At 61.2% G+C, this 55,254-nt stretch carries 53 protein-coding genes, 6 tRNA genes and 1 pseudogene (1 of these 60 only partly in view); 30 read left to right on the forward strand and 30 right to left on the reverse strand.

The annotated features are described in order from the left end of the window. Positions 1 to 88: 88 nt before the first annotated feature. The 4 genes and pseudogenes from AC72UB_RS07560 to AC72UB_RS07575 form a co-directional block, all read right to left on the reverse strand. On the reverse strand, positions 89 to 1,303 hold the full coding sequence (locus tag AC72UB_RS07560; protein WP_505189223.1) for an NADP-dependent isocitrate dehydrogenase: 1,215 nt from the start codon (positions 1,301 to 1,303) through the stop codon (positions 89 to 91). A gap of 143 nt (positions 1,304 to 1,446) precedes the next feature. Further along, positions 1,447 to 2,031 carry an HD domain-containing protein gene (locus tag AC72UB_RS07565; RefSeq protein WP_505189224.1) on the reverse strand — a complete coding sequence of 195 codons (585 nt, stop codon included), beginning with the start codon at positions 2,029 to 2,031 and terminating at the stop codon, positions 1,447 to 1,449. A 3-nt stretch (positions 2,032 to 2,034) separates the two neighbouring features. Continuing rightward, positions 2,035 to 2,256, reverse strand: coding sequence for a hypothetical protein (locus tag AC72UB_RS07570; RefSeq protein ID WP_463288426.1), 222 nt, complete (start codon positions 2,254 to 2,256; stop codon positions 2,035 to 2,037). Beyond that, positions 2,256 to 2,915: pseudogene (locus AC72UB_RS07575) on the reverse strand (alpha/beta hydrolase). The gene AC72UB_RS07570 and the pseudogene AC72UB_RS07575 overlap by 1 nt, the downstream one beginning before the upstream one ends. Before the next feature lie 164 nt (positions 2,916 to 3,079). On the opposite strand from AC72UB_RS07575, the gene iscR reads away from it, so the two are divergent. From iscR to AC72UB_RS07630, 11 genes are all read left to right on the forward strand, one after another. Further along, entirely contained in the window at positions 3,080 to 3,541 is a 462-nt protein-coding gene (gene iscR / locus AC72UB_RS07580) for a Fe-S cluster assembly transcriptional regulator IscR (protein ID WP_505189225.1), read from the forward strand. A gap of 130 nt (positions 3,542 to 3,671) precedes the next feature. After that, a complete protein-coding gene (locus AC72UB_RS07585) occupies positions 3,672 to 4,724 on the forward strand; it encodes a cysteine desulfurase family protein (RefSeq protein ID WP_505189226.1) in 1,053 nt (350 codons plus the stop codon). Between the two features lie 40 nt (positions 4,725 to 4,764). After that, on the forward strand, positions 4,765 to 6,273 hold the full coding sequence (gene sufB, locus AC72UB_RS07590; protein WP_463288430.1) for a Fe-S cluster assembly protein SufB: 1,509 nt from the start codon (positions 4,765 to 4,767) through the stop codon (positions 6,271 to 6,273). Beyond that, positions 6,270 to 7,049 carry an FkbM family methyltransferase gene (locus AC72UB_RS07595; protein WP_505189227.1) on the forward strand — a complete coding sequence of 260 codons (780 nt, stop codon included), beginning with the start codon at positions 6,270 to 6,272 and terminating at the stop codon, positions 7,047 to 7,049. The genes sufB and AC72UB_RS07595 overlap by 4 nt, the downstream gene beginning before the upstream one ends. Before the next feature lie 3 nt (positions 7,050 to 7,052). Continuing rightward, on the forward strand, positions 7,053 to 7,643 hold the full coding sequence (locus tag AC72UB_RS07600) for a hypothetical protein (protein WP_505189228.1): 591 nt from the start codon (positions 7,053 to 7,055) through the stop codon (positions 7,641 to 7,643). Positions 7,644 to 7,713: 70 nt separating this feature from the next. After that, positions 7,714 to 8,469, forward strand: coding sequence for a Fe-S cluster assembly ATPase SufC (gene sufC, locus AC72UB_RS07605; RefSeq protein ID WP_505189229.1), 756 nt, complete (start codon positions 7,714 to 7,716; stop codon positions 8,467 to 8,469). Then, complete coding sequence (gene sufD / locus AC72UB_RS07610) at positions 8,469 to 9,755, forward strand: Fe-S cluster assembly protein SufD (protein ID WP_505189230.1); 1,287 nt, start codon at positions 8,469 to 8,471, stop codon at positions 9,753 to 9,755. The genes sufC and sufD overlap by 1 nt, the downstream gene beginning before the upstream one ends. Further along, the gene (locus tag AC72UB_RS07615) at positions 9,706 to 10,242 is read left to right on the forward strand and encodes a YIP1 family protein (RefSeq protein WP_505189231.1); all 537 of its coding nucleotides are present in this window, start codon (positions 9,706 to 9,708) and stop codon (positions 10,240 to 10,242) included. Before sufD ends, AC72UB_RS07615 begins: the two co-directional genes overlap by 50 nt. Next, on the forward strand, positions 10,239 to 10,823 hold the full coding sequence (locus AC72UB_RS07620; RefSeq protein WP_505189232.1) for a Yip1 family protein: 585 nt from the start codon (positions 10,239 to 10,241) through the stop codon (positions 10,821 to 10,823). The genes AC72UB_RS07615 and AC72UB_RS07620 overlap by 4 nt, the downstream gene beginning before the upstream one ends. Continuing rightward, positions 10,816 to 12,036 (forward strand): cysteine desulfurase, encoded by a 1,221-nt coding sequence (locus AC72UB_RS07625; RefSeq protein WP_505189233.1) that lies wholly within the window; start codon positions 10,816 to 10,818, stop codon positions 12,034 to 12,036. Before AC72UB_RS07620 ends, AC72UB_RS07625 begins: the two co-directional genes overlap by 8 nt. 44 nt (positions 12,037 to 12,080) lie before the next feature. Next, positions 12,081 to 12,157, forward strand: a tRNA-Arg gene (locus AC72UB_RS07630). Between the two features lie 6 nt (positions 12,158 to 12,163). Here the strand turns inward: AC72UB_RS07630 and AC72UB_RS07635 are convergent. The 4 genes from AC72UB_RS07635 to rpsB all read right to left on the reverse strand — a co-directional run bounded on the left by AC72UB_RS07635 (position 12,164) and on the right by rpsB (position 16,610). Continuing rightward, positions 12,164 to 13,267, reverse strand: a complete 1,104-nt coding sequence (locus AC72UB_RS07635; RefSeq protein WP_505189234.1) for an aminomethyl transferase family protein — start codon at positions 13,265 to 13,267, stop codon at positions 12,164 to 12,166. Positions 13,268 to 13,439: 172 nt separating this feature from the next. Then, positions 13,440 to 14,624: an NAD(P)/FAD-dependent oxidoreductase gene (locus AC72UB_RS07640; RefSeq protein WP_505189235.1), complete on the reverse strand. Its 1,185-nt coding sequence runs from the start codon at positions 14,622 to 14,624 to the stop codon at positions 13,440 to 13,442. A 239-nt stretch (positions 14,625 to 14,863) separates the two neighbouring features. Further along, entirely contained in the window at positions 14,864 to 15,775 is a 912-nt protein-coding gene (gene tsf, locus AC72UB_RS07645; protein WP_505189236.1) for a translation elongation factor Ts, read from the reverse strand. Positions 15,776 to 15,854: 79 nt separating this feature from the next. Then, positions 15,855 to 16,610 (reverse strand): 30S ribosomal protein S2, encoded by a 756-nt coding sequence (rpsB, locus tag AC72UB_RS07650; RefSeq protein ID WP_505189237.1) that lies wholly within the window; start codon positions 16,608 to 16,610, stop codon positions 15,855 to 15,857. Between the two features lie 346 nt (positions 16,611 to 16,956). Here rpsB and AC72UB_RS07655 point away from each other — a divergent pair, with 346 nt between their 5' ends. The 3 genes from AC72UB_RS07655 to AC72UB_RS07665 are packed head-to-tail and all read left to right on the forward strand — an operon-like array spanning position 16,957 to position 19,495. Beyond that, the gene (locus AC72UB_RS07655; protein ID WP_505189238.1) at positions 16,957 to 17,847 is read left to right on the forward strand and encodes a PfkB family carbohydrate kinase; all 891 of its coding nucleotides are present in this window, start codon (positions 16,957 to 16,959) and stop codon (positions 17,845 to 17,847) included. Next, positions 17,844 to 18,749, forward strand: a complete 906-nt coding sequence (locus AC72UB_RS07660) for a pseudouridine-5'-phosphate glycosidase (protein WP_505189239.1) — start codon at positions 17,844 to 17,846, stop codon at positions 18,747 to 18,749. Before AC72UB_RS07655 ends, AC72UB_RS07660 begins: the two co-directional genes overlap by 4 nt. A 56-nt stretch (positions 18,750 to 18,805) precedes the next feature. Continuing rightward, complete coding sequence (locus tag AC72UB_RS07665) at positions 18,806 to 19,495, forward strand: DUF502 domain-containing protein (RefSeq protein WP_505189240.1); 690 nt, start codon at positions 18,806 to 18,808, stop codon at positions 19,493 to 19,495. A gap of 14 nt (positions 19,496 to 19,509) precedes the next feature. Here AC72UB_RS07665 and AC72UB_RS07670 read toward each other — a convergent pair whose 3' ends face one another. After that, on the reverse strand, positions 19,510 to 20,280 hold the full coding sequence (locus AC72UB_RS07670; protein WP_505189241.1) for a 3-hydroxybutyrate dehydrogenase: 771 nt from the start codon (positions 20,278 to 20,280) through the stop codon (positions 19,510 to 19,512). A 217-nt stretch (positions 20,281 to 20,497) separates the two neighbouring features. Here AC72UB_RS07670 and AC72UB_RS07675 point away from each other — a divergent pair, with 217 nt between their 5' ends. The 3 genes from AC72UB_RS07675 to AC72UB_RS07685 all read left to right on the forward strand — a co-directional run bounded on the left by AC72UB_RS07675 (position 20,498) and on the right by AC72UB_RS07685 (position 23,737). Continuing rightward, positions 20,498 to 21,442, forward strand: coding sequence for a calcium-binding protein (locus AC72UB_RS07675; protein WP_505189242.1), 945 nt, complete (start codon positions 20,498 to 20,500; stop codon positions 21,440 to 21,442). Between the two features lie 349 nt (positions 21,443 to 21,791). Next, positions 21,792 to 23,618 (forward strand): extracellular solute-binding protein, encoded by a 1,827-nt coding sequence (locus tag AC72UB_RS07680; protein ID WP_505189243.1) that lies wholly within the window; start codon positions 21,792 to 21,794, stop codon positions 23,616 to 23,618. Then, on the forward strand, positions 23,615 to 23,737 hold the full coding sequence (locus AC72UB_RS07685) for an entericidin EcnA/B family protein (RefSeq protein ID WP_505189244.1): 123 nt from the start codon (positions 23,615 to 23,617) through the stop codon (positions 23,735 to 23,737). The genes AC72UB_RS07680 and AC72UB_RS07685 overlap by 4 nt, the downstream gene beginning before the upstream one ends. 74 nt (positions 23,738 to 23,811) lie before the next feature. On the opposite strand, the gene AC72UB_RS07690 is transcribed toward AC72UB_RS07685, so the two are convergent. Beyond that, positions 23,812 to 24,432 carry a helix-turn-helix domain-containing protein gene (locus AC72UB_RS07690; RefSeq protein ID WP_505189245.1) on the reverse strand — a complete coding sequence of 207 codons (621 nt, stop codon included), beginning with the start codon at positions 24,430 to 24,432 and terminating at the stop codon, positions 23,812 to 23,814. A gap of 112 nt (positions 24,433 to 24,544) precedes the next feature. On the opposite strand from AC72UB_RS07690, the gene AC72UB_RS07695 reads away from it, so the two are divergent. Genes AC72UB_RS07695 through AC72UB_RS07705 form a run of 3 tightly spaced genes read left to right on the forward strand, consistent with a single transcriptional unit; the run spans position 24,545 to position 27,953 of the window. Beyond that, positions 24,545 to 26,047: a class I adenylate-forming enzyme family protein gene (locus tag AC72UB_RS07695; RefSeq protein WP_505189246.1), complete on the forward strand. Its 1,503-nt coding sequence runs from the start codon at positions 24,545 to 24,547 to the stop codon at positions 26,045 to 26,047. Continuing rightward, complete coding sequence (locus tag AC72UB_RS07700; RefSeq protein ID WP_505189247.1) at positions 26,034 to 26,675, forward strand: DsbA family oxidoreductase; 642 nt, start codon at positions 26,034 to 26,036, stop codon at positions 26,673 to 26,675. The genes AC72UB_RS07695 and AC72UB_RS07700 overlap by 14 nt, the downstream gene beginning before the upstream one ends. 33 nt (positions 26,676 to 26,708) lie before the next feature. Further along, positions 26,709 to 27,953, forward strand: coding sequence for a multidrug effflux MFS transporter (locus tag AC72UB_RS07705; RefSeq protein ID WP_505189248.1), 1,245 nt, complete (start codon positions 26,709 to 26,711; stop codon positions 27,951 to 27,953). Positions 27,954 to 27,962: 9 nt separating this feature from the next. On the opposite strand, the gene ispG is transcribed toward AC72UB_RS07705, so the two are convergent. From ispG to AC72UB_RS07725, 4 genes are all read right to left on the reverse strand, one after another. Beyond that, entirely contained in the window at positions 27,963 to 29,078 is a 1,116-nt protein-coding gene (gene ispG / locus AC72UB_RS07710) for a flavodoxin-dependent (E)-4-hydroxy-3-methylbut-2-enyl-diphosphate synthase (RefSeq protein ID WP_505189249.1), read from the reverse strand. Positions 29,079 to 29,168: 90 nt separating this feature from the next. Further along, positions 29,169 to 30,377: a helix-turn-helix domain-containing protein gene (locus AC72UB_RS07715; RefSeq protein WP_505189250.1), complete on the reverse strand. Its 1,209-nt coding sequence runs from the start codon at positions 30,375 to 30,377 to the stop codon at positions 29,169 to 29,171. Between the two features lie 118 nt (positions 30,378 to 30,495). Continuing rightward, positions 30,496 to 31,719: a 5-aminolevulinate synthase gene (gene hemA / locus AC72UB_RS07720; RefSeq protein WP_505189251.1), complete on the reverse strand. Its 1,224-nt coding sequence runs from the start codon at positions 31,717 to 31,719 to the stop codon at positions 30,496 to 30,498. A 188-nt stretch (positions 31,720 to 31,907) separates the two neighbouring features. Continuing rightward, positions 31,908 to 32,486 (reverse strand): 5-aminolevulic acid synthase, encoded by a 579-nt coding sequence (locus AC72UB_RS07725; RefSeq protein WP_505189252.1) that lies wholly within the window; start codon positions 32,484 to 32,486, stop codon positions 31,908 to 31,910. Between the two features lie 116 nt (positions 32,487 to 32,602). Between AC72UB_RS07725 and AC72UB_RS07730 the strand changes: the two genes are divergently transcribed. After that, on the forward strand, positions 32,603 to 33,973 hold the full coding sequence (locus AC72UB_RS07730; protein ID WP_505189253.1) for a M20/M25/M40 family metallo-hydrolase: 1,371 nt from the start codon (positions 32,603 to 32,605) through the stop codon (positions 33,971 to 33,973). Beyond that, positions 33,970 to 34,407, forward strand: coding sequence for a GNAT family N-acetyltransferase (locus tag AC72UB_RS07735; protein ID WP_505189254.1), 438 nt, complete (start codon positions 33,970 to 33,972; stop codon positions 34,405 to 34,407). The genes AC72UB_RS07730 and AC72UB_RS07735 overlap by 4 nt, the downstream gene beginning before the upstream one ends. Before the next feature lie 70 nt (positions 34,408 to 34,477). On the opposite strand, the gene AC72UB_RS07740 is transcribed toward AC72UB_RS07735, so the two are convergent. From AC72UB_RS07740 to AC72UB_RS07760, 5 genes are all read right to left on the reverse strand, one after another. Further along, entirely contained in the window at positions 34,478 to 34,693 is a 216-nt protein-coding gene (locus AC72UB_RS07740) for an RND transporter (protein WP_505189255.1), read from the reverse strand. A 121-nt stretch (positions 34,694 to 34,814) separates the two neighbouring features. After that, a tRNA-Asp gene (locus AC72UB_RS07745) sits at positions 34,815 to 34,891 on the reverse strand. A gap of 33 nt (positions 34,892 to 34,924) precedes the next feature. Beyond that, a tRNA-Asp gene (locus AC72UB_RS07750) sits at positions 34,925 to 35,001 on the reverse strand. Positions 35,002 to 35,086: 85 nt separating this feature from the next. Next, positions 35,087 to 36,025, reverse strand: a complete 939-nt coding sequence (locus tag AC72UB_RS07755; RefSeq protein ID WP_505189256.1) for a pirin family protein — start codon at positions 36,023 to 36,025, stop codon at positions 35,087 to 35,089. A gap of 88 nt (positions 36,026 to 36,113) precedes the next feature. Then, positions 36,114 to 36,189, reverse strand: a tRNA-Val gene (locus AC72UB_RS07760). A gap of 167 nt (positions 36,190 to 36,356) precedes the next feature. Between AC72UB_RS07760 and AC72UB_RS07765 the strand changes: the two genes are divergently transcribed. Further along, complete coding sequence (locus AC72UB_RS07765) at positions 36,357 to 37,691, forward strand: peptidoglycan DD-metalloendopeptidase family protein (RefSeq protein ID WP_505189257.1); 1,335 nt, start codon at positions 36,357 to 36,359, stop codon at positions 37,689 to 37,691. A gap of 63 nt (positions 37,692 to 37,754) precedes the next feature. Here AC72UB_RS07765 and AC72UB_RS07770 read toward each other — a convergent pair. Next, positions 37,755 to 37,829, reverse strand: a tRNA-Val gene (locus AC72UB_RS07770). 13 nt (positions 37,830 to 37,842) lie between these two features. Continuing rightward, a complete protein-coding gene (locus AC72UB_RS07775; protein WP_505189258.1) occupies positions 37,843 to 38,124 on the reverse strand; it encodes an HU family DNA-binding protein in 282 nt (93 codons plus the stop codon). Between AC72UB_RS07775 and AC72UB_RS07780 the strand changes: the two genes are divergently transcribed. Further along, positions 38,123 to 38,422 carry a hypothetical protein gene (locus AC72UB_RS07780; RefSeq protein ID WP_505189259.1) on the forward strand — a complete coding sequence of 100 codons (300 nt, stop codon included), beginning with the start codon at positions 38,123 to 38,125 and terminating at the stop codon, positions 38,420 to 38,422. The genes AC72UB_RS07775 and AC72UB_RS07780 overlap by 2 nt on opposite strands. A 108-nt stretch (positions 38,423 to 38,530) precedes the next feature. Here AC72UB_RS07780 and lon read toward each other — a convergent pair whose 3' ends face one another. Together lon and tgt are read right to left on the reverse strand one after the other, a co-directional pair. Continuing rightward, positions 38,531 to 40,939 (reverse strand): endopeptidase La, encoded by a 2,409-nt coding sequence (gene lon / locus AC72UB_RS07785; protein WP_463288463.1) that lies wholly within the window; start codon positions 40,937 to 40,939, stop codon positions 38,531 to 38,533. A 189-nt stretch (positions 40,940 to 41,128) separates the two neighbouring features. Beyond that, a complete protein-coding gene (gene tgt, locus AC72UB_RS07790) occupies positions 41,129 to 42,259 on the reverse strand; it encodes a tRNA guanosine(34) transglycosylase Tgt (protein ID WP_505189260.1) in 1,131 nt (376 codons plus the stop codon). 107 nt (positions 42,260 to 42,366) lie between these two features. Between tgt and AC72UB_RS07795 the strand changes: the two genes are divergently transcribed. Then, positions 42,367 to 42,969 (forward strand): TetR/AcrR family transcriptional regulator, encoded by a 603-nt coding sequence (locus AC72UB_RS07795; RefSeq protein WP_505189261.1) that lies wholly within the window; start codon positions 42,367 to 42,369, stop codon positions 42,967 to 42,969. Between the two features lie 160 nt (positions 42,970 to 43,129). Then, a complete protein-coding gene (locus AC72UB_RS07800; protein WP_505189262.1) occupies positions 43,130 to 46,240 on the forward strand; it encodes a M10 family metallopeptidase in 3,111 nt (1,036 codons plus the stop codon). A gap of 30 nt (positions 46,241 to 46,270) precedes the next feature. Here AC72UB_RS07800 and AC72UB_RS07805 read toward each other — a convergent pair whose 3' ends face one another. From AC72UB_RS07805 to AC72UB_RS07820, 4 genes are all read right to left on the reverse strand, one after another. Beyond that, a complete protein-coding gene (locus tag AC72UB_RS07805) occupies positions 46,271 to 46,828 on the reverse strand; it encodes a CIA30 family protein (protein WP_505189263.1) in 558 nt (185 codons plus the stop codon). A gap of 4 nt (positions 46,829 to 46,832) precedes the next feature. Continuing rightward, a complete protein-coding gene (locus AC72UB_RS07810; protein WP_505189264.1) occupies positions 46,833 to 48,092 on the reverse strand; it encodes an MFS transporter in 1,260 nt (419 codons plus the stop codon). A 123-nt stretch (positions 48,093 to 48,215) separates the two neighbouring features. Beyond that, a tRNA-Thr gene (locus tag AC72UB_RS07815) sits at positions 48,216 to 48,291 on the reverse strand. Between the two features lie 41 nt (positions 48,292 to 48,332). Further along, the gene (locus AC72UB_RS07820; protein WP_505189265.1) at positions 48,333 to 49,991 is read right to left on the reverse strand and encodes an ABC transporter permease; all 1,659 of its coding nucleotides are present in this window, start codon (positions 49,989 to 49,991) and stop codon (positions 48,333 to 48,335) included. An 88-nt stretch (positions 49,992 to 50,079) separates the two neighbouring features. Here AC72UB_RS07820 and AC72UB_RS07825 point away from each other — a divergent pair, with 88 nt between their 5' ends. Beyond that, positions 50,080 to 50,952 (forward strand): hypothetical protein, encoded by an 873-nt coding sequence (locus tag AC72UB_RS07825; protein ID WP_505189266.1) that lies wholly within the window; start codon positions 50,080 to 50,082, stop codon positions 50,950 to 50,952. A 31-nt stretch (positions 50,953 to 50,983) separates the two neighbouring features. On the opposite strand, the gene AC72UB_RS07830 is transcribed toward AC72UB_RS07825, so the two are convergent. From AC72UB_RS07830 to AC72UB_RS07840, 3 genes are all read right to left on the reverse strand, one after another. Further along, positions 50,984 to 51,238, reverse strand: a complete 255-nt coding sequence (locus tag AC72UB_RS07830; protein WP_430464090.1) for a DUF2312 domain-containing protein — start codon at positions 51,236 to 51,238, stop codon at positions 50,984 to 50,986. A 143-nt stretch (positions 51,239 to 51,381) separates the two neighbouring features. Beyond that, positions 51,382 to 52,500 carry a 3-dehydroquinate synthase gene (gene aroB, locus AC72UB_RS07835; protein ID WP_505189267.1) on the reverse strand — a complete coding sequence of 373 codons (1,119 nt, stop codon included), beginning with the start codon at positions 52,498 to 52,500 and terminating at the stop codon, positions 51,382 to 51,384. Positions 52,501 to 52,503: 3 nt separating this feature from the next. Beyond that, complete coding sequence (locus tag AC72UB_RS07840; protein WP_505189268.1) at positions 52,504 to 53,139, reverse strand: shikimate kinase; 636 nt, start codon at positions 53,137 to 53,139, stop codon at positions 52,504 to 52,506. A 100-nt stretch (positions 53,140 to 53,239) separates the two neighbouring features. Between AC72UB_RS07840 and AC72UB_RS07845 the strand changes: the two genes are divergently transcribed. The 3 genes in view from AC72UB_RS07845 to AC72UB_RS07855 are tightly spaced (at most 3 nt apart) and all read left to right on the forward strand, a layout consistent with a single transcriptional unit that may run on beyond the window. Then, positions 53,240 to 53,374 (forward strand): hypothetical protein, encoded by a 135-nt coding sequence (locus AC72UB_RS07845; RefSeq protein ID WP_505189269.1) that lies wholly within the window; start codon positions 53,240 to 53,242, stop codon positions 53,372 to 53,374. Further along, entirely contained in the window at positions 53,364 to 55,013 is a 1,650-nt protein-coding gene (locus tag AC72UB_RS07850) for a hypothetical protein (RefSeq protein WP_505189270.1), read from the forward strand. Before AC72UB_RS07845 ends, AC72UB_RS07850 begins: the two co-directional genes overlap by 11 nt. A gap of 3 nt (positions 55,014 to 55,016) precedes the next feature. Further along, positions 55,017 to 55,254, forward strand: the start of a protein-coding gene (locus AC72UB_RS07855) for a site-specific tyrosine recombinase XerD (protein ID WP_505189271.1). 692 nt of this gene lie beyond the right edge of the window; 238 of the gene's 930 nt are visible here — the first part of the coding sequence; the start codon lies at positions 55,017 to 55,019; its stop codon lies beyond the right edge, outside the window.

Below are 55,254 nucleotides of genomic sequence, written 5' to 3' on the forward strand. Positions count from 1 at the left end.
TGCTGACCAAAATTTGGCATTTTGGTGGAGAGGCCGGGGGGCCAGCCCCCCGGACCCCCCGTGATATTTGCGCCGCATTGAAGGCGGATCAGCCCTTGAGGGCCTTGTTCAGATAGTCATCGACCTTTTCGAGATAGCCCATGGTGGTGAGCCATTTTTGATCGGGGCCGACCAAGAGGGCGAGGTCTTTGGTCATCCAGCCATCTTCCACAGTGTCGACGCAGACCTTTTCGAGGGTTTGGGCGAAACGCAGAAGGTCTGCGTTGTTGTCCAGCTTGGCGCGATGCTTAAGCCCGCCGGTCCAGGCGAAGATGGAGGCGATGGAGTTGGTCGAGGTTTGCTGGCCCTTTTGGTGCTGGCGGTAGTGGCGCGTGACGGTGCCATGGGCGGCCTCGGCTTCGACCACTTGGCCATCGGGGGTCATCAGTACCGAGGTCATCAGGCCCAAAGAGCCAAAGCCCTGCGCCACAGTGTCGGATTGCACGTCGCCGTCATAGTTCTTGCAGGCCCAGATATAGCCGCCCGACCATTTCAGCGCTGAAGCCACCATGTCATCGATCAGCCGGTGTTCATAATGGATGCCGGCGGCTTTGAATCTGTCGGCAAACTCCGCGTCATAGACCTGCTGGAAGAGGTCTTTGAAGCGGCCGTCATAGATTTTGAGGATGGTGTTCTTGGTTGAGAGATAGACCGGCAGGCCTTTGATCAGGCCGTAGTTGAAGGAGGAGCGGGCGAAGTCGAGGATCGACTGGTCAAGGTTGTACATGCCCATGGCGACGCCGGCGGCGGGGGCGTTGAACACCTCGCGTTCGATGACAGTGCCGTCGTCGCCCACGAATTTCATCGTGAGCTTGCCTGATCCCGGGAAGTGGAAATCGGTGGCGCGGTATTGGTCGCCGTAAGCGTGGCGGCCGATTACGATGGGTTTGGTCCAACCGGGCACAAGGCGCGGGACATTCTTGCAGATGATCGGCTCGCGGAAGATCACGCCGCCGAGGATGTTGCGGATGGTGCCGTTGGGCGATTTCCACATTTGTTTCAGGCCGAATTCTTCGACCCGCTGTTCGTCGGGCGTGATCGTCGCGCATTTCACCGCAACGCCGACTTTCTTGGTCATCTCGGCGCTGTCGATGGTGATCTGATCGTTGGTGCGGTCGCGCTCTTCTATTCCGAGGTCATAGTACAGAAGGTCGAGATCGAGATAGGGCAGGATCAGCTTTTTCTTGATGAAATCCCAGATGATCCGGGTCATCTCGTCACCGTCCATCTCGACGATGGGATTGGCCACCTTGATCTTGGTCATGGGTTCGCCCTTTCAGTTTTTTGGGTTCGCTTGGGTGCGGTCCGGGCCGATCTTGGCGGCGCAGAAAGCAGTGTATGCGATTGTATACCGAATAACTGGCGCAAAGTAAACCGTGTCACGAAGCGGCGCGCGTGAAGGGTGGTTCAGGTGAAACAAGCGCGGGTCTTTTCGCGGACCCAAGACCACAAAGCCGGGGCTCCGTGGGCGATTTTCACGCCAACGCGAGCGTCAAGCTGGTCAGAAGTGACGTTATAGGTGGTCCAAGTGCCACCGCCCGACATCAGATTGGCCATCACCGGCTGCACCCGGTCAAGCGATTTGGCAAAGCGGGCATCGGGGGATTCGGCGGCTTCAAACTCTTCCCACAGAGAACGAAGATCGGTTCCTAAGTCTATAGGAAGAAGTCCAAATATTCGATCAGCAGCCTGTGACTCGGCCGCTTGGGTGGCCGCACTAGCATGGGCTTGGCCGTTCTGGGAATGGATCGGCACATCACCAACGTCGATTTCCACAAGGTCATGGATCAAGAGCATGCGGATCACGCGCTCGATCTTTACCTCGGGGCCGGCCTGATCGGCCAGGATCAGGGCATAAAGCGCCAGATGCCAAGAATGTTCGCCCGAGTTTTCAGGGCGGGAGCCATCGACAAGGGTCGTGGCGCGCAGGACCGACTTGAGGCGATCCGCCTCGTTGAGAAAGGCAAACTGGGCGTCAAGACGGTCGGTCACGTATCAGCCTTGGCGATGCGCGGCCAGCCGCTTGTCAAGGAAATCGCGCCCGCGGCGTTCGGCCAACCGGACGCGGATCGCGGTCAGAAAGCCCTCTTCCATCGAAGGCGACAGGGTCGAGAGCACCTTGGCCACTTCAAGATAGAAGCGGTCGTTACCCATTTCATCTTGGGCGGCCAACACGTCCTTGGCCAGATCGTCAGCCAGTTCGTCGACCACTGCCATCAGCGGCTGACCTCACCCAAGCGGCGCTTTACATAAGTCGAAACGGTGTCGATCATCGGCTTCATATGCGCTTCTTCATCTTAGAAGAAGTGATCGGCCCCTTCGATCTGTTCGTGGGTGATGGTGATGCCCTTTTGCTCGTGCAACTTGTTCACGAGCGTCGTGGTGTCCTTGGGCGGCGCCACCTTGTCGGCGGTGCCGTTGATGATCAGGCCCGAGGAGGGGCAGGGGGCAAGGAAGCTGAAATCGTAAAGGTTCGCGGGAGGCGCGACCGAGACAAAGCCGGTGATCTCGGGCCGGCGCATCAACAGTTGCATGCCGATCCAGGCGCCAAAGGAAAAGCCCGCGACCCAGCAGTGCTTGGCGTTTTGGTTCATGGATTGCAGGTAGTCGAGGGCCGAAGCGGCATCCGACAATTCACCGATGCCCATGTCATATTCGCCTTGGCTGCGCCCCACGCCGCGGAAATTGAACCGCAGCACGGTGAAGCCCAGATTGTAAAAGGCGTAATGCAGGTTGTAGACCACCTTGTTGTTCATCGTGCCCCCGTAGTTCGGGTGCGGATGCAAAACGATGGCAATGGGCGCGTCACGGTCCTTTTGCGGGTGGTAGCGGCCTTCAAGACGGCCTTCGGGGCCAGCAAAAATCACTTCGGGCATTCGGTTCGCCTGCTTTCCTGCGGCGATTTCTTGACGAAATCGCTCGGACAAATTAGAACCATTCCAAGGATCTGGGCCGCGCGGCTCGGGTCCCCTGATGGTCTTGCGGGTTTCAGGTAAGGCCACTGGGCTCAGTCGTCAATGATCTTGCAAGGAAACCGGGCATGAAACTCTCGACAAAAGGGCGCTATGCGATGGTGGCCTTGGCAGATCTGGCGCTGGCCGAGGGGGATGACCTGATGTCCTTGGCAGCGCTTTCGAAGCGGCAGGATATTTCCTTGCCGTATTTGGAACAATTGTTCGTCAAGCTGCGCCGCGCAGGGTTGGTCGAAGCGGTGCGCGGCCCGGGCGGGGGCTACCGGTTGGCGCGCAGCCCCAGTGAGATTCGGGTGTCGGAGGTGATGGAGGCGGTCGAAGAGACGGTTGATGCGCTGCACACAGGGGCAGGAGCCAGCGGTGGGGTGTCGGGCTCTCGCGCGCAAAGCCTGACCAACCGGCTGTGGGAGGGGCTTTCGGCAAGTGTCTATGTGTTTCTGCACCAGACGCGTCTATCGGACGTGATCCGCAACCAGATGACGCCTTGCCCGGCGGTACCCGCGCTCTTTCGGGTGGTGGATGAGGAATGAAGGCGCAACGCGATCTTGTGGCCAATGGTCGTTTAAGAGGGGGGCTGTCTGCCCCCCAAGCTGGCATTGCCCTGCAATGCCAGCCCCCCCGAGGATATTTGCGCCACGTTGAAGGGCTGTCTCTGAAAGGATGGGCCGCGTGAGCCGGGTGTATTTGGACTGGAACGCGACGACGCCGCTGCGTCCTGAGGCGAAGGCGGCGATGATTGCGGCCATGGAGGTGGTGGGCAACCCGTCTTCGGTGCATGCCGAGGGACGGGCGGCGAAGGCTTTGCGCGAGAAGGCACGCGGCCAGATTGCGGCGGCCTTGGGGGCGGAAGGGGCGGACATCATCTTTACCTCGGGCGCGACCGAGGCGGCGGGTTTGGCCTGTGCCGGGCGCGGACTGGCCTGTGCCCAGGTAGAGCATGACGCGGTGCGCGCCTGGTGTGCGCCCGATCTGGCGGTGGATGCGGCGGGCGGGGTGGCGGTGCCGGATCCGGGTCGGTCAGCGCTGCAACTTGCAAATTCTGAAACCGGGATTGTGCAGGACCTGCCCGAAGGGATTGCGGTTTCGGATCTAACGCAAGCCTTTGGCAAGCTGCCAATCGCGTTCAACTGGCTAGGTTGCCAGAGGGGTCTGGTCAGCGCCCACAAACTCGGGGGGCCAAAAGGGATTGGCGCCTTGGTGCTGCGGCGAGGCTTGGATGTGGCGCCGCAGATCCTTGGCGGCGGGCAGGAAATGGGTCGTCGGGCAGGCACGGAGAACCTGATTGGGATTGCCGGATTTGGCGCAGCGGCCGAGGCAGCGATGCGCGATCTGGCCAATGGTGTTTGGGACGAGGTCGCCGAAGTTAGAAATATTCTAGATTCAGCATTGTCGGCTTTGGGTTTTAATACTATTTCAGTCGGGAATGATGTGACGCGCCTTCCCAACACCCTGTGCCTCATCGCGCCGGGCTGGAAAGGTGAGACGCAGGTCATGGCGATGGATCTGGCGGGGTTTGCCATTTCGGCGGGCTCGGCGTGCTCCAGCGGCAAGGTCAAGGCCAGCCGGGTCTTGCTGGCCATGGGCCATGACGCGGCGCGGGCGGGGCAGGCGATACGCCTGTCTTTGGGGCCCGGGGTAACGCGTGAGGAGGTCTTGCGCTTTGCCGAGGTCTGGGGACGCGACTACGCGCGGCTTTTGGCGCGCGTGGCATGAGTGAAGGCGGGCGAAAGCCCAGGAATCGGAGACAACAACCATGGCGGCAGTAGAGATGGAAGTGCGCGACGGCGTCGATCGGGAAACGATCGAGACCGTGCAGGCCATGTCGGGCAGCTACAAATACGGCTGGTCCACCGATATCGAGATGGATTTCGCGCCCAAGGGCGTGTCGGAAGAGATTGTCCGGCTGATCAGCCACAAGAACAACGAGCCGGAATGGATGCTGGAATGGCGTCTGGCCGCCTATCGCCGCTGGGTCCAGATGGAAGAGCCGCATTGGGCGATGCTGAACTATCCGGCGATCGACTATCAAGACCAGTATTACTATGCCAAGCCCAAGAGCATGGCTGAAAAGCCCAAGTCGCTGGATGAGGTGGACCCCAAGCTTTTGGCCACCTACGAAAAGCTGGGCATTCCGCTGAAAGAACAGATGATCCTGGCCGGCGTCGAGGTGCCCGAGGGCGAGCGTCGGGTGGCGGTGGATGCGGTGTTTGATTCCGTTTCGCTGGGCACCACCTTCAAGGCCGAATTGCAAAAGGCAGGCGTGATCTTCTGCTCCATCTCTGAGGCGGTGCGCGAGCATCCGGAGCTGGTGAAGCAATACCTTGGCACGGTGGTTCCGCAGTCGGACAACTTCTTTGCCACGCTGAATTCGGCCGTGTTTTCGGACGGGTCCTTTGTCTACATCCCCAAAGGCACCCGCTGCCCGATGGAACTGTCGACCTATTTCCGCATCAATGCCGAAAACACCGGGCAGTTTGAACGCACGCTGATCATCGCCGATGAAGGGTCATACGTCAGCTATCTTGAGGGCTGCACCGCGCCCAAGCGCGACACCCATCAGCTGCATGCGGCTGTGGTGGAACTCGTGATCCTGAAGGATGCCGAGATCAAGTATTCGACGGTGCAAAACTGGTATCCGGGCGACGAGGAGGGCCGGGGCGGCATTTACAACTTTGTCACCAAGCGCGCCGATTGCCGGGGCGACCGGGCCAAGGTGATGTGGACCCAAGTTGAAACCGGGTCAGCGATCACCTGGAAATACCCGTCCTGCATCTTGCGCGGCGACGACTCCCAAGGTGAGTTCTATTCGATCGCCATCGCCAACAATGCCCAACAAGCCGACACCGGCACCAAGATGGTGCATCTGGGCAAGCGCACCAAGTCGCGCATCGTGTCTAAGGGCATTTCCGCAGGACGCGCGCAGAACACCTATCGGGGGCTTGTCAGCATGCACCCCAAGGCCACCGACAGCCGCAACTATACCCAGTGCGACAGCCTGTTGATCGGCGACAAATGCGGGGCGCATACGGTGCCTTACATTGAGGTCAAGAACAACTCATCCCGGGTGGAGCATGAGGCCACCACGTCGAAGGTGGATGAGGATCAGCTGTTCTATTGCCGCTCGCGCGGGATGGATGAAGAAGAGGCGGTGGCTTTGGTGGTGAACGGGTTCTGCAAAGAGGTGCTTCAGGCCTTGCCGATGGAGTTCGCCATGGAGGCGCAAAGCCTTGTGGCGATCAGCCTTGAAGGGTCGGTGGGGTGAAGGACGGCAAGCCGAAAAACGCGCGGCTTAACAAGCACGCGGCGGCGCCGGTGGCGACAGCGGATCTGGTGGTCAGCCCCGCCGGTCAGGTCGTGCGCGCGGTGATCGACGGCAAACCGGTGTTCTTCACGCTGACCAACACCAAGGATGGCATCCAGAAGGAACATCTGGCTGGCCGGTTCTATGAAAGCGAAGAGCTGGAGATCATCCGCGCCCATTGCCCGAAGAACGCGGTCTTCGTCGATATCGGGGCCAATATCGGCAACCACGCGCTGTTTGCGCTGAAAATGCTGGGCGTCAAGCAGGTGATCCCGTTTGAACCGAACCCGGTGGCGATTGCGGTTCTGACTTCCAACCTTGGGCTGAACGGCGAGTTGGCGCGCTGTGATCTGTCGCATCTGGGGCTGGGCCTGTCGGACAAGCCGCAGGACGGTTTGGCGATGGAGGTCGACAAGCCCAACAAGAACCTTGGCGGTGGCCGTCTGGTGGCCGGGGGTGATCTGCGGGTGATTGCGGGCGATCAGGCGCTGGCCAAGGCCAAGGTGGATTTCATCAAGATCGACGTTGAGGGCATGGAGATGCAAGTGCTGGGCGGTCTGGCCCAGACGCTGGAGCGCTGCCGTCCGGTGATCTTTATCGAAGTGGACGAGGCGAACCGGGGTGATTTTCTGGCTTGGGTTGAGGCTAACCGTTATGACATCACCGCCACCTTCCGCCGCTATCCGGTGAATGAGAATTTCCTGCTCAAACCCGCCCGCAAGGGCGCTAAGGGCTGAGCAATGAACGCGCTGACCGCCCCCAAGCTGACCCTGCCGCCCGAAGAGGCCGAGGTGCTGCGCGACGCCTACGCGGCGGCGCGGGTGATCTTGGAATATGGCTCGGGTGGCTCGACACTGGTGGCGGGCGAAAACCCCGAGGGTGTGATCTTTTCGGTGGAAAGCGATGCCAATTGGATCGCCATGATGCAGCGCTGGTTTGATGAAAACCCGCCCAGTGGGCAGGTTGTGTTGCATCACGCCGATATTGGCGACACCAAGGCTTGGGGCATGCCGGTGAACAACCGCCGCGTTGCGCGTTGGCCGGGTTATCCGATGTCGGTCTGGGACCGCGACGATTTTCAGCAGCCTGATACCGTGTTGATCGACGGGCGGTTCCGGCTCGCCTGCTTCCTGACGGTGCTGTTGCGCACCACGCGCCCGGTGCGGGTGCTGTGGGACGATTACAGCGACCGCACCGCCTATCACCGCGCCGAAACCCTGTGCCCGGTGCACCGCCACCATGGGCGGATGGCCGAATTTCACGTGGAACCCCAAATGCTTGCACCCAAAGACCTGCCTTGGGTGGTTGAGGCTTTCGTGACGCCGCATTGAACTTTGCACGTATGTGCAAACCCTGAAACACCGGCCAAACTGGCCAGAAGAACAGACCGAGGACCGCAAGATGCTTGAGATCAAGAACCTTCACGTGAAACTGGCCGAAGAGGACAAGGTCATTCTGCGCGGCCTGGATCTGACCATCGGCGCGGGTGAGGTCCATGCGATCATGGGTCCGAACGGGTCGGGCAAATCGACGCTGAGCTATGTTCTGTCGGGCCGTGACGGCTATGAGGTGACCGCAGGGTCGGCCAAGCTGTTGGGTGAAGAGCTGTTGGAGATGGAGCCCGAAGCGCGCGCGGCGGCGGGCCTGTTTCTGGCCTTCCAGTACCCGGTGGAGATTCCTGGCGTCGGCAACATGACCTTCCTGCGCACCGCGCTGAACGCACAGCGCAAGGCGCGTGGCGAAGACGAAGTGTCTGCGGGCGACTTCCTCAAGCTTGTGCGCGAAAAGGCTAAGGCACTCAAGATCGACGCCGATATGCTGAAGCGCCCGGTCAATGTGGGTTTTTCGGGCGGTGAGAAAAAGCGCAACGAAATCCTGCAGATGGCCATGCTAGAGCCCAAGATGTGCATCTTGGATGAAACCGACTCCGGCTTGGATGTGGATGCGATGAAACTCGTCTCTGACGGGGTCAACGCGCTGCGCGATGCGGGGCGCTCGTTCCTTGTGATCACCCATTACCAGCGCCTTTTGGACCATATCAAACCCGATGTGGTGCACATCATGGCGGCTGGACGCATTGTGAAAACCGGCGGGCCAGAGTTGGCGCTGGAGGTGGAAAACAACGGTTATGCCGATCTTCTGGCCGAGGTGCAGTGATGGGGCTGATGAAGGCAAAATCTGACGCGCTGGCAGCGCGGCTGGTGGGCCGGGTTGCGGGGCAGGGTGGTTGGCTGGGCGCAGCGCAGACGGCGGCCTTGGACCGGTTGCAGCCGATGGGCCTGCCGGGCAAGCGGGATGAGTACTGGCGCTATACCGACCCGTCCAGCCTGACGGTGCCTTCTGCGCCAAAGGCTGATCTTTTCGACACCAAAGGCGAGCCGCGTCCTTTTTCCGCGATTGATCGGCTGAAAATCGTGTTTGTCGATGGTGTCTTTGACCCGGCACAATCTGACGCTTTGACGCTGGAAGGCCTTGAGATCGCGCATCTTTCCGATGCAGCGGCAGATGCGGGCCATTGGGCGGCGGGCTTGTACGGCACGCTTGAGGCGCGCGGGCAGGTTCCGGTGGAACGGCCCTTGGCGGCGCTGAACACCGCGATGGCGCAGTCAGGTGTGTTGATCCGCGTAACGGGAAAACCATCAAAACCCGTTTCCTTGATTTGTCTACGCACATCAAATACTTCCGACGCAAATCTCCACCATTTTGTGAAGATGGAGCCGGGCTCGGAGGTGACGCTCTTGGAAAACGGCCCCGCCGCGGCGCGGCTGAACAAGGTGCTTGAGGTGGACGTGGCCGAAGGCGCGCGCTTTCACCATGTGCGCACCCAAGGCCGCGACCATCAGCGCCGCGCTGCGACCCATGTTTTCGCACGCATCGCTAAGGCTGCACTGTTCAAATCCTTTACCCTGACTGCCAATGGTCGGCTGACCCGCAACGACGCCTATATCGAGCTTTTGGGCGATGATGCGGCGGCCCATATTGCCGGAGCCTGCATGGGGGACGGGGATTTTCACCATGATGATACGGTGTTTGTCACCCATGCTGGTCAGCGCTGCGAAAGCCGTCAGGTGTTCAAGAAAGTGCTGAAGAACGGCGCAGTGGGCGTGTTTCAAGGCAAGATTCTGGTCAAGCCCGGCGCGCAAAAGACCGATGGCTATCAGATCAGCCAGTCGCTTTTGCTCGATGAGGCGAGCCAGTTCCTCGCCAAGCCCGAGTTGGAGATTTACGCCGACGATGTGAAGTGCAGCCACGGCTCCACTTCGGGCGCGATCGATGAGACGGCACTCTATTACTTGCGCTCGCGTGGGGTTCCGCTGAAAGCCGCGCAGTCGCTTTTGGTTCTGGCCTTCTTGGCCGAGGCGATTGCCGAGATCGAAGATGAAGCGATTGCCGATGATATCCGCGACCGGCTGGAAGGCTGGCTGCATCGCCACGAGCATTAAGATGTCGCTGTTGGTGGACATTATGGACAGCTGGCGCGCCCCACGGCGGGTTGTGCGCCAGCACTTGCAGCGCCCGCGCTCTGAGGCGTTCCTCTTTACGTTTCTGTTCACCTTTTTGTTGGTGTCCTTCATCGCGCAATGGCCGGTTGCCGCTCGGTTAAGCCATATGCAGCCCGAAGTGCCGATCGAACAGCGAATGTTCGGCTTTGCCTTGGGGCTTTTTGCGCTTGTCATGCCCTTGGCCTATGCGCTGGCGGCGCTGTCGCGGTTGGTGGCGGCGGCGATGGGCGGGCAGGGCAGTTGGTATTCGGCGCGGTTGGCGCTGTTTTGGTCTTTGGCCAGCATCACGCCAGCAATGTTGTTGATGGGTTTGGCGCTGGCCTTTTTGGGGCAGGGGCAACAGACCAGAGCTCTGGGTGTGGTTGTCGGGGCGGTGTTCGTGATCCGTTGGGTTTTGATGTTGCGAGAAACGGAGCGCGGGGCATGACGCTGGACACTCTTCAAGATCTCTTGCGGCTGACGCTTGTTAACCCGCGCGCAGCGGCGACAAGGCTGAAAGCATTGAACCTGCCGGTGCAGACGGGCTGGAGCGCGATGCTGCTGGTGTCTGTCGTCTCAGCCTTTCTGGGCTTCATTGGCTTTCTCGCCTCGCCCATTCAGGGTGATCCGGGCGTGGCGGCCATGTTCGGCAGCCCACTGCGCACCGCGCTGATCCAGTTTACGGTTTTGGCGCTCACCGGGTTTTTGGCCTATTGGGTCGGTGGCCGCTTTGGGGGGACGGGCACGCTGGCGCAAGCGCTGGTGCTGGTGGCCTGGGTGCAGGTCCCACCAATCGCGCTACAACTTGTCCAGCTTGTGACGATGGTGTTGGTCCCCGGGCTGGCGCCTTTGGTGGGGATTGTGGGCTTTGCGCTTTATGCGGTGTTGTTGTCGCTGTTTATCGCGGAACTCCATGGGTTCCGTTCAGGTGTGGCGGTGTTTTTCGGCATTCTTGCTGTGAGTTTTCTGGTGGCGCTTGGTGCGGCTTTTCTTTTCGCTTTCTTGATCGGAGTGCCCCAGAATGTATGACGTCGCACACATCCGGGGCGATTTTCCGATCCTGTCCCGCACGGTAAACGGCAAGCCGCTGGTATACCTCGACAACGGGGCCTCAGCGCAAAAACCGCGCGCGGTGATTGATGCGGTGACCCAAGCCTATTCGATGGAATATGCCAATGTTCACAGGGGCCTGCACTACCTTTCGAACCTTGCCACCGACAAGTATGAGGCCGTGCGCGGCACCATCGCGCGGTTTTTGAAGGCCGGGTCAGAAGACGAGATTGTCTTTACCTCGGGTGCGACGGAGGGGATCAACCTTGTGTCCTATGGCTGGGCCGCGCCGCGGTTGCAGCCCGGCGATGAGATCGTGCTGTCGATCATGGAGCATCACGCCAATATTGTGCCTTGGCATTTCTTGCGTGAACGCCAAGGCGTGGTGCTGAAATGGGTCGAGGTGGATGCCAACGGCGATCTGGACGCGCAGGCGGTGATTGATGCGATTGGGCCTAAGACCAAACTTGTCGCAATTACGCATATGTCCAATGTGTTGGGCACTGTTGTTGATGTGAAAGCGATATGCCGCGCCGCCCGAGAAAAGGGCGTGCCAGTGCTGGTCGACGGCTCGCAGGCGGCGGTGCATATGCCGGTGGATGTGGTGGATCTTGGCGCGGATTTTTACGCCTTTACCGGCCACAAGCTTTATGGCCCCTCGGGGTCGGGCGCGATCTATATCCGGGCCGAACGGCAGGCCGAGATGCGGCCTTTCTTGGGTGGCGGTGACATGATCCGCGAGGTCTCGCGCGAGGCTGTCACGTGGAATGATCCGCCGATGAAGTTTGAGGCAGGCACGCCCGGCATCGTGCAGCAGATCGGTCTCGGTGTGGCGCTTGAGTATATGATGGGGTTGGGGATGGAAAACATCGCCGCCCATGAGCGCAGGCTTCGTGACTATGCCCGTGACAAGCTCGCCGGTCTTAACTGGTTGCATGTGCAAGGAAATTCGGCAGGGAAGGGGGCTATCTTCTCGTTCACGCTGGAAGGTCCGGCCCATGCCCATGACATCTCGACCGTGCTCGACAAGCGCGGAATCGCGGTGCGTGCCGGAACCCATTGCGCGATGCCCTTGATGGAGCATCTGGGCGTTGGGGCCACGTGCCGGGCGTCGTTCGGCCTTTATAACACGGTGGAAGAGGTGGATGCCTTGGTCTCGGCGTTGGAGCTGTGCCACGACCTTTTTCAGTGATTTCGCGTTGCAGCCCTGAGCGTGGCGCGCTATAGGGGCTACAGGCACCCATAGCTCAGCTGGATAGAGTGTTGCCCTCCGAAGGCAAAGGTCGCACGTTCGAATCGTGCTGGGTGCGCCAATTCCCTTATGATCGCAACCGCTGCCCCTCGGGGTCAAAGAACGCTTTGCGCCGAACGGTTGCGGATTGGCCCAGAATCGAAACCTGAGTGTTTTCAATCGCGAAACCCGTTTCGATATGGGCGCTGGCCAGCACCGCACCGACGGAATAGCCGTGGTCAGAATAGGTGATATGGCCGATCTGCCGCCCCTCAGCCATGACCGGTGTTTGCTCTGGGGCAGGGGTGGTGCCTGTCAGAAGAAGCCCGACCCATGTGCTGGCCACCCCCTGATCACGCTGGCGCAACAGTGCGTCTCGCCCGATGAAATCACCTTTGTCAAACTTGATGAAGGCATCGGTTCCGACGTGGAAAGGGGTTATGCTTTCATCCATATCGATGCCATGGGCCGGGTAAAGCTTTTCCAAGCCCAAAGTGAACATCGCCAGCACCCCATATGGCCGAAGCCCAAGCGCACCACCGGCTGCAAAGAGCGTATTCCAGACATTTGCAGCCTCATCCGCTGGCACGAAAAGCTCAAATCCAAGCTCTCCCGTGACCCCGGTTCGCGAGATCATGACGCGCGTCCCATTGAGCGTGCCATGGGTGAAACTCCAGCGTTTCAAGCTGGTTAGATCAGCATCCTCAATCACTGAACTTAGAAGCGCGCGCGCCTTCGGGCCTTGGATTGTGGGAAAGGCGATGGCGGCCGTTTGATCGGTGACATAAGCACGGCGGCCAGTGGCATGGTGCGAGAACCAGTCGCGCATCTTGATCCGGTTGCGCGAGCCTGACACCACCAGAAAATGCTCATCCGCCAACCGGAATACCGTGAGGTCATCCATGATCCCGCCATCCGGCGTGCAGACGCTGGCATAGCGGGCTTGGCCGGGGCGCATTTGGGCGGCGTTGTTGACGATCAGGTGGTTCACTAAGGCCTCGGCCTCGGGACCTTTGACATCAATTTTCCCCATCGTGGACAGGTCTTGCACGCCGACATGCGCGCGCGTGTTCAGGTGTTCAGCCTGCACATCTCCATAGCTGTGCACATTTAGAAACCCGCCGCCGACAGGACCCATCTGCGCGCCCATGGCGCTGGCAAGGGCGTGAAAGGGGGTACGGCGTAGGGTCATGCTGATCTCCGATAGATGATCGGCCCAGAATGTGCAGTTTCTTAGCTGGCGCGCTTTGGTGACCGACAAAGGGTGTCGGATTTGGATGTTCAAATTATCGCATAATCTATATTATGTAATGTATTCGCAATAACCTAGCGCCACCGATAGCCTAGATCGTCTAGTAACACCGTTAAACCACGTGCTTTTCTGCAAATGGCTTGCCAGCGATCACACGGTCGATCGAGAGATCCGACAGATCAAGACTTTGCCAACTACCGGTGAGCAGATACTCAGCGATGCCGCGTCCAATGGCGGGAGATTGCTGCAGCCCATGGCCGGAAAAGCCGTTCATGAACAGCAGGTTCGGCACATCTGGATGCGGCCCAAGAATCGCGTTCTGGTCCAGTGTGTTATAGGCGTAATGGCCAACCCAATGGCGCACGACCTTGACCGCGTCAAAGCCCGGTGCGCGGTGGTAAAGCTGCTCCCAGATCACGTCTTCAAAGAGATGCAGATCGGGTTCGAAGTCATCGGCTGCGCAAGGCCCATCCTCGGCCGGCACGGTTGCCGTGATCCATTGGCCGCCGTGTTCCGGGCGCAGGTAAAAGCCGGTGTCGACCAAAAGCGGCGCATCGGGATGTCGGGCGTTCGGTGCGTCAATGACAAAGACCGTGCGTTTGCGCGGTTCCACCGGCACAGTCAGCCCAGCCCAGCCCGCCACCACAGCGGCTCGGGTTCCGGCGGCGTTTACCGCATGGCCGCAGGCCACGCGCCCGGATTTGCGCAAGGTCACCGCCGTGACGCGTCCGCCAGACATCTCAAGCCCCAGCGCCTCGTCGGTGATGAACTGCACGCCTTGCGCCTTGGCGGCGGCGCGGAAGCCGGACAGCAGGCCCATATTGTCAAACCAGCCCTCATCGCGCGGGCCAAAGCTGGCGGCAGCGATATCTTCGACGTTCAACCATGGAAAGCGGGCTTGGGTCTGAGCCGGGCTCCACACCTCCGTCGCCGCCCCCTGCCCCCGCTGCATCTGCGCAAGTTCGCTCAGAAGATCGGCGCCTTCGGGGCTGTGGGCCAGGAAGAGATAGCCGTTTTCCTTGAAGCCTAAGGTGGGAATGCCCACGTCGTGACCCAGCTGATCCTGAAAGTTACGAATGAAATCAATGCCAAAGCGCGAGATTGCGACATTGACCCCGGTCGAAAACTGCGAGCGGATCGAGGCCACCGACAATGCGGTAGAGGCGCGGGCAAAGCTTGGGTCTTGTTCGACAACCAAAACCGACAGGCCCGGCTGCATCTTGGTCAGCCAAAAGGCGCAAGAAGCCCCCATCACCGCGCCACCAATCACCACCACGTCATATGCTGTCTTTGTCATCTGCTATCCCGCGCAACGATGATCCCGTCGCTCTCGACGGCGCATCATGGGCCCTTGGATAGACAACGGCCCGCATAAGAACAAGACAGCCGGAACATTTCGCCGGGCAGCGATATCAGAAAGCCAAAGAAAGCTGCGCCAACCCAGGAAGATTCCCCATGCCTGCGCAGCCCAATGCAAAAGGGCCAGCGCTGCCGCTGGCCCCCTGCCCTGCACATGCGTGCAAAATCTGTTCGGGCTTAGCCCTGAACCATCTTCGCAACTTCCGCCGCGAAATCTTCTTCTTTCTTCTCAACGCCTTCGCCCACCATGACACGGGCATAGCCGGTGATCTCGACGCCAGCTTCTTTGGCTGCCGCCTCAACCGTCAGGTCGGGGTTGATGACGAATGCCTGACCCAGAAGCGTGTTTTCCGACAGGAAGCGCTTCATGCGGCCCGGGATGATGTTGTTGTGAATAACAGCATCAGGCTTCGGCTTGGCGGACGCTGCGTTTTCTTCCAGCGCCTTGGCGGTTTGCACGGCCAATTCCCGTTCAACCACGATCGGGTCAAGGGTGGCTTCGGACAGGGACAAAGGATTGGTCGCCGCGATGTGCATCGCGAATTGCTTGCCAATCTCTTCTGCCTTGGCAGCATCGCCATTCAGCGCAACCAGCACACCGATTTTGCCCATGCCGGGGGCCGCAGCGTTGTGGACGTAAGACACCACAGTGCTGCCCTCCAGCACATGCATGCGGCGGAAGGTCATGTTTTCGCCGATGCGGGCAATGGTTTCCTGAATGGTCTCGTCCACCGACTTGCCATTCAGATGGGCGGCTTTCACCACCTCAACCGAGTCACCAGCGGTCAGGGCAACCTTGGCCACTTCGCGCACCAGCGCTTGGAAGTCGGCGTTCTTGGCGACAAAGTCGGTTTCCGAGTTGATCTCGACAGCCACGCCTTTGCCGTTCGACACGGCCACACCGACCAGACCCTCAGCGGCCACACGGTCAGCCTTCTTGGCGGCCTTTGCCAGACCTTTGGTGCGCAGCCAGTCAACGGCGGCATCCATGTCGCCATTCACTTCGGTCAACGCTTTCTTCGCGTCCATCATGCCTGCGCCGGTCGAATCGCGCAGTTCCTTCACCATTGCGGCGGTGATTGCGGTCATTTTTCAGACTCCTGAATTCCTGAAAGGGAGTGACGGGGAGTAATCCCCCCGCCAGATGTCAAGGATATGACAAGGCCGATTAGGCCTCGGCAGCTTCCTCGGCGGGTGCCTCTTCCAAGGCGCCAAGGTCGACCCCGGCTGCACCCATCTGCGCCGACATACCGTCCAATGCGGCGCGGGCGATCAGGTCGCAATACAGGCCAATGGCACGGGCCGCATCGTCGTTGCCGGGGATGACATAGTCAACGCCCTTGGGCGAGCAGTTGGTGTCGACCACGCCGACAACCGGAATGCCCAGCTTTTGCGCTTCAAGGATGGCGAGGTCTTCCTTGCCAACATCGATCACGAAGATCAGATCGGGGGTGCCGCCCATTTCGCGGATGCCGCCCAAGCTGGCCTGCAGCTTGGCCTGATCGCGTTCCATCATGAGACGCTCTTTCTTGGTCAGGCCTTCGCCGCCTGCGCCAAGGATCTCATCGATCTGCTTCAGACGCTGGATCGACTTGGACACGGTCTGCCAGTTGGTCAGCGTGCCACCGAGCCAGCGGTGGTTCATGTAGAACTGGGCGCACTTTTCGGCAGCCTCAGCGATCGGCTTTTGCGCCTGACGCTTGGTGCCAACAAAGAGGATGCGGCCGTTTTTGGCGACGGTGTCGCGCACAACCTTGAGCGCGGCGTCCAGCATCGGGACGGTCTGCGTCAGGTCGAGAATATGGATGCCGTTGCGGTCACCGTAGATATACTCGCCCATGCGGGGATTCCAGCGGGCGGTCTGGTGACCGTAGTGAACGCCAGCTTCCAACAGCTGACGCATGGAGAACTCGGGAAGAGCCATGTCTTATCCTTTTCCGGTTTGAACCTTGGCGCAGCCGTCTTCAGGGTTTCCCCCAACCGGCGGATGATGCGGGATTTCTCCCCGCAGCACCCAAGCCACACCTGTGAAGTGTCGCGTCCTTATCCCGGCGCTGCAGCAATCGCAAGGGGTTTGCGGGGCGATAGGGTTGAAAATCGCCCAATTTTGCAAGCTTTCTCAGGGTCTATGGTCGCAAAGATGAGTATTTGGAAAGGCGCAAATCCCTTATCTCGTGCGCTCTTGGATTTGCGCCTTGCGAAATACTCCCGCCGGAGGCTTCCAAGGCTTGCGTCTTGCGCCGCGCTTTGGCTTCGGCGATGTAAGGGCCATGACACCTGATATCCTCTGCATCGGCTCAATCCTGTGGGACATCATCGGCCGCTCGCCCGCATCCATGCGGCTTGGTTCGGATGTGCCGGGGCGGATCACGCGGCTGCCCGGTGGGGTCGCGATGAACATCGCAATGACCTTGGCGCGGTTTGGGATGCGCCCGGCCCTTTTGTCCGCGATTGGTCGCGATCCCGAGGGGGATGAGCTGGTGGCCGCTTGCGCGCGGATGGGGTTGCTCACCGATCACGTCTATCGGTCAGAGGATTTGCCAACGGATCGCTACATGGCGATTGAAGGTGCAAATGGGCTGATTGCAGCGATAGCCGATGCCCATTCGCTCGAGGCGGCTGGCGACAAGATTTTGCGGCCTTTGGCCAATGGCGCGCTGGGGCGTGCCGAAGCGCCGTGGCGTGGTCTGATTGCGCTCGACGGCAATTTGACCGAGCAGCTTTTGGGCGAAATTGCTGCCTCGCCCCTCTTTGCCGCGGCAGATTTGCGGGTGGCTCCGGCCAGCCCCGGCAAGGCCGAGCGGCTGTTGCCCTTGCTGCAGCATCCCAAGGCCACCCTTTATGTGAACCTTGAAGAGGCCAATCTCTTGACACGCGGGCAGACCCTGACAGCGGCGGCGGCGGCCGAGGCGCTGTTGGCGCGGGGTGCGGCGCGGGTTTTGGTCACTGATGGCGGTCGCCCCTGTGCCGAAGGCACTGCCGGGCTTGGCGTGATCGTTGACCGCCCGCCGCCCGTTATGGTGGCGAGGGTCACCGGTGCGGGTGACACCTTCATGGCCGCCCATATTGTGGCTGAGCGCGCCGGGGCAGATCGGCCCACGGCGCTTTCCCGGGCGCTCGCCGCTGCCGCCACCTATGTTTCAGGAGATATCGGCACATGACCCTTCCGCTTCGCCTATCCCCCGAGGTTGCCAAAGCGTGCGCTGAAGGCGCCGCCATTGTGGCCTTGGAATCTACCATCATCACCCATGGCATGCCCTTTCCCCAAAATGTCGCGACGGCGCGTGCAGTTGAGGCCGAGGTGCGCGCCCATGGCGCGGTGCCAGCGACCATTGCCATCATGGGCGGGCAGATTCACATCGGGCTGACCGAGGCAGAGTTGGATCAGCTTGGGCAGGCCAAATCGGTGGCGAAGTTGAGCCGGGCGGATTTGGCCGCCTGTCTCGCCACGGGTGGCATCGGGGCCACGACGGTGGCGGCCACCATGATTTGCGCCCATCTTGCGGGGATCAAGGTTTTTGCCACCGGTGGCATTGGCGGGGTCCATCGTTGGGCCGAGACAAGCTTTGACATCTCGGCCGATCTCATGGAACTGGCCCAAACCCCCGTCACCGTTGTGGCCGCCGGGGCCAAGGCCATTCTGGACCTGCCCAAGACGCTGGAGGTCTTGGAGACCCAAGGCGTGCCAGTCATAGCCTTTGGGCAGGATCAGTTTCCCGCCTTTTGGTCGCGCCATTCGGGCCTAAAATCTCCGTTGCGGATGGACCGTGCCGAGGACATTGCGGCGGCCCATCGCCTGAGAGGCATCTTGGGGCTCCCCGGCGGGCAATTGGTGGCCAATCCCATCCCCGTCGCCAACGAGATTAAACTCGATGTGATTGGCCCAGTAATTGAGGCCGCGCTGGCCGAGGCCGAGGCGCAGGGCATTGCCGCCAAGGCCGTGACGCCCTTTCTGCTCAACCGGATTTTTGAGCTGACCGAGGGGCGATCACTGGCCGCCAATATCGCCTTGGTGCTGAACAATGCTCGTCTTGCGGCTGCAATCGCACGTCATCTGATCTAACCCATTGCCCGCGGGCCTTGGCGTCCATAGATTGACCTGACAGAGCAGGAGCAGCCATGTCAGAAGAACCCCGTCGGTCTATCCTCGGTGCCTTGCGCGCCTCTTTTCTGACTGGGCTTGTGGTCGTCTTGCCTGTGGGTCTGACGATCTATGTGGTTTGGGGTGTGGTCGGCTGGATTGATGGCTGGATCCTGCCCTTGATCCCTGCGGCCTATCAACCCGAGGCCCTGATGCACCGCTTCTTTGGCCCCGAGGTGAATTTCCCGGTGCGCGGCCTTGGTGTTTTGGTGTTCTTGGTCTTTACCGCTTTGGTTGGATCGGTGGCGCGTGGGCTGATTGGCCGGTCGATGGTGCGCAAAGCCGAAGAGATTGTCGACCGCGTGCCTTTGGTGCGGTCGGTCTATTCGGGGGTCAAACAGATCACCGAGACCTTCTTTGCCAAGTCAGAAAAGAACTTTGAGCGCACCTGCCTTGTACAATTCCCGCGCGAGGGATGTTGGGCTGTTGGCATGGTGGCAACCAAACCAAAGGGCGAGATTGCTGAAAAGCTGCCCAAGGGTGAGGGCATGGTGGCGGTGTTCATCGGCCTGACGCCCTTGACCTCGGGCATGCTGATTTTTGTCCCCGAAAGCGATGTGATCATTCTGGATCTCAAGGCCGATGAGGCGGTGAAGCTGATCGTCTCGGCGGGGCTGGTATACCCAGCCACTAAAGATCAGATGCAGATTGCCATCGCGGCGCGCTGACGGCGGCGCGATGGCTAAAGGGCCGTCCAACCACCATCGACCGAGATTGTCGTGCCGGTGACCTGATCGGCGTGCGGGCTGCACAGGTACACCACGGTACCGCCGATCTGTTCGGTGGTGGCAAACTGGCGGCTTGGCTGGCGCAAGAGCATCACCTCGCGGATGACGGTGTCCCGGTCCATGCCATGCACCTTCATCTGATCGGGGATCTGCGCCTCGACCAAAGGGGTCAGCACATAGCCGGGACAAATCGCGTTGCAGGTGATGCCCTGCCCGGCCGTTTCCAGCGCGATGGTCTTGGAAAGGCCCACGACCCCATGTTTCGCCGCGATATAGGCGGATTTAAAGGGCGATGCCGTCAGCCCATGGGCAGAGGCGATGTTCACCACCCTTCCCCAACCCTTGGCGCGCATCATCGGCAGGGCAATGGCAGCCGTGTGAAAGGCAGACGAGAGGTTGATCGCAAGGATCTGGTTCCATTTGTCGATCGGGAATTCATCCACCGGGGCGACATGCTGAATGCCGGCATTGTTCACCAGAATATCGCAGGCCCCGACCCACTCGATCAAGGCGCGGCAGTCCTCCGCCTTGGACATATCGGCGGCGATATAGCGTGCCTGCACCCCATGTCGCCGCCCAAGGTCGGCGGCAAGATCATGATCCTCGGCCCGGTCAGTGAAGCTGTTCAAGATTACATCCGCCCCGGCGCGGGCCAGTTCTTCGGCAACGCCCAAACCGATGCCGGAATTTGACCCGGTGATGATTGCAGTTTTGCCCTTCAGCATCTTGGCCCCCTATGTTGCAGTGCAGCATAACGTTTGCCGCGGCAGATGCCAGTGGGTGTGACCGCCCCACGTGACCCGCAAAAGTCTTGCTCTGACAGAATTTGACCCAAATGCTACCAAACCCTCGCCTTGATTGACCGTGATAAGGAGCCTGGTCTGGGCGGGGGCACAGAAAATCGGTTCCGTGTGTTGGGAGCCGAATGTGCGGAGTGCTGCCATGTCTGAATTCATCACGCGGATGACGTCGAACACCTTTACCATGCGGCTGGTGTTCGAGGATAAAGCCGCCCTTGAGGTGACCATCACCGGCAAGGGATTTGCCTGTGATCGCGAGACGGGCGCGCTGATGCGGGGCACGGTCGACAGTCTTGCTTTGGCCAACCTTTCGCAAGAGGGCCGCCACTTTAGTCTGGTGGAAAGCCACAAACTGGGCGGGCTGAATCTGCCGGTCGAGAAACTGGCAGATATGTCCGGCGCACAGTTTTGGAACCATGTGAAACATGTGATCGAGATGTTCGACAAGCTGTCAAACCTGCATGAAGGGGTGACACATTCGTTCTTTTCACCCCTGAAAAACGTCGTTGAAGGCTCTGATCTCACTGACAATCTTGTCGGGTCAAGGATGGCCGATGTGATGATGGGCAACGCCGGGAATGACAGGATCAACGGTGCTGCGGGCGATGATCTGTTGAACGGTGGCAAAGGCAATGACCTTTTGAACGGGGGCAATGGCCATGATTTCCTGATCGACCAAGAGGGCAACAACACCCTAAACGGCGGGGCCGGGAATGATCGCATTCTGGGCGGTCAGGGCGATGACCGGCTGTCCGGCTCGACGGGTCGCGACATTCTCTATGGGGCGGGCGGCACGGATCGTCTGTCGGGCGGCCGCGACGCGGATGTGTTTGTGTTCAACACCAAAGACGAAGGGCGCCTCACTGTGACAGACTTCACGCGGGGCGATGTGCTGGTGAATTTGGCAACCGGTGGGGCGGAGGAAAGCTTTAAGCACTTCTTTGATGGCGCCAAACAGGTTGGCAAGGATGTGGTGTATCAGGCTGATGGGCTGAACCTGACGCTGAAGAACCTAAAGCTGGAGGCGATTGGGCTGGGCAGCTTTGCCGATGCCGATGTTGTGAAAGAGGCGGGACTTTTATTCTGAGCGGATGTCAGGGCCGAACGGTCCCTGCCTCTTTGCGTGCCCCAATCTAGGGTGCCTCGGCCTCTTTTGCGCAAGGGGCCGTTTTCTTTGCGCTGAGACATCCAGCACCCGTCGCGCGAGATAAACAGAGAGACCTGTCGACCGATCCCACACCATGCGCCAAAAAAAACGCCGGCACGAAGCCGGCGTTAAGTCGTTGAGGCAGGTTTCATACAGGCAAGAAACCTATCGAGCAGTGACACTGTTATAGCCCTCATCGACACCCGATCCAAGCCAAAAATTTGCATCCCATCAAAGGCCAGCGTAACAAGGAGGCTGATAACGCAGGCAAAAAGGGATTGTTGCCGGAATGAAACAGCATTTTGCACGCAGTGGCATCAAGGCCCTGGTCGTCATCGCGCTTGGCTCCGTGGGAGCTTTCTCAGCTGGATTTGCCCGGGCCGAGCCTATGTATGGCATAGCTATGTATGGCCAACCCGCCCTCCCACCTGATTTTGTGTCTCTGCCCTATGCCAACCCCGATGCGCCCAAAGGCGGCACGCTGGTCTTGGGCGAATCGGGGGGATTCGATTCGCTGAACCCGTTCATCGTCAAAGGGCAGGCCCCAAGCCAGTTGTCGGCATTGACGGTTGAGACGCTGATGGGCCGTTCCATCGATGAGCCCTTCACGCTTTACGGTCTTTTGGCCGAGACGGTTGATACCGATGCAGCCCGCACCTTCGTCGAATTCACCCTGCGGGAAGGTGCCCGATTCTCAGACGGAAATCCGGTGACGGTCGAGGATGTGCTGTGGTCATTTGAAACGCTCGGCACGCTGGGCAGCCCGCGCTATCACACGGCGTGGAAAAAGATCGCATCGGCCGAGGCGACCGGTCCGCGTTCGGTAAAGTTTACCTTCAACACCGAGGATCGTGAATTGCCATTGATCCTTGGCCTGCGCCCGATCTTGCAAAAGGCGCAATGGCAGGACCGGCCCTTTGACGAGACAAGTCTTGAGGCACCGATCGGTTCGGGCCCTTATGTTGTGGCCGATGCCCAGCCGGGGCAAACGATCACCTATCGCAAGAACCCAGATTGGTGGGGCAAGGATCTGCCCTTCAACCGCGGTCTGCACAATTTCGACGAGATCACCGTCGAGTATTTTGGCGGCGCCGGCGTGGTGTTCGAAGCATTTCGCGCGGGTGAGCTGTCTCTGTGGCTGGAAAGCAATCCCGCCAAATGGCTGACCAATTACAATTTCCCCGCTGTCAGCGAGGGCAAGGTCAAGCTGGCCGAACTGCCCCATCAGCGCCCTTCGGGGATTGAAGGCTTTGCGATGAACACGCGCAAGCCGCTCTTTGCCGATTGGCGCGTGCGCGAGGCCATGACCCTCGCGTTCAACTTTGAACTCATCAACAGCACGCTGAACGGCGGCGCCCTGCCCCGGATTGCTTCGTATTACTCCAATTCGCAGTTGTCGGGTGATATGGCCAACCCAGCTTCCGGTCGGGTGTTGGAGCTTCTGACCCCATTTGCCGCCGATCTGCCGCCCGGCACGATCGAAGGCTATGCCCTGCCGGTGTCTGATGGCAGCGAGGCCAACCGCCAGAACCTTCGTGCCGCTGTGACCTTGTTGGAAGAAGCGGGCTGGACGGTGCAAGACGGCCGTCTCGTCGATGCGGCGGGCGCGCCCTTTGCCTTTGAGATCTTGTTGCAAAACGGATCGGACGATCTGATCGCAGCGGCCAATATCTATGTTCAGGCCCTGACGCGGCTGGGGATCGAGGCGCGGATCGCGACGGTGGATGCCGCGATGTACAAACAGCGGGTGACCGATTTCAACTTTGACATGACCCATTATGTGCGGTCTTTGTCGCTGTCGCCGGGCAATGAACAGGTGCTGTACTGGGGTGCGGCCGAAGCTTCGGTGCCCGGATCGCGCAATCTGGCCGGCATCACCTCGCCTGCGGTGGATGCCATGATCACCACTATGCTGCAAACGGCCGATCCCGACGAATATCGTGCGGCTGTGCAGGCGTTGGATCGTGTCTTGACCGCTGGGCGTTATGTGGTGCCGATCTGGTATTCGGACCGGGCACGTCTTGCGCATGACGCGCGCTTGACCTATCCCGCAAACCTGCCCATTTATGGGGTGTTCCCTGGGTTCTATACTGAAACATTCTGGGTGGAAGAATGAAGAAGATCGCTCTCGCACTGGCCATCCTTGCCAGCCTGACGGCCTGCAACACCATTTCGGGCGTCGGTGAAGACGTCTCGAGCGGGGCACGCACCGTTCAGGGCTGGATTGGAAACTGAGCATCGGGCGGCCCTAAGGGGCCGCCTTCTTCTTGACCGAGATCAGATAGGCATGCCCTGTCCGCCGTGGCCTCTTACGCCAGCGAGGTGACCCACAGCAGCGTGGCGTCATCATCTGAAACCGAAATCACGTTATGCCCCATGGAAGCGTCGTAATAGGCGCTGTCGCCACGGCGCAACTCGACGGGTTCGTAAAACTCGGTGTAAAGCCGCACGACCCCGGTGAGGACATAAAGAAACTCCTCACCATCATGGCGCACCCAGCCATCGAACTCCTCAAGGTCACGGGCGCGAATGGTGGCGCGGTAGGGCAGCATCTGCTTTTTGGTCAGCGCGCCCGCCAGCAGCTCGTGCTCATAGGTGGTGGTGGCATGGCCCTGCCCTTCGCCCATCTTGGTCACCGCCATGCGCGCGGTGGCTTGAGGCTTGGCGGGCGGCGTGAACAGCTGCGGCACCGACATGCCCATGCCCTGCGCCAGTTTCTTCAGCGCCTCATAGGTGGGTGACATTTGACCGTTTTCGATCTTTGACAAGGTCGATCGTGCGAGCCCCGCCTGCACCGCCGCTTGCTCAAGCGTCCAACCCTTAGCCTTGCGAAGATCACGCACCCGCAGGCCAAGGTCAAGCGCCTCGGCCCCGGCCTGATCGCCAGTTTCCCGCGCGATGCGGATCAGCTTTTTGGGGTCACTCGACATAGGGCACGCCCTAGCCTGAAAGGCCCAGCGGTTCAACCCCAGAGTGCCGAGGCATTGCTTCTGCGCACCATGACCCATTGAAGCCTGCGAAGGCCCAAGCTAGCAATGGCGCATGGAATTCCCAAGCTGCCCTGCCCCGTTCAATCTGGCCACCCATGCACTGCATCATGCCAGTGATTTGGGCGACAAGCCGGCGCTTGAGATCATGCATGCCGACCGGACGGAGGTCTGGAGCTATTCTCAGATCGAGGCTGCGGTGCGTGGCATTGGCACCGGGCTTTTGGGCCTGGGGCTTGCACCGGGCAGCCGTATCTTGCTGCGCTTGGGCAATTCGGCGGCCTTTCCCTTGGCCTATCTTGGGGCGATTGCGGCGGGCTTTGTGCCCGTGCCAACGGCCGCCGCGCTGACCGAGGCCGAGATCACGCGGATGGCCGCGCTTGTCGCGCCTGCCCTGGTGGTGGCTGATGCGGGGATTGCCCTGCCTGACTGCGTGGCCCCGGTACTGCCTGCCGCCGATCTGATGGCGATGCAGCGCCTTGCCCCATGCGCTTACCAGATGGGCGACCCGGACCGGTTGGCCTATATCGTGTTCACCTCGGGCACCTCAGGCCGTGCTTTGGCGGTGCAGCACGCGCATCGGGCGCTCTGGGCGCGGGGCATGATGCATCAAGGCTGGGAGGGGCTGGGCCCCACCGACCGCCTGTTGCATGCGGGTGCCATGAACTGGACCTTCACGCTGGGCACCGGGCTTTTGGACCCTTGGGTGAACGGGGCCACAGCGCTGGTGCCAGCGCCGGGTACGGCGGCGGGCGATCTTGGCGGTTTGGCGGCTCGCCATGGCGCGACGATCTTGGCCGGTGCGCCGGGGATCTTTCGCCAGATGCTGAAAACGGCCCTGCCGCCCCTGCCCGCGCTGCGGCACGGCTTGGCGGCGGGCGAGGCGCTGGCCCCCGCGCTGCGCCGCCAGTGGCGGGACGTGACGGGCAGCGATCTGCACGAGGCGCTTGGCATGACCGAATGTTCCACTTTCATCTCAGGCAGCCCCAAGCGCCCAGCCCCTGAGGGTGCCTCAGGCTTTGCCCAGACGGGCCGCCAGATTGCGGTTCTGGATGCCAATGGCGCGCCCCTGCCCCAAGGCCAGCCCGGCGTTCTGGCGGTGCATCGCAGCGATCCGGGATTGATGCTGGGCTATCTGGGAGCCGAGGCTGAAACCGCCAGCCGCTTTCAGGGTGACTGGTTCGTGACCGGCGATCTGGTTGAGGAAACACCTGAGGGCGCTCTGCGCCATCTGGGCCGGGCCGATGACATTCTGAACCCCGGCGGCTTTCGCGTCGCTCCGCAAGAGGTAGAGGCGGCCATGGCCACCTGCCCCGGTCTGACCGACTGCGCTGTGACCGAGGTGGAGGTCGCCCCCGGCACCCGAATTCTGGCCTGCGCCTATCTCGGCACGGCCGAAGAGCCTGCGCTTGCCGCCCATGCCAACACCCATTTGGCGCGCTATAAACAGCCAAGGCTTTGGGTCCGGCTGGACCACTTGCCGCGCAATGCCAACCTCAAACTCAACCGCCGCGCCCTGCGCGCCGCCCTGCAGGACGCCCATGATGATCAGGCTTGATATCTTCTCCGATCCGGTTTGCCCCTGGTGCTATATCGGCAAGGCCAATCTCGATCGCGCGCTTGAGGCCCATGCCGACCACCCGTTTCGCATTGAATGGCACCCGTTCCAACTGAACCCCGATATGCCCGCTGAAGGCGTGGACAAGCACGACTATCTGGCTGCGAAGTTTGGAGAGGACCGCTTGGTCCAGATACATTTGCGGCTGAAAGAGGCAAGCCGCGCTGCAGGGGCCGAAATTGACCCGGACACACCCCGGCGGATGCCCAACACGCTGGACGCACACCGGCTGATCCATTGGGCGGGGCTTGAGGGGCGGCAGACGGCCGTGGTCTCGGCCATCATGCGCGCCTATTGGCGCGAGGGGCGCGATATCGGCAATGCGGGCGTTCTGGCCGATATCGCGGCGGCGGCTGGCATGGACCGGGCGGTGACAGCCCGGCTTTTGGCCAGTGACGCCGACGCCGATGATATCCGCGCCCGCGACGCCGACGCCCGCGCCAAAGGGGTTAGCGCCGTGCCGACCTTTCTGATCGCGCAGCAATACGTCGTCTCGGGCGCGCAGCCCCCTGAGGTTTGGGGCCGGGTGATCGAGGAATTGGTTGAAAAGGCCAAGGCCGCAGACTAACCGCGCCGCGTTTCCGCTGGACCTTGCCACGCGATGCGCGCATCAGGCGGACGGAAACGGGCCGCAGGGCTGGCCCAAGGTGAGATGATGACCAAGACCCCTTCGCGCAACGAGTTCATTGCGCTTCTCGCGCTGTTGTTTGCCACAATCGCGATCTCGATTGACGCGATGCTGCCCGCGTTGCCGCAGATTGCGCTGGACCTCTCGCCCGAGGATCCGAACAAGGCGCAACTTGTCATCACGTCCTTCGTTCTGGGGATGGGCTTGGGCACCCTGTTTGCCGGGCCGTTGTCCGATGCCTTTGGCCGCAAAACCACCATCCTTGCGGGATTTGTGCTTTATATCTTCGCCGCTTTGGCCTGCTGGGCCGCCCCCAGCCTTGAGACCTTGCTGATCGCCCGTGTCGTTCAGGGCATTGGGGCGGCGGCACCGCGCACGGTGTCAATCGCGATGGTGCGCGATATGTTCAAGGGCCGTGAGATGGCGCAGATCATGTCCTTTGCGATGATGATCTTCACCCTTGTGCCCGCCGTGGCGCCCCTGATGGGGCAAGGCGTGATTGCCTTGGCCGGGTGGCAGGCAATTTTTGTGGCCTATGTCGCCTTTGCGCTCTTGGTTATGGGCTGGTTCACACTGCGCCAGCCCGAAACCTTGCCGCGAGAGGCGCGTAGACCCTTGTCTTGGCATGCCTTGGTCGCGGCAAGCGCCGAGGTTCTGTCCCACCGGGTGGTGCAAATATCGATCGCGGCGCAGGCGCTGACCATGGGGATGCTCTTTGCCACGCTCTCCTCGATGGAGGGAATTTTCTCAGACCTATTTGGCCGCGGTGACAGTTTCCCGCTCTGGTTTGGGGTGATCGCGATGGCCTCGATGGTCGGCTCGATCCTGAACGCGCGTCTGGTGATGCGGCTGGGTATGCGGCGGATGGTGACGGTGACCTATGGCGCGCTTTTGGCGTTGACGCTGGCCTATCTGGGGCTGGTCGCCGTGATGCCCGAAGGCAGCGGCTTTGCGCTGCATATCCTGTGGTCGATTGTGCTGTTTGCGGTCATGGGGCTGACGCTGGGCAATCTCAACGCGCTGGCGATGGAGCCTGTGGGCCACGTCGCTGGGATGGCGGCCTCGGTCACGTCGGCGATTGCCACGGTGGTGTCGGTGGTGTTGGCCGTGCCGGTGGGGCTGATGTTTGACGGCACACAGGTGCCCCTGTTGCTGGGCGTTTCTGTGTATGGCGCCATGGCTTTGGGCTTGGCGATGCGTTTGAAAGCCAACCCCTAAGCCAACCCGTCAGTCCTTGGCAGCCGCTTCCATCTCGGCGGCCTTAGCCTCGACCAGCTCCACTATGTGTTCCACCATCCGGTCATTGCCAAGCTTGTGATCTTGCTTGCCCGCAAGATAGACCATGCCCGACCCCGCGCCACCGCCGGTAAAACCGATATCGGTCATCAGCGCCTCACCGGGGCCATTGACCACGCAGCCGATGATCGACAGCGAAATCGGGGTCTTGATGTGCTCCAGTCGTTTTTCCAAAATCTCGACGGTCTTGATGACGTCAAAGCCTTGGCGCGCGCAGGAAGGGCAGGAAATGATCTGGACGCCACGGGTGCGAAGGCCCAGAGACTTAAGAATCTCGAACCCGACCTTCACCTCTTCCACAGGGTCAGCCGAAAGCGACACACGGATCGTATCGCCAATGCCGAACCACAGAAGGCTGCCCAGACCAATGGCCGATTTCACAGTGCCGGAAATCAGCCCCCCCGCCTCGGTGATGCCCAGATGGATCGGGGCATCGGTGACGGTGGCGAGTTGCTGATACGCGGCGGCAGACATGAAAACGTCAGAGGCTTTCACGCTGATCTTAAACTCGTGAAAGTCGTTGTCTTGCAAAAGCTTGATGTGATCGAGCCCAGATTCCACCATCGCATCAGGGCAAGGCTCGCCATATTTGTCCAAGAGGTGCTTTTCCAATGACCCGGCATTCACCCCGATGCGGATGGAGCAGCCGTGATCTTTCGCAGCCTTCACCACCTCGGCCACGCGCTTTGCGTCGCCGATGTTGCCGGGGTTGATCCGCAGACAGGCAGCACCAGCTTGGGCGGCTTCAATCGCACGCTTATAGTGGAAATGGATGTCGGCCACGATGGGAACCGGGCTTTCGCGGCAAATCTCGCGCAGCGCCGCGGTTGATTCCACGTCGGGCGTCGACACCCGCACGATATCCGCACCTGCGATCGCGGCACGCTGGATCTGCTCCAACGTGGCTTTCACATCATGGGTCAGCGTGTTGGTCATGGTCTGCACGGCAATCGGCGCATCGCCGCCAACCGGCACCTTGCCCACATGGATTTGCCGCGACACGCGCCGTTCGATGTTGCGCCAGGGACGGATGGGATTGTGCGTCATAAAGAAAGCCCTCGTGGTCTGATCTCTAGATAGACAGCAAAAAGCTCCGGGGCAATGCCGCCGGAGCCATAGGTACGCCACGCAGGGGTATTATTCGATGGGCGCCTCGGCGGGACCAACTGTGCCGGTGCTGTCGCCCGCATCTGCAACGTTCAGGATCTCTGCGAGATCTGCATCAACCGAAAGATCTGCAACAGTGTAGGTGGTGCTCAGATTTTCAGCCGATAGTGCGAGGTTTCTCACCACATTGGCTCCAGGCGACGCTGGCCCGAAGGTCTGGCCATTGACCAAGAAATAAACCGACCCCGAATTGCCCGACCGCAAGAGCGGCGCATCTTCCAAAAGCGGAACCGAGTAGCGCTCACCCGCATCCAAGATTTTCTCGAAGAGAACCGTGCCATCAGCGGCAGACACCTGTACCCAAGATGGGCGCACGGCCAAAATCTCGACACCGGGATTAACTTCGGCGACAACCTGCACAGCCGCTCCGGTTGCGGGCGCAACACCGGGTTGCGTTGCATCGGCGCTGGACAATGTCCCGGCGCGGTCAACATCAATCGCCGCAATCGGGCCATCACGCGAGGTCATGACCGGCACATCCAAAACCTGCGGACGCGCCAAGCGCGCCAGCGGGTCGGCGGTCACGCCCGTCGTACCGGCATCGGCGGTTTCCGCGGGCAGGTCTTTCGGCACCGGGGTGACATTGCCCAGCGGGTCAATCTCGGCCACCACATTCGGCGCCTGATCCACCGGCGCCAGCTGCACGCGCTGCACCTCTTGCAAGATCGACCAGCCACCATAGCCAAGTGCACCGATCAGGGCCACCAGCACAGCAAAGGACCCAAGCGCGCCGGGTTCGACACGGCTGAACCAGCTTTCTTGCGGCTGCCCAAAGACAATCGACCCTGACGAGAGCGAATCGCGCCCCGCTTCGGTCCGCGCCCGCTTGGCCGTCATCGTGCTCGATGAGGCCGCAGCAGACATGCCATGTGCCACTTCAAAATTCGCCTCGCGGCAAAACCGTTCAAAGGCGTGATCGGGCTCCATGCCCAGATAGCGTGCGTAAGAGCGCACAAACCCGGCGATGAAGCCGGGGGAATCAAAAGCAGAAATGTCAGCGTTTTCAATCGCTGCGATGTAGCTGGCTTTGATCTTGAGGTCGCGCTGCACGTCCAAAAGCGATTTGCCCAAGGTCGCGCGCTCTCCGCGCATCAGGTCGCCCAAGCGCACGTCGAAATCGTCAAAGCCCATCGGCCTCGGGGCCTCTGGTGCTGATGGTTTCGCCCACCGCCCGATCATTCAACCTGCTCCATCGAACCATTCGCCCCGAAAAGCCGCCGACCGTTGCGACTTCATTTTTTGACGTATTTGGGATTTCTTAACACGCAGCAAGCGATTTTGCATATAGGGAAACGACTTAGGCCGAAATCTCGGCACGATTCAGCGCACAGTGCCCCCAGAGGCTGTCCATCGCCTTCAAAAGGTGGTCGATCTGACGGGCGTCATGCACGGGCGAAGGGGTGAACCGCAGTCGTTCCGTGCCCCGTGGAACGGTTGGAAAGTTGATCGGCTGGACGTAAATTCCGAACTGATCCAACAGCATGTCGGACAGAATCTTGCAATGCAACGGGTTGCCCACATGCACGGGCACAATGTGCGAGCCGTGGTCAATGATCGGCAGGCCCAACCCCTTGAGGCGCATCTTCAAGATGCGGGCATTGGTCTGTTGCGCATCGCGCAAATGCTGGGCGGTTTTCAACACCCGAACCGAGGTCGCCGCCCCCGCTGCCACCACGGGCGGCAAAGAGGTGGTGAAGATGAAGCCCGGGGCATAAGACCGAACAGCATCGATCATTTTCGCGCTGGCCGCGATATAGCCGCCGAACACGCCATAGGCCTTGGCCAGCGTCGCGTTGATGATGTCGATGCGGTGCATTTGGCCATCGCGTTCCGCCACCCCGGCCCCGCGCGGGCCATACATGCCCACCGCATGCACCTCATCGATATAGGTCAGCGCGCCCATCTCGTCGGCCAGATCGCAGATCTCTTTGATCGGGCCGAAATCGCCGTCCATCGAATAGATCGATTCAAAGGCGATCAGCTTGGGCGCAGCCGGATCATCCGCCGCGATCAATTCGCGCAGATGGGCCACGTCATTGTGCCGAAACACCCGCTTGGCCCCGCCATTGCGGCGCACACCTTCGATCATCGAGGCGTGGTTCAGGGCGTCGGAATAGATGATCAGGCCAGGAAACAGCTTAGGCAGCGTCGAAAGCGTGGCGTCATTGGCGATGTAGGCCGAGGAAAACACCAAAGCCGCCTCTTTGCCATGCAGATCAGCGATCTCGGCCTCAAGCCGCTTGTGATAAACCGTGGTGCCCGAGATATTGCGCGTGCCGCCAGAGCCTGCCCCGGTGGCATCCAGCGCCTCATGCATGGAGGCCAAAACTTCTGGGTGCTGGCCCATGCCAAGATAATCATTTCCGCACCAGACGGTGATGTCTTTGTGGCTGCCATCCGGTTTGGTCCAGACCGCATGAGGAAACTGGCCGCGCGCGCGTTCGATCTCGATAAAGGTGCGGTAGCGGCCTTCGTCGTGCAGGCGGTTCAACGCGGTATCAAGGGCGGCATCGTAGTTCATCGTCGTCTCCTGGGGCGCGCGCCTGTGTCGAACGGGACAAGCGCGGCGTCTCCTTGGTCAAAGTGTCGCTCAAGAGGCGTGACACAGGCATTGAAGCTGCGCCTTGACTTGCATCAACCGGCGCGGCCGGCAACGGGGCAAATTGTCTCTGCCAAATGTAGCTTTGTGTCGGGCCTCACTCGAGAAGGTCAGTTGGCGATGACCAGTGCGCAATCGGTCGCCTTGTCATTCTTAGCCGCACAATTGACGAGCGCGGCTTCGGCTGAGCCCTCACCTGCCGCCATGCCAAAGGCCCCGGTGATGACCGATATGGCAAATGCCCCGGTTTTTCTGTCATAGTCCTTGAAGGCCGCCGTGGCATCCGATGACAGGCCAAACCCCGCCTCTTTCCAGCCTTTGGGGCGGATGTAGGCTGCCAAGACGCAGTCTTGCGCGGTTGTCTTCTTGGCATTGCATTCGGCCAAGGCGGCAACCCCGGCCGCCGTGGTGTCATGAAAATTCGCGGCCGCAACTGTGGCCTCGGACATCAGCCCTTCTTCGGGAGCAATGGCGACCGCCCCGTAATAGGGCTGCCCCTCACCCACCATCGCCAAGGCATCTGCCATATCTTGGGAAAGCCCCGCCTCAGGCAGGATTTCAACCTCGGCCGTGACCGGGGCGAACAAGAGCTTCTTGGCCGCCTTGCCGGTCATCGGCTCGGCCCAAGCGGGGCTGGCAAGTGCCGCGCTGACCAAAACGAGCGCAAAGGCGGAACGGGTGAGGATCATGGCAAATGTCCGGGCTGGTGGTCCTTGCGCCGCGATGTAGCGCAACTCCTGCCCTCTGGACAGTCCCCAAACGCCTGATAGGCTCGCCCCCGCCCATCAGACCCGGAGAGACCCAGATGACGCTTGAGGCCGTGCTTTCGAAGATCGACGATTCCTTGCCGCAGGCGCTGGAGCGTTTGATGGCGCTGTTGCGGATCCCGTCGATTTCCACCGATCCGGCCTTCAAGCCCGATTGCGCCCGCGCCGCGGATTGGCTGGTCGAGGATCTGAAATCCTTGGGCTTTGACGCCAGCGCCCGCCTCACACCGGGCCATCCGATGGTGGTGGCCCATGGTGGAAACGGCGGGCCGCATCTGTTGTTCTATGGCCATTACGACGTGCAACCCGTTGACCCGCTGTCGCTTTGGGACCGCGACCCCTTTGATCCGGAACTGCAAGACACGCCCAAGGGCAAGGTCATTCGCGCACGCGGCGCCTCTGATGACAAGGGCCAGCTGATGACCTTTCTCGAGGCGCTCAGGGCTTGGAAGGCCGTGCACGGCACCTTGCCCTGCCGCCTGACGATCTTTCTGGAGGGCGAGGAGGAATCTGGCTCGCCGAGCCTCATCCCCTTCTTGCAAGAAAACGCGGATGAGCTGAAAGCCCAGATCGCCCTGATCTGCGACACAGGGTTGTTTCAAGACACCGCTCCCGCGATTGTGACCATGCTGCGCGGGCTTTTGGGCGAAGAGTTCACCATTCACGCCGCCAATAAGGACCTGCATTCCGGCATGTATGGCGGGGCGGCGCAGAACCCGATCCGGGTTCTCAGCCGCATTCTGGCGGGCCTGCATGATGCGACGGGGCGCATCACCATTCCGCAGTTCTATGACGGGGTGACCGAGCTTCCCGATGCGATCCGTAGCCAATGGCAGGCCTTGGCCTTTGACCATGCAACCTTCCTCGGCGATGTCGGCCTGTCGGTGCCCGCAGGCGAGCAGGACCGCACCCCATTGGAGATGATCTGGTCGCGCCCAACGGCCGAGATTAACGGCATCTGGGGCGGCTATACCGGCGACGGGTTCAAGACCGTGCTGCCGGCTGAGGCCCATGCCAAGGTGTCGTTCCGGCTTGTGGGCGATCAAGACCCCCATGCCATCCGCATCCAGTTCCGCAAATGGGTAGAGGCGCAATTGCCCGCCGATTGCACGATCGATTGGAAAGGCCACGGCAATTCGCCCGCCGGGTTGATGTCGATTGAAGATCCCGCCTTTGAAGCCGCCCGCGCGGCCTTGGGCGAGGAATGGGGCCGGGCGGCGGCCTATGTTGGCTGCGGCGGGTCGATCCCGATCGCGGGCTATTTCAAGATCTATCTGGGTATGGATGCGATGCTTTTGGGATTTGGCCGCGATGATGACCAAATTCATTCCCCGAATGAGAAATATGACCTTGAGTGCTTCCACAAGGGCATCCGGTCTTGGGCGCGGCTGTTGGAGAAGCTGGCATGATCATCCGTTGGGCAGAGCCTGCGGATGAGGCGGCGTGGCGGCAGCTTTGGGCTGGGTTTCTGGACCATTACGACATGAGCCTTGCCCCGGACATCACGGATTTTACATGGAAAAGACTGATGGACCCCGAAAGCCCGCTGAAGGTGCGGCTGGCTTTTGAGGGGCCGGAAGTCTTGGGCTTTGCGATCCATCAGCATCACCCCTCCACATGGGTGATGGGGGATGATTGTTATCTAGAAGATCTGTTCGTGTCAGCCGATGCACGCGGCAAAGGCGTGGGTCGGGCCCTGTTGCAGGATCTGGCCGATTACGCCCGGTCACAAGGCTGGAAGCGGCTTTATTGGAACACCGAGGCCAGCAATGACACCGCGCGCAAGCTTTATGACAGCTTTACCGCCGATGACGGGCATATCCGCTATCGCATGACGCTGTGACCGCCTTTCCTCGGGCGACTTCGTCTTCTCGTCAAGGTCACCCACGACGAGCGGCGAAGCCGACGAGGAGTTACCCGCGCGTCATACGCAAGAGCTTGAGGCCGAGCACCGCGAACGGGGCTGCGTGCATCAAAATGTCAAAGACATCCACCGGCTTTACCAAATTGCCCGCAAACAGCATTTTCAGCTTTTCCCAGATATGCGGCTCGGGAAAGAACGGGGCCAACCCAAGGGTCAGGCAGGCCAGCACGATCAAGCTGATCGGAATTTGATCGAGAATCGCCATGTCGGCTCCTTAGGGTTTTACCGTACATATTCTATTTTACGTATGTATAAAACCCCTGCCCCGCAAGTCCTGCGTAAGACATGAAAAAACCCCGCACAAGGCGGGGCTCATTTCGGGAAAGTGGCGCGGTGGACGGGGCTCGAACCCGCGACCCCCGGCGTGACAGGCCGGTACTCTAACCAACTGAGCTACCACCGCGCATTTTCTCGGCAAAGGCTGACTGGGGATGACTGGCGCGGTGGACGGGGCTCGAACCCGCGACCCCCGGCGTGACAGGCCGGTACTCTAACCAACTGAGCTACCACCGCGCATCATCTACCCCGGGTCAGCCCCGGCGTGGGCTGGGTATTACGGAACGCCCGCGGCGGCGTCAAGCGGGAAAGCCGCGAAAAATCAGCGTTCCGGCGCGGGGGTGAATTCGGCGTTATCGCCCGGGGGCAGGCGAAACCTCCCATGCGCCCAATCGCCCGCGCGCCAGGCTTCCTTGGCGGCCTCAATCCGCTCTTTTGACGAGGCGACAAAGTTCCACCAGATGTGGCGCGGCCCCTCCATCGTGGCCCCACCGAGCAGCATCAGCCGCGCGCCCTGCCCGCCTGCCCGCACCGAAAGCGCATCGCCGGGACGAAACACCAGCATGCGCCCGGCTTCATGTTCCACCCCGCCCGAGATCACCGAACCGGAGAGAATATAAATGCCGCGATCCTCGTGATTGTCGGGCAAGGGCAAGGTGGCATCTGAGGCAAGCGTGGCATCGGCATAGAAGGTTCCGGACATCGTTGGTGTCGGCGCGCCGGCACCCCATGCCTGCCCAAGAATCAGCCGCACCGTCTTGCCCTCGCCCTCCAGCACCGGCAGCGCGCTTTCTGGCGCGTTGTAGAAGGCGGGCGCGCTGTCTTCCGCGGCCAAGGGCAGCGCAAGCCAAGTCTGCAGCCCAAACATCGCATGGGGCGCAGCGCGCATCGGGCCATCGGTGCGCTCGGAATGGGTGATGCCATGGCCTGCGGTCATCAGGTTGACCTCACCGGGCGTGATCCATTGATCGGTGCCAAGGCTGTCCCGATGATGCATGCGACCTTTGAGAAGATAGGTCACCGTGGCCAGACCGATATGGGGGTGCGGCCGAACGTCAATGCCTTGGCCCGTCAGAAACTCGGCGGGGCCCATCTGGTCAAAGAAGATGAACGGCCCCACCATCTGCCTGCCCACCGAGGGCAATGCCCGGCGCACCTCGAACCCACCCAGATCCCGGGCGCGCGGCACGATGACCGTCTCAATCGCATCCACCGCGTCCCCGATCGGGATGGACGGGTCAAGAATGGGATTCCAACTCATCGGCGCGCTCCTATGGCTTTTGACAAACATAGGCCAATCGGGGCCGTCGGCCCATCAACATTGGCGCGCAGAGATTGTGCAAAGGGGATGGTGGGCGGTGAGGGACTCGAACCCCCGACATTCTCGGTGTAAACGAGACGCTCTACCAACTGAGCTAACCGCCCCCGCGCCGCGAATTAGCAGAGCTACCCTCGCGCGGCAAGCACCTATCACCGCGCTGATATTGCTTAGCGGCCCGCCTTTCGCCCAAATCTGGCCCAGCCTTCGTGTGACAGCTGGCCCTGTCCCCTTGGAAGGCGGGGTGAGCCTGGGCCATTGAGTGGAGTGGAAGATGGTACAAACGCTGATCCGCCTGCCCTTTGCCGGGACAACCCTGGTGACGCAAGGCGTGGGCAATGGCTTTAGCCACACCGGTGGCACGCATTTCGCCTATGACTTCGATCTGGATTTTGGCCAGCAGGTTCTGGCGGTCGCGGCGGGCCGTGTGGTGGCGATGCGAGAGACGGTGGTGGACGGCAGGCCTGCCTCCTTTGCCGGAGATCCGTCACTTGGCCCTTCTAACGTCGGCAACTTCGTCACGCTGGAACATGTGATTAATGGCCGGGTATTCTACTCCTCCTATTTTCACCTGCGCCAAGCGTCGGTGCCGCTGACACTCGGCTCGGTCGTCGAAGAAGGTGATGTGCTAGGCCAAGTGGGCAATACGGGTGCCCGCAGCGGCACCCATCTGCATGTGCAATTCGGCACGACCGCCGTGCAATGGCAGGCCGGGCTTGTAGCCAACGCCTCTGTGACCAGCGCCAATACCCTTTTGGCCAGTGAACTGCGCTTTGTCGGCTATGACAGCGTGGCCGCGATCGGTGCGGGAAGCACAGTGACGGCAGGGGTCGCCAGCGACTTTGCCGCCAACACCGGAACCGATGCGCATCTGGCGCTGAACGCCACGGGCAGCGGTGCTATCGCCCTGCCCCGAGACATGGACTGGTTCCGCATCGATGTGCAGGCGGGACAAAGCTACAACGTTACGGTGAATGCCGCCGCCGGGTCGTCGCTGGACGCCTATCTGCGGCTTTATGATGCCAATGGCCGGTTGATCGGGTCGGATGATGACAGCGGTCCGGGCAGCAATGCGCGGCTCAACTTCGTCGCCAATCAGACCACCCATCTCTTTCTGTCAGCGGGCGGCTTTGGCACCTCAACCGGCAGCTATACCCTTGGGTTCGAGGCGCGCGGCGTGATCCAGACCGGGGGCGCGGGGGCTGATCGTCTGACCGGTGGCCTTGGCGCAGATCGGCTGAGCGGTCTTTCCGGCAATGACACGTTGGTCGCCTCGGCTGGCAATGACCGGCTGTCGGGTGATGCGGGCAATGATGTGCTTTATGGCGGCACTGGCGGGGACGTGATGGATGGCGGCACGGGACGTGATACGCTGTTTGGCGGCAGCGGGGCCGATGTCTTTGTGTTCCAGCAAGGGGACGGCATCGACAGTCTGCGTGACTTTCAAAACGGCGTGGACCGGCTGCAGGTCGAAGGCGTGCGCGGATTTTCGGCGCTGGCCTTCAGCGCGGCAGTCGGCGGCACTTGGGTCGATTACGGCAATGGCGCGGTCTATGTCAGCGGCATGACGCGGGGCCAGTTTGACGCCAGCGATTTTGTCTTTGCCTAAAGGTCAAGACGCTGCGGTCAAAAAGCAAAAAGCGCGCCCGGCTAGGGCGCGCTTTCGCTATCATGGTGGGCGATAACGGATTTGAACCGCTGACATCTTCGATGTGAACGAAGCGCTCTACCGCTGAGCTAATCGCCCGATGGGGGGGCTTTTAGCTGGCTTCATCTGGCTCTGCAAGAGCCTCTTTTTTCGATGCTTTCTTGACCTTAGGGTCTGCCGCGCGTCGCAGTTTCAGCTTGATCGGGCTTGTGTCGTCAGCCCCTTTGCGGGGGGCGACCGAGAGCTTGCCCAAGGGGGGCACTTGCAGGCTCTGCCCTTGATCCAGCGCCTTTCCCAACTCGGCCAGTGTCGCCTCGACCGTGTCACGCACATCTTTGACCTTAGCCCCTGTCGCCTCGGCCACCCGCGCGACAAGGTCGCGCGCGCGCAGCATGGGCGTGTCTGTAGATACGGGCTTCGAAGAGGTCTTGTCCCTGCTCTCGGGCGGCGGGACGTTGTTTCCAGACGCCGCCTTCGGCGTGGGTGCGGCACGTGCGACTGGCTTTGCGACTGGCTTGGGCGCGGGTTTGGCGGGAGACTTCGCCGGAGGTTTTGCAGACGTCTTGGCAGGTGCCGTTGAGGCGGGTTTTTTGATTGAGGCGCTTGGCATGGCGATCCTTCTGCTGGCACCGCTGACCGACGGATCGATCTTCGGCGCGGTCAGGGCGAATGCCCAGACCATGCCAGTTTAACCCATCCACTGTCTACTGGCTGGAAACAGAAAAGCCGCAATTTTCAGCACAAAAGTTCGAAATGTGGCGCGCTCTGTCATAGTGCGCGCCACATCCTTCGACCTTGCCTTAATGTGTGGTCTGACCTGCGCCGATTGGGGCGGCGGCCTGACGGGCCGCAGCGGCCGCTTCTTCGGCGGCTTCGTCCCATTCCACAGGCTCCGGCTGACGCACCAAAGCCGCAGCAAGAACCTCGCGAACGTGGGTGACCGGGATGATCTTCAACCCCTCTTTCACGTTCTGCGGGATTTCGGCCAGATCCTTGGCGTTCTCCTCGGGGATGAACACTGTCTTGATCCCACCCCGAAGCGCCGCCAAAAGCTTTTCTTTCAGCCCGCCAATGGCGCTGGCATTGCCGCGCAAGGTGACTTCGCCGGTCATGGCGATGTCTTTGCGCACCGGAATCCCGGTCAGAACCGACACGATGGCGGTCACCATCGCAAGGCCTGCACTGGGCCCGTCTTTGGGCGTTGCGCCGTCGGGTACGTGGACGTGAATGTCCATCGTCTCAAACTTTGGCGGCTTTACCCCCAGTTGCGGGCTGATCGAGCGGACATAGCTGGAAGCCGCCTCGATCGATTCCTTCATCACATCGCCAAGCTTGCCAGTGGTTTTCATCCGGCCCTTACCCGGCAAGCGCAGAGCTTCAATCTGCAAGAGATCGCCGCCGACACTGGTCCAAGCAAGACCCGTGACCACGCCCACCTGATCTTCCTTTTCGGCCAGACCATAGCGGTGACGCTGAACGCCAAGATATTCTTCGACCTTGGCCTCGTCGACCGACACCGACTTGGTCTTTTTCTTCAGGATATCCGTCACTGCCTTGCGAGCAAGTTTGGCGATTTCGCGTTCCAAGTTCCGCACGCCCGCCTCTCGGGTGTAATAGCGGATCACATGGGTCAGCGCCGCATCAGACACCGCAAACTCACCCTTGCGCAGACCGTTCGCCTCAACCTGTTTTGGCAACAGGTGCTGCTTCGCAATCTCGCGCTTTTCATCCTCAGTGTAACCGGCGACCGAGATGATCTCCATCCGGTCAAGCAAAGGGCCCGGCATGTTGTAGGAGTTGGACGTGGTGATGAACATCACGTTCGAGAGGTCATATTCGACCTCCATATAGTGATCGACGAAGGTCGAGTTCTGTTCCGGATCCAGCACCTCCAGCATGGCCGACGCCGGGTCACCCCGGAAATCTTGCCCCATCTTGTCGATTTCATCCAACAGGATCAGCGGGTTGGTGGTTTTCGCCTTTTTCAGCGCTTGAATGATCTTACCGGGCATCGAGCCGATATAGGTCCGACGGTGACCGCGGATCTCGGATTCGTCGCGCACACCGCCAAGCGAGATGCGGATGAACTCGCGCCCCGTGGCCTTGGCCACGGACCGCCCCAAGGACGTTTTACCCACGCCCGGAGGGCCAACAAGGCACAGGATCGGGCCTTTCAGCTTGGCCGAGCGCGCCTGCACCGCCAGATATTCGACGATCCGCTCTTTGACCTTGTCCAGACCGTAATGGTCGGCGTCCAGCACCTTTTGGGCCGCAACAAGGTCTTTCTTAACCCGGCTTTGGTTGCCCCACGGCACGCCCAAAAGCCAATCGAGATAGTTGCGCACGACGGTGGCCTCGGCGCTCATCGGGCTCATTGATTTCAGCTTCTTCAGCTCAGCCTCGGCCTTTTCGCGGGCCTCTTTCGAGAACTTGGTCTTTTTGATGCGGTCTTCCAGCTCTTTCAGCTCGGACTGGCCATCCTCACCATCGCCCAGCTCCTTCTGAATGGCCTTCATCTGCTCATTCAAATAATACTCGCGCTGGGTCTTCTCCATCTGGGTTTTCACCCGAGATTTAATCTTCTTCTCGACCTGCAGAACGCTCATCTCGCCCTGCATGTGGCCATAGACCTTCTCCAGCCGCTCCGCCACGTCGAGCGTTTCGAGAAGCGTCTGCTTCTGCGCCACATCCACACCCAGATGCCCGGCCACAAGGTCGGCCAGCCGCGGCGGCTCACGGGTTTCGGAAACGGCACCCAAGGCTTCTTCGGGAATGTTCTTGCGGATTTTGGCGTAGCGTTCGAATTCGTCGGCCACAGCACGCACCAAAGCGTCCACCGATGCCTGATCGCCGGGGTTTTCAGACAGACGCTGCGCGCGCGCCTCAAAGAACGAGGGGTTTTCGACAAACTCGCTGATGCGCACCCGAACCTTGCCCTCAACCAGCACCTTCACGGTGCCATCGGGCAGTTTCAAAAGTTGCAGCACATTGGCTAGCACACCGACGCGGTAGATGCCTTCGGTGGTGGGATCATCGATCGACGGATCGATCTGCGACGACAATAGAATCTGCTTGTCATCAGCCATGACCTCTTCCAAGGCGCGGACCGATTTTTCACGGCCCACGAACAAAGGAACGATCATATGGGGGAACACCACGATGTCCCGCAGCGGAAGCACCGGGTAGCTCGTGGCAAAGGTATCAGTCATGTCGCGTTTCCTTATCGGGCAGAAGGACCCCGCCCCGTCTATCGGCAACGTTCTGGCCCTTCCCTCGACCCCTTATCTGGGGGCGGGTGGTGGGGGTGTCAACAGCACCGGTCGATCACATTTTGCGCTTTGTCGGCGGCAGCGACAAGCTGCATTTATGTGCAGTTTGTCGCAAGCTCTTCAGCAAAGCTAAACCGGGTCAATGTCACCTGCCGCGCGCTGTACGTGAAAGTCTGCGACAAAGGCGGAAAGCCGCCCTGCCCCGATGGCATCACGCATGCCCTGCATCAAGTCTTGATAGTAATGCAAGTTGTGCCACGTCAGCAGCATCGAGCCGATGATCTCATCCGCCTTGACCACATGGTGCAGATAGGCGCGCGAATAGCTGCGGCAGGCTGGGCAGGTGCAGGCCGCATCCAACGGGCGCGGATCATCCTTGTGGCGGGCGTTCTTCAGGTTTACCGCGCCCATTGGTGTCCAGGCCTGCCCGGTGCGGCCAGACCGGGAGGGCAGCACGCAATCCATCATGTCGATGCCGCGTTCCACCGCGCCGACGATGTCATCTGGCTTGCCCACGCCCATCAGATAGCGCGGCTTGTCCTCGGGCAGGAAACCGGGCGCATAGTCGAGGACGGAGAACATCGCCTCCTGCCCCTCGCCCACCGCCAAGCCGCCGACGGCATAGCCATCAAAACCGATGCCAACCAAGGCCTTGGCCGATTCTTCTCGTAGATCACGGTTCACGCCGCCTTGCATGATGCCGAAGAGCGCATGGCCGGGACGGTCGCCAAAGGCATCGCGTGACCGTTGCGCCCACCGCATGGACAGCTGCATGGATTTGGCCACCGTCGCATCATCGGCAGGAAGCGCGGGGCATTCGTCAAAACACATAACTATGTCCGAGCCCAACAGCTTTTGGATCTCCATGCTGCGTTCGGGGCTGAGCATGTGCTTGGAGCCATCGATATGGCTGGAAAACCGCACGCCTTCCTCGGTGAGCTTGCGCAAGGCGGCCAGCGACATGACCTGAAACCCACCGGAATCCGTAAGGATCGGCCGGTCCCAGTTCATGAACTTGTGCAAACCGCCAAGCGCTGCAATACGCTCTGCCGTCGGGCGCAGCATCAGGTGATAGGTGTTGCCCAAAAGGATATCAGCCCCGGTCGCGCGCACGGACTCGGGCATCATCGCCTTGACCGTCGCCGCGGTGCCCACGGGCATGAAGGCGGGCGTGCGGATTTCTCCACGCGGCGTGGTGATCACCCCGGTGCGCGCCGCGCCATCTGTTGCATGAAGGTTGAAACCGAAACCTGTCGCCATGATGCCTCTCTGGTTCAGGTTGCCCTTCTGGGCGAATGGGGGCAAAAAGCCAAGAGGGAAGCATTTTTATTAAGCTATTGTCATTCAGGATTGCCATGGATCAGCCCGTGATAGAGGGGAAGGCCCGCCGCAAGGGCGGTGACCGCCGGCGTGAGATTGTTGAGGCGGCCCTGCGCTGTCTGGAGCGGGTGGGGTATGCCGACTTGACCGCCCGCAAGATCGCCGCCGAGGCTGGGATGTCGCTGGGCCACATCACCTATCATTTCGCCGATATGGATGAGGTGCTGGCCGAAACCTGCCTTTTGGCCTCGGAACGTCTGCAAGTGGCGGCGGATGCCAAGATCACCATGCCCGGCGCCACCCCCGCCGAGCGGCTTGAGGCCTTCTTGAAGGCCGGGTTTTCGGACGAGTTCCTTGAGATGTCGCATCTGCGCACCCGGATCGACCTGTGGTCAGCGGCCATGTCCTATCCGACCATCGCCCAGACCGAGCGTGCGCTTTACGACCGCTATCGCGCGCAGTTGGAAAAGCTGCTGCATCAGGTCTCGGACCCTTGGAAAACCGACCGGATACCCATGGTCAGTGATCTGATCATGGCCACGCTGGATGGGCTTTGGCTGGATTGGATGCGCCGGCGCGATCCGCAGGCTGTGCAAAACGGGCTTGAGGCTTGTGTGTTGTTTGCCCGGCTGCGGCTCGGCGGTGCGTAAGCGCGCGGACTGAGGCCCCCAGGACATGTCGGCGGCCCCGCCGTCAAGCCGTTAAGATTCTGTTAACACTTTGTTAACGCTTTTGCCCGCAGAGCAGTCATGACGTGCCGCGCCGCCCGCTCTCGGTCCGGTGTGGCGCAGCCGTGATCTGAGGCACCGTATGCCGACCAGTTTCGAAGCCGCGCTGGGCGCGGATGCGCCCAATACGCCCGCCACAGGCTTTGCCGTGGCAATGGGCGGCTGGGCGCATGGCAGCATCAGCACGGCGGCCGATGCCGATTTCATCGCGGTCGATCTGGTGGCGGGCCAAAGCTACAGTTTTGCAATGGTGGGTATCGGGGCCACTGCGCTGCAAAATGGCCGCCTTCGGCTTTATGCGTCGGATGGCACCGTGCTTCTGGGCGAGGATGACAACAGCCTGCCCAATGGACATGCCCTCTTGCGCTTCACAGCGGTTGAGACCGGGCGCGCCTATCTGCAAGCCAGCGCTGTGGGCAGCCTGACGGGAGCTTATGCCGTCTCGGCCTCAGTGGGGCCCAAAGCTCAGTTTGATGCGGCGATGATTACGGGAATCTTGGACAGCCACACCAGCTGGTCGCCCGCACGCGGCGCCGGGGTGACGTTGAGCTATGGGTTCTCAGACACGGTCAGCCATGGTCAACCCGGTTTCAGCCAGTTCACTCCCACCCAAATGGAGTTGACGCGCAGCCTTCTGGCGATGTTCGGCGAGGTGGCGGGGCTGACCTTTGTTGAAGTGAACAGCGGCGGCTATACCGACGCGGCCACGCTTCTATATGGCAACTTCAGCGCCTCTGACGGGGCCACCAGTTGGGCGGGTGCGCCGGGAGATGCAGGCTTTGTCAGTGCCGCCGGGGATGTCTGGATCAACACCAACGGCTATACCCTGCCTTCAGAGACACCCCTGCTGGGCCGTTTCGATGCGCTGATGATGATGCAACTGATCGGCGAAAGCCTTGGCCTGTCAAGGCCGGGTCTTTACGCAGGCGTGGGACCGATCACCTACGCAACCCACGCCGATTTCGCCCAAGACAGCGCCCAATTCACCGTGATGAGCCGCTTTGGTGCCGAAGAGACCGGCGCCAGCGCGCTGCGGCCTGATACGCTTGGGATCCATGATATTAAGGCCCTGCAGCAAATCTACGGCGCGAACCTGACGACACGCGCAGGTGCAGACACCTATGGGTTCGGCACCACAGCGGGACCGGTCTATGATTTCGATCTGAACCTTGATCCCATGTTGACGATCTGGGACGCGGGCGGGATCGATACGCTGGATCTGTCGCGCTACAGCGCGGCGCAAACTATCAGCCTGATCGCAGGCAGCCACTCCAGCATCGGAGGCTTTCTCGGCAATCTTGGCATCGCCTTTGGTACGGTGATCGAACATGCCTTTGGCGGGCGTGGCGCCGATGCAATCACCGGCAATGCGGTGGCCAATCTGCTACGGGGCAATCGCGGGCGCGATACGCTTTCGGGGGACCAAGGCCATGACACGCTGGAGGGCGGAGCGGGCAGCGATACGCTTTATGGCGGCGCAGGCAATGATGTGCTGCGCGGCGACAGTGTGACCGGCGCGCCAGCTCCGCCAAGCTTTGCCCTTGTCTCCACCAATCCCACCACGGGAGCGGCACTGCAGGCGGCGGTGATTGATCTCTTCCTGCAACCGTCCTTCACGCTCGACCTGATCTGGCGGCAAGACAGCAGTGATGACCCCGGCCCTGTGGCGCGCTTTGGCAATCTGGTGCTGCACCGCCACGCCGATGGTTTGGGGTCGCTGGAGTTCGAAGGGGCCGCGGTTGATGGCTTTTTGAACAGCATCCTGCCAGCGGCCCTGTTCGACGGGGATCTACACCGCTTGACCCTCAGCTATGAGGATATTGGCGGGCAATTGACCGTGTGGTTGGATGGGGCACGAGTGGCCGAACGGCAACTCGTGCCGGGCACCCGCAACCTTTTGAGCCAAGGCGATGTGACGCTCTCGGATCACGCCTCGGTGGGGGATATCCGGCTGTTCGATCAGGTCCGATCGGCCCAAGAGATCTGGGACATGGCGTGGTCCCCCCTCCCCGACCCGGCCACGACAAGCGGCCTTTTGGCAAACTGGCGCGGCGATGGCAGCGGTGCCTTGGTGAACCACCTGCCCTCCTTGCCAGCTTTGGCGGCGGTGGGGTCGGTGGGCATCGCGGCAGGACGCTTTGAAGCCGTGAATGGTGGCAATCTGATAGTCGGCGGCGCGGGAGACGACACCTATCACATGCTCAACCCGCTGGATGTGGTGCTGGAATCTCCCGGCGATGGGATGGATCGCATCATCGCCTCGGTGAATTATGCGCTGGGCGCAGGCCAGTCGGTTGAGGTTATGACCGTGGCCGTTGGCAGCGGTGGCGTTGCCCTGACCGGCAATGCCTTGGCCAACCGGATGGTGTCTTCCACCACCCATCCCGACACGCTGATCGGTGGCGCCGGAAATGACACTTATGCGGTTCATCACACTGGCGATCAGGTGATTGAAGCCACCGCAGGCGGCACCGACAGGATCGACGCCTATGCCAACCACACCCTCCGTGCAGGCTCTTCAGTTGAGATGATCTACGCCATGGGCAGCGCAGGGCGGTCGCTGACAGGAAATTCCCTCGCCAACCAGTTTTTCAGCAATGCCGCCCGTGCCGACACGCTGACGGGTGGATCCGGCAATGATATCTATCACCTGCGCCACACAGGTGATCGGGTGATCGAACGGGCGGGTGGCGGGACCGATGTGATCTACAGCTCAGTCCATTACACCCTCGCAACCGCGGAAGCGGTTGAGGAGGTTCGGGCGGCGACGGGCGGCGGGCTGCGGCTGACGGGAAATGGGTTCAGCCAGAACCTCCATGGCGGCACCGGCCGCGACACGCTAGAGGGCGGCGGAGGTCAGGATAGGCTTTTTGGTGGGGCGGATACGCAGGTTGATCGCTTCGTCTTTCGCAGCCTGACAGACAGCGCCGTCGGAGCGGGGCGCGACAGGATTTACCAGTTCAGAAGTGGGATCGACGATGTTGATCTGCGGGCAATAGATGCCAACATCACTCGGGCGGGCGATCAGGCCTTTGCCTACAGCGCCACCGGCCCAAAGGCCTTTGCGCTGTGGCTGACAAGCACCTCAAGCGGTGTTCTGGTGCTGATGGACGCCACGGGCGATGCGCGGCCCGACAGCGAGATTTTGATTTCGGGTCTCACACGGGCTTCGCAGGGTGACTTTCTGCTTTAAGCGCCGTGAGGGCGCCGCGCGGCCCCGCAGTCAGTAAAAACCCACTTCGCGCACTTCGATCTTTGCCTCATGGTCGCGGCCAAAGGCGACGATGCCGACCGACTCCAAGCTTTGCGGGTTGGGGGTTGCGCGCAACATCCGACCCGAGGCGGCAAAGCTTGCAAACGGCAGCCTGACCTCAGCCCATTCGCGGGTCACATCAAAGCCCGCTTGATAGTATTGCCACGGCAAAAGCGTGCCCGATGTCCGCAGATGCACGAAGTAGCGCGTGTCATTGCCGCGCACCACCAATCGCAGGCCCACTGCATCCTTCGGCGGCGGAGCGTCAAGCTCCATCCGGATTTGGATGAAGCCGCCGTTGTTTTCCGTGCTCACGCGGCCAGTCATCACGGCATGGCGGCGACCGTCTTCGGTTGCAAAGTCCAGCTGGCCGGTTGAAACCCCGCCCATCACGCTGTCTGCGAAAAAACGCCAGCGGGTTTCTGGCTGCATCGTGAAATCCTCGATCAGCATGGTTTGGGCGGCAGCCGGATGGGCTGCGCCAAAGACGACAGCGGCCATAATGGCCAAGGCGCGGTAAAGTTTCACCTGATTATCCTCCGGCCTGAGCGGGGTCCGCTGGGCCCTTACTCTCTAGATGCGCATCCGGCAGGCGCATCACAAGCCCCAGCGCGCCAAGCTTTAAAATGCACGGCAGCACGGCATAGGCTAGCGTCAGCGTGGTCAGCGCCGCCGGGGTGTTGCTTTGGCCGGGCACAAAGCCGTTCCACTCCAGAAGTGGCATCACGAGAAAGGCCGCCAGTGCCAAACCAAGCTTGCCCGCAAAGGTCCAGATCCCAAAGGCGAGCGAGGCCTGCATCCCCGCCTGTGTCAGGGCCACCGAGAACATCGCAGGCAAAAGAACCATCTCCGCCCCAAGTGCTGCCCCTGCGGCCAGACAGATCACCGCAAAAGCCACCAGATCGCCCGGCCCCAGAAAGGCCGCCCAGATGAACCCGACAATCGACAGCGGCATGGAGATCAACAACGTGCCCCGCGATCCGATCCGTCGACTGACCACCGTCCAAAGCGGCACGCTGAGACCAGCGCTCAGGAAGAACAGCGTCAAGAGCGGACCGGCTTGCCCCGCAAGGCCCAGACGATCCTCAACAAAAAACAGAAACAGGGTTGATGTGATCGCCACAGGCAAGCTGTTGACGAGCGCCAAGGCCAAAAGTCGCAAGGCCCCTGCCCCGGTCAAACCCGCCAAAGACGGTGCAGCACCGGGCAGAACCGGTCGCCGCCAGATGGGCAGCGTGATCAAGGCCACAGCCAAGGACAGCGCCCCGAGGAACAGGCCAAACGCCGGATATCCAAGCGCACCAGCCCCCAAGCCAACCAAAGCCGCCGGAGCAATCGCGGCCAGAATCACACCCGCGAGCGTGCCGCCCTCGCGATAGGCGGCCAGCGTCACAAGGCCCTGAGGCCCGCTTCGCTCGGCCAAGCTGGCGCTGCGACCATAGAGCAGGATGGAGCCAAGGCTGTAGGCGGTGAACAACAAGACCAAGACCGCAACCAACCGCCCCGCAACACCCGGACCGGGATCCAGCAGGAACAGCATCGGAAAGCCAACCGCGAGCCCCGCTGCCGCCATCAGACCAAACCCCAGCTGCGCCTTGGGCCAACGGTCGATGGCCCAGCCGATCAACGGGTCTTGCACCAGATCAATGACCCGGATCACCATCAAGATCACCCCAACCGTACCTAAACCAATGCCCAGATTGATCGAGGCGAACTGCGGCAGGTGGATGTAAAGCGGTATTCCCGCTGCCGCCAGCATCAGCGCGTACAGACTGACCCGAAGATGATGCATGGGGCGATTGGCCTTTGGTGAAGTTGCGAAAGAGTTACGACCCACCGCGCTCCGTGGATCAGTAGCACAGGTTCATCCCGCACACTGCACCTGGCGCGGCATCTGAGAACGTAAGAACGGAAATGGTGCCCCCAGCAGGACTTGAACCCGCGACCCCCTGATTACAAATCAGGTGCTCTACCAGCTGAGCTATAAGGGCACAGCCGTCAAATACCGCCATGTCTATGCGCTGGCAACCCCTCAGAGATCGCGGTGGGTGCGCGCCAAAAGCGCGACGGCGGCAACGCCGAGGGCGGTGACCACGAGGGCGGCGGGTGCGGCTTCGCCGAGGCGTTCGAGGCTTGCCAGTTCATAGACCCGTGTCGACAGCGTGTTGAAGTTGAAGGGGCGCAGCAACAGCGTTGCGGGCAGTTCCTTGACGCAATCCACAAACACCACCAGCAAGGCCGAGGCGACCGAGCCGCGCATCAAGGGCAGGTAAAGCCGGCGCAGGGTGCCCCCGTTGCCCTCACCCAAGCTGCGCGCGGCCATGGGCAGGCTGGGCGAAATGCGGCCAAAGGCCGAATCCACAGCCCCTTGGGCAATGCCAAAAAACCGCACGACATAGGCCAGAACGATGGCGGCCGATGTGCCGGTCAACAACAGGCCAGGGTCAGTTCCGGTGAGGGCCAGGATCGTATCGGCCACCCGATGGTCAAGGGCGGCCAGCGGCACCAAAAGCCCCACCGCGAGCACTGCCCCGGGCGCGGCATAGCCCAAAAGCGTCACAGGCAGGATCAGCCGTGCAAGGCCCCGGCCAGCCATCCGCACGCCGTAGACCAGAAAAAGCGCAGCACCCACGGTGATCAGCGCCGCCGTGCCCCCAACGATCAGCGTGTTGAGTGCGGCACTGCCGAGACCCGGCGCAATCCAAACGTCGGGCCGGTCGAAGGCATGGGTCAGCATCACGCCGACCGGCAGCACGAACCCGAAGAGAAACGGCATGAGGCACAGGCCAAACGCCAGCGCCGCGCGCCAACCTGTCAGGGTCTGCGGCTCGATGGGGCGGGCGTGGCGGGCGGGGCGGTGAAACCGCGCATTGCGGCGGCTGATGCGCTCCATCGCCACCAGCAAGAAGATCAGGGTCATGATCACCCCGGCAATCTGCGCCGCCCCGCCCGCATTGCCGCCGTTCAGCCAGGTTGAAAACACCCCGGTCGTCAGGGTCTGCACCCCGAAATGGGCCACCGTCCCGAAATCCGCCACCGTCTCCATCAGCGCCAGCGCCACGCCAGCGGCAATGGCGGGGCGTGCGAGCGGCAGGCCGAGCCGCCAGAACAGCCCCCATCCCCCGGTGCCAAGCGCGCGCGCGACCTCATAGACCCCGCCGGATTGCTCGCGCAGAGCTTGGCGGGTCAGGAGATACACATAGGGATAAAGAGCGGCGGACAGCACCAGAACCGCACCCCAAGTGCTGCGAATCTCGGGAAACCAATAATCGCGCGCATCTTGCCAGCCGAAGGTCGCCCTAAGCCCGGTTTGCAAAGGGCCGGAATAATCCAGAAAATCGACCAAGGCATAGGCGCCCACATAGGCGGGCAAGGCCAGCGGGAACAACAACGCATGCACCAGCCACCCGCGCCCGGCAAAGCGATACATGGTAACCAGCCAAGCCGCCCCCGTGCCTACAGCCGCCGTGAGGATCCCGACACCCGCCATCATCACCAGCGTTGTCGTGAAATACCGGGGCAGAACGGTGGACAGCAGATGCGGCCAGATGTTCTCGGTCGGATGCAACGCAATCCACAGGACAGCCACCAAAGGTGCCAGCACGACCGCCACAATGACCAGCGCCGCCACCGTCCAGCGATCTGGCAAGAGGGCGAGCCACCCAATCCGACTGTTTTGCTTGGTCAACATGGGCTGGGCTTAGTGGAAAGCGGTTTCCCTGTCCAGAAAAGCGATTATAGTCGTGCCATAGAAAAACAAAATTTGAGCCGAGTAGATTATGCGGATTGCCTATCACCTTGGGGCACATTTCACCGATGATGAGCGTCTGTTGCGGTGCCTGCTAAAGAACCGTGACGTGCTGTTGCAAAACGAAATCGTCGTGCCGGGCCCAAAGCGCTATCGCACCTTGCTGCGCGAAACCGCCACGCGGCTGAAGGGTCAGGCGGCGACGATCGATGAGCAGGCGCTGATCTTGGAACAGATCATGGAGGAGGACCGGGCGGATCGGTTGATCCTGTCATGGGACAGTTTTCTGTCCTTGCCAAACTATGTGCTGAAAGACCGCCTTTATCCCGCCGCCGGAGAACGGGTGCGGGCCTTTTGCCAGATTTTTCCGGGCATTGAGGCCGAGTTTCACCTCGCCATTCGCAACCCCGCATCTTTCCTGCCGCAGCTTTACGAAAAGCTGCAGCCGCCCAGCTATGCGGCGTTTCTGGCCGGGGCCGATCCGTTTGATCTGCACTGGTCAGATGTGATCGAGCGGATTCTCGACGCCAACCCTGACGCGCCGCTGACGATCTGGTGCGACGAGGACACGCCTCTTGTGTGGCCCGAGGCCTTGCGTGCGGTGGCCGGTCTGTCACCAGACGTGACGCTTGACGGCGAGGATGACCTTCTTGCCAGCCTGATGTCGGGCGAAGGCATGACGCGGATGCGCGCCTATCTGGCCAGCCACCCGCCGCAAACCGTTACCCAACGCCGAAAGATCGTTTCGGCCTTCCTCGACAAATTCGCCCTGCCCGAGCGTGTGGATCAGGACATCGTGATGCCCGATTGGACGGCGGAAGTCGTCGCGGAAATGACCGCTCTATACGACGAAGACGTGGCGCGTATCGCCCAGATGGCCGATATCACCTTTCTGGCGCCCTGATCGGCGCCAGAAATGGCCCCCAGAATTGGCCTTACGACATGCCGAGGGCGGCCTTGTACATATCCAAGACGGCCTCTTCCTCGGCAATTTCATCAGGCTTGCGCTTGCGCAGCGCGATCACCTTTTTCATCACCTTGGTGTCATAGCCACGCCCCTTGGCTTCGGCCATCAGCTCTTTTTGCTGTTCGGTAACGTCTTTCTTTTCCGATTCCAGCTGCTCAAACCGTTCGATGAACTGGCGCAGCTCGTCGGCGGTGACATTATAGGCGTCGTTGGCATCGCTCATCATCGGTCTCGCATCTGACACAGGGGAATGGCCTTACCTATCCCGTCCGGGGCCCGTGGTGCAAGTGATCTTGCGGTGGCGCAATAAATTCCCGTTTTATAATTTTATTTCAATGACCTACGGCGAGATTAAAATGCATAACATTAAGATCTAACGCGCAAGGCATCGGTCAGCACAGCCGTCACCAGATCACCCGGCACATCGTCGGCTAAAAAGGCCTGCCCGATGCCGCGCGCCAGAATAAAGCGCAGCTTGCCGTCGACCACTTTCTTGTCTTGCCCCATCAGCGCGAGCAGCCCCGCCGCATCGGGCAAATCGCCCGGAATATCGGCCAGATCCACCTTGGTCCCCATCGCCTTGAGATGTGCGCGCACCCGGCTGGGGGCTTCTTGCGAACACAGACCCATCCGCTGGCTCAGCTCAAACGCCAAGGCGCAGCCAATCGCGACCCCTTCGCCGTGCAACAGGCGGCTGATATAGCCGGTGGCCTTTTCAAGCGCGTGGCAGAAGGTGTGGCCCAAGTTCAACAGCGCGCGCTCGCCCTCTTCGGTCTCATCACGGCTGACAATGCCAGCCTTCATCTCGACCGAGCGTTTCACCGCATATTGGCGCAAGCCCATATCGCCCGCCGCCATGGCCGGACCGTTCATCTCAAGCCAGTCAAAGAATGCCGCATCGCCCAGAAGGCCGTATTTCACCACCTCGCCATAGCCGGCGAGAAAATCGCGCGGCTCCAGCGTGTTCAGAACCGCGATATCGGCCAGCACAAGCGAAGGCTGATGGAACGCGCCGATCAGGTTCTTGCCTTGGGCGGTGTTGATCCCGGTCTTGCCGCCAACGCTGCTGTCGACCTGCGCCAAAAGCGTTGTCGGAATTTGCACAAACCGCACGCCACGGCGCAAGGTGGCGCAGGCAAAGCCCACAAGATCGCCCACCACCCCGCCGCCAAAGGCGATGACCACATCACGCCGCTCAATCTTCTGCTCCAACAGCCATTCGGAGCAGCGCGCGTATTGCTCCCACCCCTTTGAGCCTTCGCCGGGCGGGATCGACAGGGCGACCATGGCAATCCCTTGCGCTTCCAGCGCCTCGGCCAAGCTCAGAAGGTGGTGGCTGGCAACTGTGTCATCGGTGATGACCGCCACCCGCTTGCGCCGCAACAGAGGTGCAATCTCGGCCCCTGCCCGTTCGATCAGGCCCGCGCCGATGCGCACCTCATAGCTGCGGGCGCCAAGTGCCACGGGCACCACATCTGTCGTCATTGGTCATTCCCTTTCCAGAACATCCGGCCGCGAGGCCAGCGCCTGCATCACCCGCTGCGCCATATCTTCGACCGACAGCTCGGGGGCTGCATCGACCACAAGATCGGCCTGTTGGTAAAAGGGCAGCCGAACTTCGTAAAGCCCACGCAGGGTTTCGCGTGGGTTGGCGGTGCGCAACAGCGGGCGGGTGGTCTTGTGGCGCACGCGTTGCCACAACAGCTCAAGATCCGCCCGCAGCCAGACCGACACCCCCTGCTCTGAAATCAGGGCGCGGTTTGTCTCGGACAAAAATGCGCCGCCGCCAGTGGACAAGATCGCCGGTTCGCCCGCCAGAAGCCGGGTGATGACTTCGGTCTCACGGGCGCGGAAAAAAGGCTCGCCGTCCCGCTCAAAGATCTCAGCGATCGAGCGGTTTGCGGCGCGCACGATTTCCTCGTCCGAATCACGAAATGGAACCCCAAGAATCCGGGCAAGCGCCGTGCCGACGGCGGTCTTTCCCGCCCCCATCATGCCCACCATGACCGCGGTTTTCTTCAGCCGCACCGCACAGACCTCCCTTTCCTGACCCCTAGCCCGCGCAAAGGCATGCCGATGGTCAACTTTCTTCCTTGAATGGCGTGAACTTGGCGCAAATGCCATATATATTCGACAGGGGTCCCGTCTTTGCAAAGCAAAGACGCGGGCCAAACCGAAGAATGGCGACGCCCCGGCAGAACCGGGGGGAAATGGCAGGCAGCAGATGGCTCGGCTTTTGAGACTGGTTGTGGTGTTGGGTGTGTTGGGTTTTGCCGGTTTGGCGGGCTACGCCTATCTGGGGGATCTGACCCCGGTCACTGAAGAGATTCGCCAACCGGTTACGCTCGATGCCGATTGACAGGCCAAAGCCTTGTCTCATCGGGGCCCTAGCGATTGGGCTGGGCGTTTCTGCCCCGATGGTCTGGGCCGAGGCCGAATTGACCCCGCCGCGCAGCACGGCAAACCAACCCGCAAAGGGAGAGCCGCTGTCGGCGATTGATTGGTTGTCGCAACCGGTCAGTGCGCCCGAACCAACCGTGTCACCCCCGGCCAGCGGCGGCGCACCCCGTCTTGAGCCGCCGAAGGATGAGGCGCCGGTGACCACCGACAGTGCGCTGCCCGCGGATGTGGCGGTGTCGGTGCTTGGGGCCCCCTCGCCCGATGCGGCTGGGCTCTTGACCCCGGCGCAAACCGGCTTTCCCCATGCGCTGTGGGGGCTTGGTCTGACCGATGAGGCTGCCGCTGCCCTGACCCGCGCCGATCCCGTGGGATTGCCCGCGTTGCAGGCACTTTTGAACACCGTGCTTTTGGCCGAAGCCTTACCGCCCGCCGACAGCGGCCAAGAGGGGCGCCTGTTGATGGCGCGGGTGGATAAACTGCTCGCCGTTGGCGCGTTGGAGCAAGCCCAAGCTCTCTTGGAAGCCGCACTTCCCGCAAGAACGCCGGAACTGTTTCGCCGCAGCTTTGATGTGGCCCTCCTGACGGGTCATGAAGACCGCGCCTGCGAAGCCTTGGCCGCAGCCCCTGATCTGGCGCCAACCCTGCCAACGCGGGTGTTCTGCGTGGCGCGCGCCGGGGATTGGGCGGCGGCAGCCCTGACGCTGCGGACCGCGCAGGCTTTGGGCCACATTACAGACACCGAAGATCAGCTGTTGACCCGGTTCCTAGACGCCGAAGCCTATGAGGACGATCCCGCCCCGCCGCCGCCCAAGCCGGTGACCCCGCTGATTTGGCAGCTTTATGACGCCATCGGTGAGCCCTTGCCCACCGCCACACTGCCGCTGGCCTTTGCCCATGCTGATCTGTCAGAACGGGCGGGCTGGAAAGCTCAGACCGAGGCGGCCGAACGGCTGGCGCGAGCCGGGGCGATTTCACCCAATCTGTTTTTGGGCATTTTCACCCAGCGTGAACCGGCCGCGTCGGGCGGGGTCTGGGACCGGGTTGACGCCTTTCAACGCTTTGAGGCAGCCTTGCAGGCGGGGGATGTCACGTCGGTCGAGCAACGCCTGCCACTTGCCTATGCCCGGATGGCGGATGTCGAGATCGAGGTGACGTTTGCCGCGCTCTTTGCCGAAGACCTTGCACGCCTTCCTTTGACCGGCGATTCGGCGCGGATCGCCTATGATTTGGGCCTCCTTTCGCCCGATTTCCTGCGCCTTTCGGCCAGCCGCCACGCCCCTCAGGATGTGCGCGGCAAGTTTCTGGCGGGGCTCGCGCAGGGGCGCTTGCAGGGTCTGGCCCCGCCCGACAGCATGGCGCGCGCCCTCGCCCCGGCGTTTGACGGCAGCGAGATACCGCTTTCGGCCGACGCGCGCTTACTCTTGGCCCAGAACCGCATTGGCGAGGCGCTGTTTCTGGCCATGACGCGGATCGAAGCGGGACTGCATGGCGAGATGAGCAAGCTGACGGAAGGCCTTGTGCTTTTGCGCCACCTCGGTTTGGAAGAAACCGCCCGGACCACCGCGCTGCAATTGATGCTTTTGGAACGGCGGGGCTAGCCCATGTCCGAGCGTTGGATCTCAACCTTTCTGGACGCTCAGGCCGCCGAGGCCAACGCCGCGCGCAACACGCTTTTGGCCTATGGCCGCGATCTGAAGGATTTCTTGGATTGGTCGGCGCGGCGGGGGCTCGGGCTTGAGAGCCTACCGAAATCGGCGGTCGAAGATTATTTGGTGTCCTGCGAGGCCGAGGGCCTTTCGAAAGCCACCCGTGCGCGCCGTCTGTCGGCCATTCGCCAGC

Origin of the sequence: Allotabrizicola aquatica (SeqCode), assembly GCF_965194375.1 — a bacterium.
GTDB classification, from domain to species: Bacteria; Pseudomonadota; Alphaproteobacteria; order Rhodobacterales; family Rhodobacteraceae; genus Tabrizicola_A; species Tabrizicola_A aquatica.

Bases quoted from the DNA above. Each gene is read 5' to 3' on its own strand.
- AC72UB_RS07560 (WP_505189223.1), bottom strand. From the start codon at position 1,303: ATGACCAAGATCAAGGTGGCCAATCCCATCGTCGAGATGGACGGTGAC.
- AC72UB_RS07570 (WP_463288426.1), bottom strand. From the start codon at position 2,256: ATGGCAGTGGTCGACGAACTGGCTGACGATCTGGCCAAGGACGTGTTG.
- iscR (WP_505189225.1), top strand. From the start codon at position 3,080: ATGAAACTCTCGACAAAAGGGCGCTATGCGATGGTGGCCTTGGCAGAT.
- AC72UB_RS07585 (WP_505189226.1), top strand. From the start codon at position 3,672: ATGGGCCGCGTGAGCCGGGTGTATTTGGACTGGAACGCGACGACGCCG.
- sufB (WP_463288430.1), top strand. From the start codon at position 4,765: ATGGCGGCAGTAGAGATGGAAGTGCGCGACGGCGTCGATCGGGAAACG.
- AC72UB_RS07600 (WP_505189228.1), top strand. From the start codon at position 7,053: ATGAACGCGCTGACCGCCCCCAAGCTGACCCTGCCGCCCGAAGAGGCC.
- sufC (WP_505189229.1), top strand. From the start codon at position 7,714: ATGCTTGAGATCAAGAACCTTCACGTGAAACTGGCCGAAGAGGACAAG.
- sufD (WP_505189230.1), top strand. From the start codon at position 8,469: ATGGGGCTGATGAAGGCAAAATCTGACGCGCTGGCAGCGCGGCTGGTG.
- AC72UB_RS07615 (WP_505189231.1), top strand. From the start codon at position 9,706: ATGATATCCGCGACCGGCTGGAAGGCTGGCTGCATCGCCACGAGCATT.
- AC72UB_RS07620 (WP_505189232.1), top strand. From the start codon at position 10,239: ATGACGCTGGACACTCTTCAAGATCTCTTGCGGCTGACGCTTGTTAAC.
- AC72UB_RS07625 (WP_505189233.1), top strand. From the start codon at position 10,816: ATGTATGACGTCGCACACATCCGGGGCGATTTTCCGATCCTGTCCCGC.
- AC72UB_RS07635 (WP_505189234.1), bottom strand. From the start codon at position 13,267: ATGACCCTACGCCGTACCCCCTTTCACGCCCTTGCCAGCGCCATGGGC.
- AC72UB_RS07640 (WP_505189235.1), bottom strand. From the start codon at position 14,624: ATGACAAAGACAGCATATGACGTGGTGGTGATTGGTGGCGCGGTGATG.
- tsf (WP_505189236.1), bottom strand. From the start codon at position 15,775: ATGACCGCAATCACCGCCGCAATGGTGAAGGAACTGCGCGATTCGACC.
- rpsB (WP_505189237.1), bottom strand. From the start codon at position 16,610: ATGGCTCTTCCCGAGTTCTCCATGCGTCAGCTGTTGGAAGCTGGCGTT.
- AC72UB_RS07655 (WP_505189238.1), top strand. From the start codon at position 16,957: ATGACACCTGATATCCTCTGCATCGGCTCAATCCTGTGGGACATCATC.
- AC72UB_RS07660 (WP_505189239.1), top strand. From the start codon at position 17,844: ATGACCCTTCCGCTTCGCCTATCCCCCGAGGTTGCCAAAGCGTGCGCT.
- AC72UB_RS07665 (WP_505189240.1), top strand. From the start codon at position 18,806: ATGTCAGAAGAACCCCGTCGGTCTATCCTCGGTGCCTTGCGCGCCTCT.
- AC72UB_RS07670 (WP_505189241.1), bottom strand. From the start codon at position 20,280: ATGCTGAAGGGCAAAACTGCAATCATCACCGGGTCAAATTCCGGCATC.
- AC72UB_RS07675 (WP_505189242.1), top strand. From the start codon at position 20,498: ATGTCTGAATTCATCACGCGGATGACGTCGAACACCTTTACCATGCGG.
- AC72UB_RS07680 (WP_505189243.1), top strand. From the start codon at position 21,792: ATGAAACAGCATTTTGCACGCAGTGGCATCAAGGCCCTGGTCGTCATC.
- AC72UB_RS07685 (WP_505189244.1), top strand. From the start codon at position 23,615: ATGAAGAAGATCGCTCTCGCACTGGCCATCCTTGCCAGCCTGACGGCC.
- AC72UB_RS07690 (WP_505189245.1), bottom strand. From the start codon at position 24,432: ATGTCGAGTGACCCCAAAAAGCTGATCCGCATCGCGCGGGAAACTGGC.
- AC72UB_RS07695 (WP_505189246.1), top strand. From the start codon at position 24,545: ATGGAATTCCCAAGCTGCCCTGCCCCGTTCAATCTGGCCACCCATGCA.
- AC72UB_RS07700 (WP_505189247.1), top strand. From the start codon at position 26,034: ATGATCAGGCTTGATATCTTCTCCGATCCGGTTTGCCCCTGGTGCTAT.
- AC72UB_RS07705 (WP_505189248.1), top strand. From the start codon at position 26,709: ATGCGCGCATCAGGCGGACGGAAACGGGCCGCAGGGCTGGCCCAAGGT.
- ispG (WP_505189249.1), bottom strand. From the start codon at position 29,078: ATGACGCACAATCCCATCCGTCCCTGGCGCAACATCGAACGGCGCGTG.
- AC72UB_RS07715 (WP_505189250.1), bottom strand. From the start codon at position 30,377: ATGATCGGGCGGTGGGCGAAACCATCAGCACCAGAGGCCCCGAGGCCG.
- hemA (WP_505189251.1), bottom strand. From the start codon at position 31,719: ATGAACTACGATGCCGCCCTTGATACCGCGTTGAACCGCCTGCACGAC.
- AC72UB_RS07725 (WP_505189252.1), bottom strand. From the start codon at position 32,486: ATGATCCTCACCCGTTCCGCCTTTGCGCTCGTTTTGGTCAGCGCGGCA.
- AC72UB_RS07730 (WP_505189253.1), top strand. From the start codon at position 32,603: ATGACGCTTGAGGCCGTGCTTTCGAAGATCGACGATTCCTTGCCGCAG.
- AC72UB_RS07735 (WP_505189254.1), top strand. From the start codon at position 33,970: ATGATCATCCGTTGGGCAGAGCCTGCGGATGAGGCGGCGTGGCGGCAG.
- AC72UB_RS07740 (WP_505189255.1), bottom strand. From the start codon at position 34,693: ATGGCGATTCTCGATCAAATTCCGATCAGCTTGATCGTGCTGGCCTGC.
- AC72UB_RS07755 (WP_505189256.1), bottom strand. From the start codon at position 36,025: ATGAGTTGGAATCCCATTCTTGACCCGTCCATCCCGATCGGGGACGCG.
- AC72UB_RS07765 (WP_505189257.1), top strand. From the start codon at position 36,357: ATGGTACAAACGCTGATCCGCCTGCCCTTTGCCGGGACAACCCTGGTG.
- AC72UB_RS07780 (WP_505189259.1), top strand. From the start codon at position 38,123: ATGGGCGTGTCTGTAGATACGGGCTTCGAAGAGGTCTTGTCCCTGCTC.
- AC72UB_RS07775 (WP_505189258.1), bottom strand. From the start codon at position 38,124: ATGCTGCGCGCGCGCGACCTTGTCGCGCGGGTGGCCGAGGCGACAGGG.
- lon (WP_463288463.1), bottom strand. From the start codon at position 40,939: ATGACTGATACCTTTGCCACGAGCTACCCGGTGCTTCCGCTGCGGGAC.
- tgt (WP_505189260.1), bottom strand. From the start codon at position 42,259: ATGGCGACAGGTTTCGGTTTCAACCTTCATGCAACAGATGGCGCGGCG.
- AC72UB_RS07800 (WP_505189262.1), top strand. From the start codon at position 43,130: ATGCCGACCAGTTTCGAAGCCGCGCTGGGCGCGGATGCGCCCAATACG.
- AC72UB_RS07810 (WP_505189264.1), bottom strand. From the start codon at position 48,092: ATGCATCATCTTCGGGTCAGTCTGTACGCGCTGATGCTGGCGGCAGCG.
- AC72UB_RS07820 (WP_505189265.1), bottom strand. From the start codon at position 49,991: ATGTTGACCAAGCAAAACAGTCGGATTGGGTGGCTCGCCCTCTTGCCA.
- AC72UB_RS07825 (WP_505189266.1), top strand. From the start codon at position 50,080: ATGCGGATTGCCTATCACCTTGGGGCACATTTCACCGATGATGAGCGT.
- AC72UB_RS07830 (WP_430464090.1), bottom strand. From the start codon at position 51,238: ATGAGCGATGCCAACGACGCCTATAATGTCACCGCCGACGAGCTGCGC.
- aroB (WP_505189267.1), bottom strand. From the start codon at position 52,500: ATGACGACAGATGTGGTGCCCGTGGCACTTGGCGCCCGCAGCTATGAG.
- AC72UB_RS07840 (WP_505189268.1), bottom strand. From the start codon at position 53,139: ATGGCATTTGCGCCAAGTTCACGCCATTCAAGGAAGAAAGTTGACCAT.
- AC72UB_RS07845 (WP_505189269.1), top strand. From the start codon at position 53,240: ATGGCTCGGCTTTTGAGACTGGTTGTGGTGTTGGGTGTGTTGGGTTTT.
- AC72UB_RS07850 (WP_505189270.1), top strand. From the start codon at position 53,364: ATGCCGATTGACAGGCCAAAGCCTTGTCTCATCGGGGCCCTAGCGATT.